The sequence below is a fragment of the Wenyingzhuangia aestuarii genome (genome assembly GCF_011927765.1).
Lineage (GTDB): Bacteria > Bacteroidota > Bacteroidia > Flavobacteriales > Flavobacteriaceae > Wenyingzhuangia > Wenyingzhuangia aestuarii.
Genome location: NZ_JAATJG010000004.1, coordinates 230,686 through 275,404 on the forward strand (window position 1 = coordinate 230,686; position 44,719 = coordinate 275,404).

General features: G+C 31.5%; 42 protein-coding genes (1 of these 42 cut by a window edge). 28 read left to right on the forward strand and 14 right to left on the reverse strand.

What is annotated here, in order from left to right:
* The 10 genes from GGR97_RS05750 to GGR97_RS05795 all read left to right on the forward strand — a co-directional run.
* On the forward strand, positions 1-514 hold the final stretch of the coding sequence (locus GGR97_RS05750; RefSeq protein ID WP_167897559.1) for a glutamate-cysteine ligase family protein. The gene continues 713 nt to the left of window position 1, outside the view; only the last 514 of its 1,227 coding nucleotides appear in the window; its start codon lies off the left edge, out of view; the stop codon is at positions 512-514.
* Positions 515-517: 3 nt separating this feature from the next.
* Positions 518-1,237 (forward strand): N-formylglutamate amidohydrolase, encoded by a 720-nt coding sequence (locus GGR97_RS05755; RefSeq protein WP_167897560.1) that lies wholly within the window; start codon positions 518-520, stop codon positions 1,235-1,237.
* A 101-nt stretch (positions 1,238-1,338) separates the two neighbouring features.
* The gene (locus GGR97_RS05760; RefSeq protein WP_167897561.1) at positions 1,339-2,190 is read left to right on the forward strand and encodes a methylated-DNA--[protein]-cysteine S-methyltransferase; all 852 of its coding nucleotides are present in this window, start codon (positions 1,339-1,341) and stop codon (positions 2,188-2,190) included.
* Positions 2,190-2,804 (forward strand): alpha-ketoglutarate-dependent dioxygenase AlkB family protein, encoded by a 615-nt coding sequence (locus GGR97_RS05765; protein WP_167897562.1) that lies wholly within the window; start codon positions 2,190-2,192, stop codon positions 2,802-2,804. The genes GGR97_RS05760 and GGR97_RS05765 overlap by 1 nt, the downstream gene beginning before the upstream one ends.
* Positions 2,805-2,904: 100 nt before the next feature.
* Entirely contained in the window at positions 2,905-3,204 is a 300-nt protein-coding gene (locus GGR97_RS05770) for a hypothetical protein (RefSeq protein ID WP_167897563.1), read from the forward strand.
* Positions 3,205-3,354: 150 nt separating this feature from the next.
* Entirely contained in the window at positions 3,355-6,174 is a 2,820-nt protein-coding gene (gene uvrA, locus GGR97_RS05775; RefSeq protein WP_167897564.1) for an excinuclease ABC subunit UvrA, read from the forward strand.
* A gap of 52 nt (positions 6,175-6,226) precedes the next feature.
* On the forward strand, positions 6,227-6,949 hold the full coding sequence (locus tag GGR97_RS05780) for an LOG family protein (RefSeq protein WP_167897565.1): 723 nt from the start codon (positions 6,227-6,229) through the stop codon (positions 6,947-6,949).
* A 68-nt stretch (positions 6,950-7,017) separates the two neighbouring features.
* A complete protein-coding gene (locus tag GGR97_RS05785; RefSeq protein WP_209272326.1) occupies positions 7,018-9,756 on the forward strand; it encodes a M1 family aminopeptidase in 2,739 nt (912 codons plus the stop codon).
* Between the two features lie 83 nt (positions 9,757-9,839).
* Positions 9,840-12,296 (forward strand): alpha-ketoacid dehydrogenase subunit alpha/beta, encoded by a 2,457-nt coding sequence (locus tag GGR97_RS05790; RefSeq protein ID WP_167897567.1) that lies wholly within the window; start codon positions 9,840-9,842, stop codon positions 12,294-12,296.
* A gap of 31 nt (positions 12,297-12,327) precedes the next feature.
* Positions 12,328-13,140, forward strand: a complete 813-nt coding sequence (locus GGR97_RS05795) for a metallophosphoesterase (RefSeq protein ID WP_167897568.1) — start codon at positions 12,328-12,330, stop codon at positions 13,138-13,140.
* On the opposite strand, the gene GGR97_RS05800 is transcribed toward GGR97_RS05795, so the two are convergent.
* Complete coding sequence (locus GGR97_RS05800) at positions 13,137-14,411, reverse strand: DUF2851 family protein (protein WP_167897569.1); 1,275 nt, start codon at positions 14,409-14,411, stop codon at positions 13,137-13,139. The genes GGR97_RS05795 and GGR97_RS05800 overlap by 4 nt on opposite strands.
* Positions 14,412-14,488: 77 nt before the next feature.
* Between GGR97_RS05800 and GGR97_RS05805 the strand changes: the two genes are divergently transcribed.
* The 10 genes from GGR97_RS05805 to GGR97_RS05850 all read left to right on the forward strand — a co-directional run bounded on the left by GGR97_RS05805 (position 14,489) and on the right by GGR97_RS05850 (position 22,768).
* On the forward strand, positions 14,489-15,118 hold the full coding sequence (locus GGR97_RS05805) for an NAD(P)H-dependent oxidoreductase (protein WP_167897570.1): 630 nt from the start codon (positions 14,489-14,491) through the stop codon (positions 15,116-15,118).
* Positions 15,118-16,581 carry an aminoacyl-histidine dipeptidase gene (locus GGR97_RS05810; RefSeq protein ID WP_167897571.1) on the forward strand — a complete coding sequence of 488 codons (1,464 nt, stop codon included), beginning with the start codon at positions 15,118-15,120 and terminating at the stop codon, positions 16,579-16,581. Before GGR97_RS05805 ends, GGR97_RS05810 begins: the two co-directional genes overlap by 1 nt.
* A gap of 112 nt (positions 16,582-16,693) precedes the next feature.
* Entirely contained in the window at positions 16,694-17,455 is a 762-nt protein-coding gene (locus GGR97_RS05815) for a ParA family protein (RefSeq protein ID WP_167897572.1), read from the forward strand.
* A 4-nt stretch (positions 17,456-17,459) separates the two neighbouring features.
* On the forward strand, positions 17,460-18,353 hold the full coding sequence (locus tag GGR97_RS05820) for a ParB/RepB/Spo0J family partition protein (protein ID WP_167897573.1): 894 nt from the start codon (positions 17,460-17,462) through the stop codon (positions 18,351-18,353).
* Positions 18,346-18,912 (forward strand): DUF5683 domain-containing protein, encoded by a 567-nt coding sequence (locus GGR97_RS05825; protein WP_167897574.1) that lies wholly within the window; start codon positions 18,346-18,348, stop codon positions 18,910-18,912. Before GGR97_RS05820 ends, GGR97_RS05825 begins: the two co-directional genes overlap by 8 nt.
* Before the next feature lie 2 nt (positions 18,913-18,914).
* Positions 18,915-19,616 carry a 4-hydroxy-tetrahydrodipicolinate reductase gene (gene dapB / locus GGR97_RS05830; protein WP_167897575.1) on the forward strand — a complete coding sequence of 234 codons (702 nt, stop codon included), beginning with the start codon at positions 18,915-18,917 and terminating at the stop codon, positions 19,614-19,616.
* A 17-nt stretch (positions 19,617-19,633) separates the two neighbouring features.
* Entirely contained in the window at positions 19,634-21,187 is a 1,554-nt protein-coding gene (gene lepB, locus GGR97_RS05835) for a signal peptidase I (protein WP_167897576.1), read from the forward strand.
* A gap of 2 nt (positions 21,188-21,189) precedes the next feature.
* Complete coding sequence (locus tag GGR97_RS05840) at positions 21,190-21,822, forward strand: WbqC family protein (RefSeq protein ID WP_167897577.1); 633 nt, start codon at positions 21,190-21,192, stop codon at positions 21,820-21,822.
* Positions 21,809-22,120, forward strand: coding sequence for a DUF6122 family protein (locus GGR97_RS05845; protein ID WP_167897578.1), 312 nt, complete (start codon positions 21,809-21,811; stop codon positions 22,118-22,120). Before GGR97_RS05840 ends, GGR97_RS05845 begins: the two co-directional genes overlap by 14 nt.
* A 69-nt stretch (positions 22,121-22,189) precedes the next feature.
* Positions 22,190-22,768, forward strand: coding sequence for a Crp/Fnr family transcriptional regulator (locus GGR97_RS05850; protein WP_167897579.1), 579 nt, complete (start codon positions 22,190-22,192; stop codon positions 22,766-22,768).
* A gap of 32 nt (positions 22,769-22,800) precedes the next feature.
* Here GGR97_RS05850 and GGR97_RS05855 read toward each other — a convergent pair whose 3' ends face one another.
* The 8 genes from GGR97_RS05855 to GGR97_RS05890 form a co-directional block, all read right to left on the reverse strand.
* Complete coding sequence (locus GGR97_RS05855; RefSeq protein WP_167897580.1) at positions 22,801-24,507, reverse strand: DUF349 domain-containing protein; 1,707 nt, start codon at positions 24,505-24,507, stop codon at positions 22,801-22,803.
* Between the two features lie 42 nt (positions 24,508-24,549).
* Positions 24,550-25,944, reverse strand: a complete 1,395-nt coding sequence (locus GGR97_RS05860) for a COG3014 family protein (RefSeq protein WP_167897581.1) — start codon at positions 25,942-25,944, stop codon at positions 24,550-24,552.
* A gap of 66 nt (positions 25,945-26,010) precedes the next feature.
* The gene (locus tag GGR97_RS05865) at positions 26,011-26,598 is read right to left on the reverse strand and encodes a penicillin-binding protein activator LpoB (RefSeq protein ID WP_167897582.1); all 588 of its coding nucleotides are present in this window, start codon (positions 26,596-26,598) and stop codon (positions 26,011-26,013) included.
* A 23-nt stretch (positions 26,599-26,621) separates the two neighbouring features.
* Positions 26,622-27,014, reverse strand: a complete 393-nt coding sequence (locus tag GGR97_RS05870) for a hypothetical protein (RefSeq protein ID WP_167897583.1) — start codon at positions 27,012-27,014, stop codon at positions 26,622-26,624.
* A gap of 62 nt (positions 27,015-27,076) precedes the next feature.
* A complete protein-coding gene (locus GGR97_RS05875; RefSeq protein WP_167897584.1) occupies positions 27,077-27,820 on the reverse strand; it encodes a shikimate dehydrogenase family protein in 744 nt (247 codons plus the stop codon).
* 1 nt (position 27,821) lies between these two features.
* A complete protein-coding gene (locus tag GGR97_RS05880) occupies positions 27,822-28,826 on the reverse strand; it encodes a DUF368 domain-containing protein (RefSeq protein WP_167897585.1) in 1,005 nt (334 codons plus the stop codon).
* Between the two features lie 2 nt (positions 28,827-28,828).
* On the reverse strand, positions 28,829-29,752 hold the full coding sequence (locus GGR97_RS05885) for a DUF368 domain-containing protein (RefSeq protein WP_167897586.1): 924 nt from the start codon (positions 29,750-29,752) through the stop codon (positions 28,829-28,831).
* A gap of 33 nt (positions 29,753-29,785) precedes the next feature.
* Positions 29,786-31,153 (reverse strand): tetratricopeptide repeat protein, encoded by a 1,368-nt coding sequence (locus tag GGR97_RS05890; protein WP_245229458.1) that lies wholly within the window; start codon positions 31,151-31,153, stop codon positions 29,786-29,788.
* 146 nt (positions 31,154-31,299) lie between these two features.
* Between GGR97_RS05890 and pyrR the strand changes: the two genes are divergently transcribed.
* Genes pyrR through GGR97_RS05910 form a run of 4 tightly spaced genes read left to right on the forward strand, consistent with a single transcriptional unit; the run spans position 31,300 to position 34,024 of the window.
* Positions 31,300-31,848 (forward strand): bifunctional pyr operon transcriptional regulator/uracil phosphoribosyltransferase PyrR, encoded by a 549-nt coding sequence (gene pyrR, locus GGR97_RS05895; protein ID WP_167897587.1) that lies wholly within the window; start codon positions 31,300-31,302, stop codon positions 31,846-31,848.
* A complete protein-coding gene (locus tag GGR97_RS05900) occupies positions 31,849-32,778 on the forward strand; it encodes an aspartate carbamoyltransferase catalytic subunit (RefSeq protein ID WP_167897588.1) in 930 nt (309 codons plus the stop codon).
* Positions 32,779-32,783: 5 nt separating this feature from the next.
* Positions 32,784-33,110, forward strand: a complete 327-nt coding sequence (locus GGR97_RS05905; protein ID WP_167897589.1) for a hypothetical protein — start codon at positions 32,784-32,786, stop codon at positions 33,108-33,110.
* The gene (locus tag GGR97_RS05910) at positions 33,110-34,024 is read left to right on the forward strand and encodes a ribonuclease Z (protein ID WP_167897590.1); all 915 of its coding nucleotides are present in this window, start codon (positions 33,110-33,112) and stop codon (positions 34,022-34,024) included. The genes GGR97_RS05905 and GGR97_RS05910 overlap by 1 nt, the downstream gene beginning before the upstream one ends.
* On the opposite strand, the gene sppA is transcribed toward GGR97_RS05910, so the two are convergent.
* Positions 34,017-35,753: a signal peptide peptidase SppA gene (sppA, locus tag GGR97_RS05915; RefSeq protein ID WP_167897591.1), complete on the reverse strand. Its 1,737-nt coding sequence runs from the start codon at positions 35,751-35,753 to the stop codon at positions 34,017-34,019. The genes GGR97_RS05910 and sppA overlap by 8 nt on opposite strands.
* A gap of 58 nt (positions 35,754-35,811) precedes the next feature.
* Here sppA and folK point away from each other — a divergent pair, with 58 nt between their 5' ends.
* Positions 35,812-36,312, forward strand: a complete 501-nt coding sequence (gene folK, locus GGR97_RS05920; protein ID WP_167897592.1) for a 2-amino-4-hydroxy-6-hydroxymethyldihydropteridine diphosphokinase — start codon at positions 35,812-35,814, stop codon at positions 36,310-36,312.
* Between the two features lie 49 nt (positions 36,313-36,361).
* On the opposite strand, the gene ahcY is transcribed toward folK, so the two are convergent.
* Positions 36,362-37,675 carry an adenosylhomocysteinase gene (gene ahcY, locus GGR97_RS05925; protein WP_167897593.1) on the reverse strand — a complete coding sequence of 438 codons (1,314 nt, stop codon included), beginning with the start codon at positions 37,673-37,675 and terminating at the stop codon, positions 36,362-36,364.
* A 55-nt stretch (positions 37,676-37,730) separates the two neighbouring features.
* On the opposite strand from ahcY, the gene GGR97_RS05930 reads away from it, so the two are divergent.
* The 3 genes from GGR97_RS05930 to GGR97_RS05940 are packed head-to-tail and all read left to right on the forward strand — an operon-like array spanning position 37,731 to position 40,553.
* Positions 37,731-38,357: a 4'-phosphopantetheinyl transferase family protein gene (locus GGR97_RS05930; protein WP_167897594.1), complete on the forward strand. Its 627-nt coding sequence runs from the start codon at positions 37,731-37,733 to the stop codon at positions 38,355-38,357.
* On the forward strand, positions 38,344-39,048 hold the full coding sequence (locus GGR97_RS05935) for a geranylgeranylglyceryl/heptaprenylglyceryl phosphate synthase (RefSeq protein ID WP_167897595.1): 705 nt from the start codon (positions 38,344-38,346) through the stop codon (positions 39,046-39,048). Before GGR97_RS05930 ends, GGR97_RS05935 begins: the two co-directional genes overlap by 14 nt.
* 11 nt (positions 39,049-39,059) lie before the next feature.
* Positions 39,060-40,553, forward strand: coding sequence for a DUF4301 family protein (locus GGR97_RS05940; RefSeq protein WP_167897596.1), 1,494 nt, complete (start codon positions 39,060-39,062; stop codon positions 40,551-40,553).
* A 5-nt stretch (positions 40,554-40,558) separates the two neighbouring features.
* Here GGR97_RS05940 and GGR97_RS05945 read toward each other — a convergent pair whose 3' ends face one another.
* The 3 genes from GGR97_RS05945 to GGR97_RS05955 are packed head-to-tail and all read right to left on the reverse strand — an operon-like array spanning position 40,559 to position 44,491.
* On the reverse strand, positions 40,559-42,283 hold the full coding sequence (locus GGR97_RS05945) for a SulP family inorganic anion transporter (protein ID WP_167897597.1): 1,725 nt from the start codon (positions 42,281-42,283) through the stop codon (positions 40,559-40,561).
* A 1-nt stretch (position 42,284) separates the two neighbouring features.
* Complete coding sequence (gene ruvB / locus GGR97_RS05950; RefSeq protein WP_167897598.1) at positions 42,285-43,307, reverse strand: Holliday junction branch migration DNA helicase RuvB; 1,023 nt, start codon at positions 43,305-43,307, stop codon at positions 42,285-42,287.
* A 41-nt stretch (positions 43,308-43,348) separates the two neighbouring features.
* Positions 43,349-44,491 carry a sterol desaturase family protein gene (locus tag GGR97_RS05955; RefSeq protein WP_167897599.1) on the reverse strand — a complete coding sequence of 381 codons (1,143 nt, stop codon included), beginning with the start codon at positions 44,489-44,491 and terminating at the stop codon, positions 43,349-43,351.
* Between the last annotated feature and the right edge of the window lie 228 nt (positions 44,492-44,719).

The window sequence follows — 44,719 nt, forward strand, 5'->3', positions numbered from 1 at the left end:
AAAGGTCTTAGATCATTATTTTGTAAACTCTAGAGGTGCCATTGCTAGATTTGATAGAAATGCCATCGAAATTAGAGTTATGGATATTCAAGAATGTCCAAAAGCAGATATTTCTATTGCTATTTTAGTAACCGAAGTTTTAAAAACGTTGGTCTATCATCCTTTTACGTCTTTAACTTCCCAAAAAAACTGGAACGAAACAGCATTAGCAGTTATTTTAAACAACACCATCAAACAAGGAGAAAACTACAGGGTTACCAATGTAGATTATGCTAAAGAATTAGGAGTTCTAACTACAGAAAATGTGCAAACAATTTGGAAACATTTGTACCAAACCGTAGTAGCAAACATTCCTGAAACGTACAAACTTACAATTGAATTTATTTTAGAAAAAGGAACGCTATCTACACGTATAGAAAAAGCTTTAGAAAATAATTTTTCAGAAAAAAATATTCAGAAAGTGTACACAAAACTAGCAGACTGTTTGCAACAAAACATTTTATTCGACACTTAAAACATGAAGCTACTTTTAACTTGCGAACACGGAGGAAACAACATTCCTTTAGCCTACGATGCTCTTTTTCAGGGTCAAGAATTAGTTTTACACACCCATAGAGGATATGACAAAGGTGCCTTAGATTTATTTAAATACCTAAGGCCTTTAGCCGTATTTCATAAAAGTAATGAAGTTAGTAGATTGTTGATTGAATTGAATAGATCTTTACATCATTCTATGTTGTTTTCTGAGTTTACAAAAACCTTAAATAAAAAGGAAAAACAACTTTTAATTCAGCAATATTACCATATTTATAGAAGTAAAATTACCCAACAAATAGAAAGTCTGTTGCACAGTCATCAATGTATCTTTCATTTATCGGTACATAGTTTTACTCCTGTTCTTAATGGTGTTACTAGAAAGTGTGATATTGGTTTGTTATACGATCCTTCATCACCTAATGAGAAAAAAATTGCCTACTTATTAAAAGCGGAATTAAAAAAAAGAGCTCCTGAATTAAATATTCGGTTTAATTATCCATACAAAGGTGTAAGTGATGGATTTACCAAAACACTTAGAAAACAATTCCCTAAAAACTATGTAGGTATAGAGATTGAAGTGAACCAAAAATTTTCGTTTCAAAACAAAATAAATGAAGATTTAAAAAAGGTAATTTACAAATCCCTCAAGCTAATTATAGAACAGCAAACAAATATTGAAAACAATAAATATCGGTTTTAACACATAAGATGAAATCTAAAAAGTTTCATCTTTTTTAGTTTCACAAGAATCGGATTTTAGATATTAAAAAGGAAACCTACCTTTGTAGTACATTGCTCAATATGGAACAAACACACTATACAACTATTGCCAAGGCTATTGCTTTTTTACAAAAAAATGCAACACAGCAACCTCAGCTAGAAGATTTGGCTAAAGCAATGCATGTAAGTCCATTCCATTTGCAAAAAATATTTACAGAGTGGGCTGGCGTTAGTCCTAAAAAGTTTTTACAATACATTAGTATACAACACGCAAAAGAGTTGTTAAACAAACCCGAATACAATTTATTTAACACTACTCACCAACTTGGTTTATCTAGCACTAGTAGATTACATGATTTGTTTGTGAATATTGAAGGAATGACTCCTGGTGAGTATAAAAACAACGGACAAACTTTAACTATTTACTACTACCACTACCCTAGTCTTTTTGGAACGGTGCTTATTGCCAATACCCATAAAGGTATTTGTCATATTTCTTTTGTTGATGATTCTTTTGTTGATGATATAGAAACTGAAATCATCCATTTAAAAAATAGGTTAAGTAATGCTACTTATATACATCAAGAACATCCCTTACAAATTAAAGCTTTAACCACCTTTAACACTTTAGAAAAACAAGATCAACCTTTACCCTTACATATTAAAGGAACTCCTTTTCAATTAAAAGTATGGGAAGCTTTATTAACTATTCCTACAGGAAAATTAAGTACTTACGGAGCTATTGCCAATAACATAGAACAACCCAAAGCATCAAGAGCTGTAGGAACTGCTATTGGTAACAATCCCATTGCTTTTTTAATCCCTTGCCATAGGGTAATTAGAGCTACAGGAATTATTGGAAACTATATGTGGGGAACCGTTCGTAAAAAAGCCATTATTGGGTGGGAATCTGCAAAAACAGATACTGAATAATGGATTTATTTAACAACACCCCAACCAACCTATTACCTTTTGATGGTGAAGTTTATTACTATCCAAACGTGATAAGCTTAGCTAACGCTCAAAAATACTATCAATTGTTGGTTAGCACTATAGATTGGAAAAACGATGAAGCCAACCTATTTGGAAAACGCATTGTTACCCAACGAAAAGTAGCATTGTATGGCGATTCTAATTTTTTATACGGATATTCTAATTCCATAAAACAAGCTTTACCTTGGACTACAGAACTCATCAATCTAAAAAAAATTGCCGAAGAAAAATGTAATATTACTTTTAATGCTTGTTTGTTAAACCTATACCATAACGGTAACGTAGCTATGGGATGGCATTCTGATGATGAAAAAGCTTTAGGCAACCAACCCGTAATAGCTTCTATTAGTTTTGGAGCGGATAGAAAATTTTCTTTTAAACACAAAACTACCAAACAAACCGTTTCTATAGTTTTAGAAAAAGGAAGTTTGTTAATTATGAAAGGAGATACGCAAACAAATTGGCTACACAAACTACCTCCTACTACTTTAGTTAAATCTCCTAGAATTAATTTAACCTTTAGAAACATAAACCACTCGTTAACAAATAATTGATACTCTATCACAAACCATATTTTTCTTTCTAAAAAACATATGAGTCAATTGTTAATATTAAATATGTATATTATTGCTTCTAAATTAAAAACATATACAAATGAAAAAACTAGTATTTATTTTTGCATTATTCTTAGCGCTAGCAGTTAATGCACAAGAAAAAAAATCTTACAAAGGAGCTTTAGAACATGCGGGATTAACTCCAATTGAGATGACCAAAGCTATGGAAATTCAAAAAGAAAAAGTTGCGGCTTTTAAAGAATTAAAATCAAGTGATTTAGATGCCGAAGCTCAAAAAGCTAAAAAGAAAGAAATTAATAAAGCTGCCAATAAAAAATTAAGAACTCTTATTGGACCAGAAAAAACAAAAGCAATTCAACAATACTGGAAAAAGAAATAAGCAATACTATTGCTAACCTTAAAAGGAGAAACCTATTTGGTTTCTCCTTTTTTTATTTCTTATTTAAAATTTATATTCTTAAGCAGAATAACCCTGTCATTCTTAAAATCCTAGCAAAAAATAGTAACTTCGTGTTTTTCTAAAAAACACATGGCAACCAACGAATTTATAGAAGTATTAGGAGCTAGAGCCCACAATCTTAAGAATATTGATGTTAAAATTCCACGAGACAAACTTGTAGTAATTACAGGTTTAAGTGGTAGTGGAAAATCATCTTTAGCTTTTGACACTATTTATGCAGAAGGACAAAGACGTTATATTGAAACGTTTTCTGCCTATGCTCGTCAGTTTTTAGGAGGTTTAGAAAGACCAGATGTTGATAAAATTGATGGACTATCTCCCGTAATTGCCATAGAACAAAAAACCACCAATAAAAGTCCACGCTCTACGGTAGGAACCATTACCGAAATTTACGACTTTTTACGTTTGTTATATGCCCGTGTTGCCGATGCGTATTCTTACAACACCAACGAAAAAATGGTAAGTTATTCTGATGAGCAAATCAAAGAATTAATTTTACAAGATTTTGATGGTGAAAAAACATTGGTATTAGCTCCAGTAGTAAAATCCAGAAAAGGACATTACCGTGAATTGTTTGAGCAAATTGCCAAACAAGGCTTTACCAAAGTACGTGTAGATGGTGTTATTATAGAGATTACCAAAGGCATGAAGGTAGACCGATACAAAACTCACGATATTGAAATTGTGATTGACAGATTGGTGATTAATGCTGAACAAGAAAAACGTTTAGAAGAAACCATAAAAACAGCCATGTATGCAGGAGAAGGTGTATTAATGGTAATGAAGTTTAACGAGAACAAACCTCGTTATTTTAGTAGAGCTTTAATGTGTCCTAGTTCAGGAATTTCTTATCCTTTGCCAGAACCCAACTCATTTTCGTTTAACTCTCCCAAAGGAGCTTGTCCTAAATGTAACGGAATTGGTCATGTAGCAGAAATTGAACTTAAAAAAGTAATTCCAGATAATTCTGTTTCCATTAGAGATGGTGGAATTATTCCTTTAGGACCACAAAAAAATACTTGGATTTTTAAACAATTACAAAGCATTGCAGGTGCTTTTCAGTTTAGTTTAGATGATCCTATTTCTAAAATTCCCGAAGAAGCTTTACAAGTAATTCTTAATGGTGGTAAAGAAACCATCAACGTAAATGCAAAAGCTGCGGGAGTTACCAAAACCTATCAAATAGATTTTGAAGGAATTGTTTCTTTTATAGAAAATCAACATCAAAACACAGATTCTAAAAGTATTCAACGTTGGGCAAAAGATTTTATGAACGATGTTGTTTGTAGTGATTGTCACGGAAGTCGTTTGCGTAAAGAATCTTTATATTTTAAAATTGACGGATACGATTTAGGAAACATTACTGCTATGGATATTAGCGAATTGGCTGCTTGGTTTGCTACCATAGATGATAAATTAAGTAGCAAACAAAAAGCAATCGGTTCAGAAATTACCAAAGAAATAAAAACTAGAATTCAGTTTTTATTAGATGTTGGTTTGGATTATTTAAGTTTAAACAGAACCTCTAAATCTTTATCTGGTGGAGAAGCACAACGTATTCGTTTGGCTACACAAATTGGATCTCAGTTAGTAGGTGTTTTATATATTTTAGACGAACCTAGTATTGGTTTACATCAGCGTGATAACGAGAAATTAATATATTCTTTAGAACAATTAAGAGATGTAGGAAACTCTGTTTTGGTAGTAGAACACGACAAAGACATTATGGAACGTGCCGATCATGTTATAGACATTGGTCCGGGTGCAGGAGTGCATGGTGGACAAATTGTAAGTGAAGGTTCTTATCAATTATTCTCTAAAGTAGAAACCTTAACTGCCGATTATTTAACTGGAAGAAAAGAAATTTCAGTTCCTAAAAAGCGTAGAGAAGGAAACGGAAAAGAATTGGTTTTAAAAGGAGCTACGGGTAACAATTTAAAAAACGTAACCGCTCATTTTCCTTTAGGTAAACTAGTTTGTGTAACCGGAGTTTCGGGTAGTGGAAAATCTACATTGGTAAACGGAACCTTGTACCCTATTCTAAACGCACATATATATAATGGAGTAAAAAAACCTCAACCTTATAAAAGCATAGAAGGTTTAGAGCATGTTGATAAAATTATCGATATAGATCAATCTCCTATTGGACGTACTCCCCGTTCTAACCCAGCAACCTACACCAAAACTTTTGATGAAATTAGAAGTTTATTTGCCAAAACAACCGAAGCTATGATTCGTGGTTACAAACCAGGTCGTTTTTCTTTTAATGTAAAAGGAGGTAGATGTGAAACTTGTGAAGGTGGTGGAATGCGAGTGATAGAAATGAACTTTTTACCCGATGTTCATGTAGAATGTGAAACCTGTCAAGGAAAACGTTTTAATAGAGAAACTTTAGAAATTCGTTATAAAGGAAAATCTATATCTGATGTTTTAGAAATGACCATCGATCAGGCAGTTGACTTTTTTGATCAGATTCCTAAAATTCACAGAAAAATTAAAACCATCAAAGAAGTTGGTTTAGGTTACATCACTTTAGGGCAACAATCAACTACATTATCTGGTGGAGAAGCGCAAAGAATTAAACTAGCGGCCGAACTATCTAAAAGAGACACCGGAAACACTTTTTATATTTTAGACGAACCTACTACAGGATTGCATTTTGAAGATATTAGAGTTTTAATGAATGTAATTCAGAAATTGGTAGACAAAGGAAACTCTGTATTAGTAATTGAACACAATATGGATGTAATTAAATTGGCCGATCATATTATAGATATAGGACCCGAAGGTGGAAAAGGTGGAGGAACAATTGTTTGCCAAGGAACTCCAGAACAAGTAGCTAAAAACAAAAAAAGTTATACCGCTCAATTCTTAAAAAAAGAACTTTAACTGTTATTATTTTTGTATCTTAACTTAGGTTAGTGTACTAAAACAATATTATATGACAGAGAAAGAACGAATAGAAGAAGAAAAAATATACAGTAAGTTTGATCAGAAAAACTGGAACGAAATAAAAAGTAACGATTCTTGGGCAGTATTTAAAATTATGTCTGAAATGGTAAATGGTTTTGAAACCATGGCCAAAATAGGACCTTGTGTAAGTATTTTTGGATCTGCTAGAACCAAAAACAACGACTCCAATTATATTCTTGCCGAAGAAATTGCTTACAAATTAACACAAAACGGTTTTGGAGTTATTACAGGTGGTGGTCCCGGAATTATGGAAGCGGGTAACAAAGGAGCTCATAGAGGAAAAGGAGCATCGGTAGGATTAAACATAGATTTACCTTTTGAACAAAACAACAATCCTTGGATAGATAGAGACAAATGTGTAGATTTTGACTACTTTTTTGTACGCAAAGTAATGTTTGTAAAATATTCTCAAGGTTTTGTGGTAATGCCAGGTGGTTTTGGTACTTTGGATGAACTCTTTGAAGCCATTACTTTAATTCAAACCAAAAAAATTGGTCGTTTTCCAATTGTATTGGTAGGTAAACATTATTGGAGTGGTTTGTTAGATTGGATTAAAGAAAGATTGATAGAAGAATACAAAACTGTAAGTCCTGAGGATTTAAATTTATTTAGATTGGTAGACACCGCAGATGAAGCTATTGAACATTTAAACAACTTTTACAACAAGTATAAATTAAAACCCAACTTCTAGCATTGAAATTTATTTTACGAATTTTTATTCTAATACATACTCTTAGCTTTTATAGTCAAAACAATCAATTGACCATAAAAGCTAAATTGGTTCCAGAGCGTAATCTATTAGAAATTAATCAACATATTACTTACTACAACCACAGTAAGGATACCTTGCACGAAATTGTTTTAAGAAACTGGGCAAATAGTTACCTAAATGATGAGACTCCTCTTGCTAAAAGATTGTTAGAAGACTATAAAACTGATTTTTACTTTTCTAAAAATAACGATCGTGGGTATAGTTTAATTCATCAAATTACCTCCAATCAACAAGAAGCTAACTTCCATTCCCCTCATCATTTACAAGATTTAGTTTTTGTAAACCTTAGTAATCCTTTATTTCCAAACGATAGTACATCTTTAGACATTCGTTATACCATTAAAATACCCAATGCAAAATTTACGGGTAGCGGTAAAAAAGGAATTGATTTTTATTTAGAAGATTGGCACATTACTCCTGCTATTTATCATGGAAAATGGCAATTAGACTCACATCAAAATTTAAACTATCAATACAAACTACCTACAGATTATAATATTGAATTTATAACTCCTGTGGGATACAACATCCATAGTAACTTTCAGCATCAAAAAACAATAGGAGATTATACCATTACTCACACCTTAAAAGGTAAAGGTATTACCCAAACTAATTTAAGTGTTACCCTACTACGTGCTTATTTAACAGTTCCCACCTACCCAGCAGAAATTATCACCAATTTTGTTACAACCAAAGTAGATATTGGAATTCAAAAAGTTAAAATGCAACAAATGATGTTTTTTTTAAATCAACATTTAAGCTTTTTACCTCATAAAAAAATACTGATTGAAAAAAGAGTTTACAATCAAAATCCTATATACGAATTAAAGTACTTACCACGTCAACTACATCCGTATAAAAATGAATTTAAATGGGAAGCAGAATTTTTTAAAGCTTTAGTTACCCAATATGTAGAACAAATTGTAACCATAAATAAAATTGAAGATTATTGGTTTGTAGAAGGATTAGAAATTTATTTGTTTACCAAATACATGAATCAACATTATCCTGAGGCAAAACTACTAGGACGACTTTCTAAGGTTTGGGGAATTAAATCTATGAACATTGCCAAGCAAAGTTTTAATAGTAAATTTAATCTGGTCAATCAAATTACGGCCAGAGAAAATTTAGACCAAGACTTAGATACTCCTTACAACAAACTATCTAATTACAACAAAAAAGTAGTTTCTCCTTACAAAGCAGGTATTGGTTTTTTATACTTAAAAGAATATGTAGGGCAAACTACTTTAGACAATAGCATTCACCAATTTATTAGCAAATACAGAGGAAATGCTGTAAGTTCAAAAGAATTTTTAAAAATATTAGCTGCTAATACTAAGAAAGATATTAGTTGGTTTCAAAAAGAATGGATCAATACTAAAAAGAAAATAGACCATAAAGTAGTAACTACCGATTTTCAAAAAGACAGTGTTTACATTACTTTAAAAAACAAAAGAAGCATTACTACTCCTGTGCTAGTTTATGGATTAAAAGGAAAAACCATTAAAAGTAAAACTTGGATTGATGGATTTAAAAACACTAAAAACATCCGTATTAAAAACGATAGTTTAGACAAAATTGTACTGAATTACGAAAACATTTATCCGGAAATAAACTACAGAAACAACTGGGATAACAAAAAACCTAAATTGTTTGAACGTCCTATACAAATTAGCTTGCTTAAAGACTTAAACAACCCTAGAAAAAACCAAGTATTTTTAAAACCTGAAGGAGATTATAATTATTACGATGGTTTTATTTTAGGAGTAAGTTTACAAAACAAAGCATTTTTACATCAAAATTTAGAATATGCAATTACTCCTACTTTTAGTACAGCTAGTAAAAGTTTAACAGGTGGCTTTAATGTGGATTATTCTATTTTTCCAGAAAACACTATTATTTATCAAACCAATTTTGGAATTTCAGGAAGTAATTATCACTACGCACCAGATTTAAATTACAATACCGTTGCTCCTTATTTTTCTTTAAGTTTTAAACAAAAAGATTTTAGAGCTCTAGGAACCAATAAAATAACTGCCCGTTTTTTAGTAATAGATAAAGAAGTAGCTCCAGGTACCGTAAAGACTGATGAAGATGATTATCATCTTTTTAAATTAGATTATCTGTTTAAAATGAATAAGTTAATCCATAACTATCAACTAAATGTTAATACAGAAATTGCTAGTAAATTCTCTAAACTTAATGTAGATTTTAGATACAAACACTTAACCAATAAAAAAAGACCTATTGAATTTAGGTTCTATGCTGGAGCGTTTATTACCAATCATACCACTAGTAATTATTTTAGCATGAATCAACACACGGCCAACGATTATTTGTTTGAATTACCGTATTTAGGAAGATCTGAAACTAGCGGAATTTTAAGTCAACAATATTTTAAATCTCAAGGAGGATTTGTTTCTCAAAACAATCCTGGATTTGCAAATCAATGGCTTACAAGTATTAACACAAGTGTCGGAATTATTAGATGGGTAGATGCTTTTAACAATATTTCATTGTTGAAAAATCGTCATTCATCACCTTTTTTTGATTATGAAACAGGAATTAGATTAAACTTTATTCCCGATATTTTAGAATTTTATTTACCTATTTACAATAGAGAAGGCTTTGTTACACAACAAGATAACTACTTAAACAATGTTCGTTTTGTGGTAACCCTAAAAGCACAACCTATTATTAAATTTCTAAAACAACAGCTCTTTTAACAATTGTTAATAGCTAAATCAGCATACTTTTTATTATCCCGTCATAATTGATTAACTTTATCCCCTATAAATTGTGATAAACTATGCCTATTACTATTGATTCAAAAAACGAACAAGATCTTACATTTAATCAATTTAAAGAAGAAATTCTAAATGATTATTACATAGCTGTACTTAGCCGTGAATGTAGCTTGTTGGGAAGAAAAGAAGTATTAACAGGAAAAGCAAAGTTTGGAATTTTTGGTGACGGTAAAGAATTACCTCAAATAGCCATGGCCAAAGCTTTTGAAAAAGGAGATTGGAGATCGGGATATTACCGAGATCAGACCTTTATGCTAGCTTTGGGAGAATTAACTCCTCAACAATTTTTTGCCGGTTTATATGCTCATACAGACATTAAACACGAACCTTTTGCAGCGGGTAGACAAATGGGAGGTCATTTTGCCTCACACAGTTTAGACGAAAATGGAGAATGGAAAAACTTAACTGAGCAATACAACACCGCTTCTGATGTTTCTTGTACAGCAGCACAAATGCCTCGGTTAGTAGGTTTAGCCTATGCTTCTAAATTATACAGACAAGAAAAAACAGTACAAAAAGGATACGAAAAATTTAGTAAACAAGGAAACGAAGTTGCTTGGGGAACTATTGGAAACGCTAGTACCAGTGAAGGTCATTTCTTTGAAGCCATAAACGCAGCCGGAGTTTTACAAATTCCCATGGTAGCTAGTATTTGGGATGATGAGTACGGAATTTCTGTACACCAAAAACATCACACCACTAAAGAAAATATATCCGAAGTATTAAAAGGTTTCCAAAGAGATGAAGAAACCAAAGGTATAGAAATATTTAATGTTAAAGGTTGGGATTATTCTAGCTTAATAGAAGTATATACCAAAGCTTCTCAAATTGCTAGAGAAGAACACGTTCCTGTAATGATTCACGTTGATGAAGTTACTCAACCACAAGGACATTCTACATCAGGTTCTCACGAACGATACAAAAGTACAGAACGTTTACAATGGGAAAAAGATTTTGACTGTATTAAAAAAATGCGTGAGTGGATTTTAGATTTTGATTTATCTGAAGAAAACTCCGATTTAAGATTGGTTAAAAATGAGGAAGAATTAATTGCCATAGAAAAAAGAGCTAGACAAGAAGTTTCTGCAGCTAAAAGAGCAGCTTGGCAAGCTTTCATTAAACCCTTAAACGCAGAACAAAAAGGTTTGTTAACTATTTTAGACAAAGTAGCAGAGGAAAGCATTAACAAAAACTTTGTTTTAAAATATAAAAACGATTTACAAAATTTAGCAGAAGTACACCGTAAAGATATTTTTGGTGCTGCTAGAAAAATATTGAGTTACATAAGAGAAGAAAACATTCCAAGCAAAGCATTGTTGCAAAATTGGATGCACAAAAATCTACCTATTGCTCAAGAAAAATATAGCTCTAAGTTGTTAAACGATTTTGGTAAAGGAGCATCTTCTTTTGCAGAAAAGTTACCTACCTATGCCGATGAAAAGGAAATTGTAGATGCTAGAATTATTATACGTGATAACTTTGATGCGCTCTTAAAAAAACACGACAACTTATTTATTTTTGGTGAAGATGCTGGTAAAATTGGAGATGTAAATCAAGGATTAGAAAGCTTACAAGATAAATACGGAGAATTACGTGTTGCTGATACCGGTATTAGAGAAGCTACCATTATGGGGCAAGGTATTGGAATGGCTTTACGTGGTTTAAGACCTATTGCAGAAATTCAATATTTAGATTATATTCTATACGCTGTACAAACCTTAAGTGATGATTTAGCTTGTTTACGTTACAGAACTTACGGAAAACAAACAGCACCTTTAATTGTAAGAACAAGAGGACACAGATTAGAAGGTATTTGGCACTCAGGATCTCCAATGGCATTAATTTTAAGCTGTTTAAGAGGAATGCATTTATTAGTACCTAGAAACATGACCAAAGCAGCTGGTTTTTACAATACCTTACTACAAACAGACGAACCTGCCATTGTTATAGAAAACTTAAACGGTTATCGTTTAAAAGAAGAAAAACCAAACAATTTAGGAGAGTTTTTAACTCCTATTGGATATACAGAAACTATTAAAGAAGGAACAGATATTACCTTAGTTTCTTACGGTTCTACTTTAAAAATTGTAATGGAAGTTGCACAACGTGAATTGGCTCAAGTAGGTATTAGTGCCGAAGTAGTAGATGTACAAAGCTTAATGCCTTTTGACTTAGATCACAACATTTCTTACAGCGTTTCTAAAACAAATAGATTAGCTATTATTGATGAAGATGTTCCTGGAGGAGCTTCTGCCTATATTTTACAAAAAGTAGTAGATGAGCAAAATGCTTATCAATATTTAGACAGCAAGCCTATTTGTATTTCTTCTCAAGAACACAGACCTGCTTACGGTAGTGATGGTGATTATTTTTCTAAACCTTCTCATGATGATGTGTTTGAAAAAGTATACGCTATTTTCCACGAAGCAAATCCGGCTAAGTTTCCTAAATTGTATTAATAGATCTTTTGTTTTAAAAACATCCTGATAAATGATAAAAATATCTAGAAGAAAATTTATCAAAACAGGAATAATTGCTTCTATTGGAGCGCTCCTTTTAGATGCTCTTTGGTTTGAAAAATATATGATTGATTGGAATTATTTTGATATTTCTAAATCAGATACCAACAAAATTAAAATCATTCAAATTTCTGATTTACATTTTGATGAACTTCGTTATTTTCATAAATCTATTGCCAAAAAAATAAATTCTTTACAACCAGACTTCATTTTTATTACAGGAGATTCTGTTGACAAAACAGAGAAAATTGAATTGCTCCATCAATTTTTAAATTTAATAGACAATTCCATTCCTAAATATGCCATTACTGGTAATTGGGAATACTGGGGAAATGTAAATTTAAACAAACTAAAACATACCTTTTCTAACCATAATTGCGAGTTATTAATCAACGAAAACAGAACTGTAGCTATTAAAAATCGTAAAGTAGCTATTATTGGTATTGATGATTATATAGGTGGTACTCCTGATTTTAAAAAGGCAATAAAAAATATAGAAAAGGCCGATACAACCATTGTTTTATCTCATTGCCCAGAGTATAGAGATGTTATTGCCAAACAAAAAGGAGACTTAACAATTGACTTAGTTCTTTCTGGACACACACATGGTGGTCAAATTACATTTTTAGGTTTTGTTCCATTTAAACCACAAGGGAGCGGAAATTACTTAAAAGGATGGTACAAAAATACGCAACCTAAAATGTACATTTCAAAAGGAATAGGTACTAGTATTCTACCAATAAGATTTGGAGCTAGAGCAGAAATGGTCGAAATGGATATTTAACTACATTTTATTAAATCTACACCAATAACACATTCTGCACACCTCTCTTTGTCGCAATATTCTTTTTTAAGTCTTAGTAGCGCTTGAGTTTGTAAAGCGGAATTTGTCTTCACTCCTAATTGATTAAATTTAGAAATTACACTATTCTTTTCTGCAGGAATTTCATACATCAAGTCTAACAAATGGCTTTTGTCTTTTCCTTTGCTTTTAGCGTAAAAAAACAAAACAGGAACAATTACATTCATCAACAACAAGTCCACAAAACCTTTGCTAATTTGCTTGGCCGATTTTTTAGAAGGTTTGTTAAAATTATAATGCTGTTTCCAATACGCTTCCATTTCAATGCTAAAAAAATCTTTATAACCTTTTAACCCCGTTTCTAAACTTAGAATATTTGCAAACACTGTCATATGTTTTTCATAAAAAGCAATCAACTGTGCCAATCTAATAGTTGGAAAATTTGGTGGTCTACATCCATAAAAATTAAGTTTTGGCAATTGTAAATTTCCTAGTTGATATTTTTGTTTTTGATAATGAAACTCTTTTTTTAGAGAGTTATAATATACATCTTCCACATCATTACTTTCCAACAAACCTACTAATCCAAATAATAAAGAAGCTGTTGTCTTATTCGTAAATTGTTTTCTAATTATAGAAAAATCTACCTGAGAAAAAGCATTCAAAAAAATAGGCCCATTTACATTTCCTCCAAAGTACTTAGCCATCAACAAAAACAACGTTGCTTCCCAATCTTGCCCAGTGGTTGTAAAAACCTTTTCTATCTCTCCTACTTTTCTTTCTAAGCGCTCTACATACAAGCGCTCTAACCAACTATCCAACTTAAAAGCATCAATGTTTTTTAATTCCGATTCACAAAAAATCCATTGCTGAGAGTTGTTCATCAATTTTTTATATTTCAATAAAACATCTTTCTGTATGTAGGGCTTTAATTCTAGTGTAGGAATTTCATTGCTATGCAAATCAAAAACCTCAACATCGTGTTCATAAACCACATGTAAAATCACATTCTGATAATTTGGATCTTTTTGATGCTGATGTGCATACCAATCCGAAGATTTTACATGAATTTCAATAGTTCCTGCCCACTTCTGTCCATCAATAGAAATTACAGCATTGCCAAAGTCTGGACCTTGTAAATGGTTTAAGACTCCTTTATTGTGTATGTTTAATTGTTGTTGCTTTGTGGTCAACAAATCTGTGGTTTGGAATAACTGTTGCTCCCAAACTAAATGTAATAAAGACTCTTTCATAGCGTTGTAGAATCTGTTTTAATAAAGTAAGTTAAAAAATAAATAGCTTATTTTTGCAAGCACACAAGACATTTAACATGAATATAATAGAAAGCCTTCAATGGAGATATGCTACTAAAAAATTTGATAGCACCAAAAAACTATCAAAAGAGCAATTACAAGTAATAAAAGAAGCCTTTAATTTAACTGCTACTTCTTATGGTTTACAAGCCTTGAGTTTAGTAATTGTAGAAAATCAAAATTTAAGAGAACAATTGGTTCCACACGCTTTTAACCAAAGACAAGTGGCAGATGCTTCTCATTTATTAGTTTTATGTTATCCCGATCATTTTGACGGAAAAGATGTGGCTAATTATTTTGATAGAATTGTGAGCGAAAGAAAAACTCCTGAAGAAACCATTAAGCCTTTTAGAGATTTTTTAATCAACGATTTTGATAGTAAAAGTACTAAAGACAAACACGCATCTTTTGCCAAACAAACCTATATTGCCTTAGGAAACTTATTAACAGTTTGTGCTTTAGAAAAAATAGACTCTTGTCCTATGGAAGGTTTTGTTCCTTCTAAAGTTGATGAAGTGTTAGATTTAGCTTCTAAAAACTTAAAATCAGCATTATTACTACCTGTTGGTTTTAGAGCAGAAGATGATTTTATGGCTAAAGAGAAAAAGGTAAGAAAACCATTATCAGAAATAATTATAGAAATCTAATGAACAACCCACTATCACATATAGAGCCCAAAGAAATTTGGGCTCATTTTAATTCCATTAACACAATTCCTAGAGCTTCTAAAAAAGAACAAGCTATTTCTGATTTTATGGTTTCTTTTGGACAAAAACTAGGATTAGAAACCAAGCAAGACAAAGCCTTAAATGTATTGATTAAAAAACCTGCTTCTGTTGGATTTGAAAACAGAAAAAAAGTGACTTTACAATCGCATTTAGACATGGTGCATCAAAAAAACAACCATACAGTTTTTGATTTTGACACTCAAGGAATTGAAATGTATGTAGAAGGTGATTGGGTAAAAGCAAAAGGAACTACTTTAGGAGCAGACAATGGTTTAGGAGTAGCAGCTATTATGAGTTTGTTAGCTGATGATAGTATTGAACATCCGGAACTAGAAGCCTTATTTACCATTGATGAAGAAACAGGTATGACCGGTGCTTTTGAATTACAACCAGGTTTTATTTCTGGTGATATTCTGTTAAATTTAGATACAGAGGAAGATGATGAAATTACCATTGGTTGTGCTGGAGGAGTAGATGTTACCGCTACAAAAAACTACACTCCTACCTCAGTAAGCAAAAACAGTTCTTTTTATAAAATTACCGTAAACGGATTAAAAGGAGGACACTCTGGTGTAGAAATTCACAAAGGTTTAGGAAATGCCAATAAGCTTTTAACAAGAGTTTTGTTTGAACTGCAAAAGGAAATTAAGTTTCAACTAATTTCTTTACAAGGTGGTGGACTTAGAAATGCAATTCCTAGAGAAGCCAGTTGTTTTATTGCTATAGAAAACCATCAAAACACAAACGTAATATTTCATACAATTGTTGAAACTATTCAGAAAGAATGGTTGGTAAAAGAAGAAAACTTAGCTATTTCACTAAGCTCATCAGAAAGTTTTAAAACAGGTGTAGATGCAACTACACAATCTAACCTAATATATACATTATATGCTTGTCATAACGGAGTCTATACAATGGATCCTAGTATAACAGATTTGGTTGCTACTTCTAACAATTTAGCTTCTGTAAATGTTGATAAGGGAAACACAACCATTGCTTGCTTAACAAGATCTTCTATAGAAAGTGAAAAGTTTGATTTGGTGAATAAACTAACCGCTACTTTTAACCTAGGAGGTTTTACAGTTGTTACAGACGGAACTTATCCTGGATGGCAACCCAATCCAAATGCAAGTATTTTAGAAGTGATGACAACTCTTTATAAAGATTTATTTAAAGAGGAACCTAACGTAAATGCCTGTCACGCAGGTTTAGAGTGTGGTATTATTGGAGAACCGTATCCCAACATGGAAATGATCTCTTTTGGACCTACCATTAGAGGTGCACATTCTCCAGACGAAAGAGCCTGTATTTCATCTACTCAAAAATTTTGGACGTTTTTAAAAGAAATCTTAAAAAACATCCCAGAAAAACAGAATAATTAAATAGAATCCCTTAAAAAAAGAACATCATTTGGTATCATAATTGTTAATATCTTAACTTTTAGTTACACACAAATAATTGTACTTTTACGAGCAACATAAACTAGATTTATTCATGGGAAAAATTATTGCTATTGCTAATCAGAAAGGTGGAGTTGGAAAAACAACTACTTCTGTAAATTTAGCAGCCTCATTAGGTGTCTTAGAAAAGAAAGTCCTAATTATAGATGCCGATCCCCAAGCGAATGCCACCTCTGGTTTAGGTATAGATATTGAATCTGTAGAAAAGGGAACCTACGAAATTTTAGAGCATACTTGTACGGCACAAGAAGTTATTATTAAAACAAACTCACCCAACGTAGATATTATACCTGCTCATATTGATTTGGTAGCAATTGAAATTGAGTTAGTGGACAAAGAAAATAGAGAATACATGCTAAAAGAGGTGTTAAAACCTATTAAAGACTTGTATGATTTTATTATTATTGATTGTGCTCCGTCTTTAGGGTTAATCACCTTAAATTCTTTAACAGCAGCAGATTCTGTTATTATTCCAATTCAGTGTGAATATTTTGCATTGGAAGGATTAGGAAAATTATTAAACACCATAAAGAGTGTTCAAAAAATACACAACGCTTCCTTAGATATAGAAGGACTTTTACTAACGATGTATGATTCTAGATTAAGATTATCTAATCAAGTAGTAGAAGAAGTAAAAAAACACTTTAGCGACATGGTTTTTGACACCATTATACAACGTAATACTCGTTTAGGAGAAGCTCCTAGTTATGGAGAAAGTATTATTGCTTACGATGCCACCAGTAGAGGTGCTGTAAACTATATTAACTTAGCTCACGAAGTGATTACAAAGAACTAAACATATGGCAAAAGCAACTAAAAAACAGGCTTTAGGTAGAGGACTTTCAGCTTTACTGAAAGAGAATGACATGAGTGTTCGCACGGCCAATCATGAAAAAGCTACTGAAATTATTGGTAGTATTATTGAATTGGACTTAGATCAAATTGATGTAAATCCTTTTCAGCCTAGAACTTTTTTTGATGAAGAAGCTTTACAAGAATTAGGAGATTCTATCAAAATATTAGGAGTAATTCAACCAATTACTGTTAGAAGATTAGACAACGATAAGTTTCAATTGGTTTCTGGAGAAAGAAGATTTAGAGCTTCTAAACTAATAGGAAACACAACAATTCCAGCTTATATACGTTTAGCTAATGACCAAGAAATGCTAGAAATGGCCTTGGTAGAAAATATTCAACGTAAAAATTTAGATCCTATAGAAGTTGCCTTATCTTATCAGAGATTAATAGACGAAATTAACTTAACACAAGAAGAGTTAGGAGGTCGTGTAGGTAAAAAACGTTCTACAGTTACCAACTATTTACGTTTGTTAAAACTAGATCCAATCATTCAAACAGGAATGAGAGATGGTTTTGTAAGCATGGGACATGGTAGAGCTTTAATTAATTTAGACAATAGTTTAAAGCAATTAGAAATTTACGAAAAGATTTTAAAAGACGGATTATCCGTAAGACAAACAGAAGCTTTAGTTGCTGACTTAAAACAAAATAAAGTTCCAAAAGCAACACCTAGCGTTCCAAGTTTTATTAAAAACAACGAACAAACTTTTAACCGATTTTTTGGTCAAAAAGTAGCTATTACTGCTAACGAAAAAGGAAAAGGAAAAATAGCAATCTCTTTTAATTCAGAAGAAGAATTTAATCAAATTAAAGCAATCTTAAACCTAGGTGAATAAGCATTCTTTCATACTACTACTTATAGTTCTTTGCTTTCAACTTTCTTACAGTCAAGAAACAAATGATGGTAATTTATCTATGGACAGTAAAGCGTTTTTAGAAGATCAAGATAGTTTTAATCCATTATCTCCTGCTAAAGCTGCTTTTTATTCTGCCGTAATTCCAGGCTTAGGCCAAGCCTATAACGGACGTTATTGGAAAATTCCTATTGTATATGGAGCGCTTGCTAGTAGTTTATATTACTACAGCATTAATAACCGTTCTTACAAAAGATACCGAAAAGCATTTAAACAACGACAAGCAGGTCAAACAGATGAATTCATCAATACATTTTCTACCGAAAGCTTAGAAAGTGCCCAAAAAGTTTTAAGAGCAAACAGAGATACTTCTTTATTAACTTTTGTAGGTTTGTACGCGTTGCAAATTTTAGAAGCTAGTATAGATGCGCATTTGTTACAATTTAATATATCAGACAATATAACATTCGACCCTAAGTTGATGCAAGAACCATCATCACAAAAGAATTATGTAGGGTTGTCTTTAAACCTTAATTTTTAAACATGAAAATAGCATTATTAGGATATGGAAAAATGGGACAGACTATTGAAAAAATAGCTGTTAGTAGAGGACATGAAATCGTAGTAATTGTAGATGAAAACACAAAAGAATACGACATTACTTTAGCCGATGTTGCTATTGATTTTAGTATTCCAACTGTAGCTGTAAACAACATTTCTAACTGTTTTAACAATGGAGTTCCTGTAGTATCTGGAACAACAGGTTGGTTAGAAAATTATGATAAAATGGTGGATTTATGTAACGAAAAAGAAGGTGGATTTATTTATGCTTCTAACTATAGCTTAGGAGTAAACATCTTTTTTGAATTAAATGAACAATTGGCTAAAATGATGAAAAATTTATCACAGTACAATGTTACTATGGAAGAAATTCATCACAAACAAAAACTAGACGAACCTAGTGGTACAGCTATTACTTTGGCAGAATCTGTTATAGAGCACACCAAATACAAAGGTTGGGAAGTAGACAAAGCTACTAAAGAAGTAAACATTCCTATTAAGGCTATTAGAAGTCCTGAGGTTCCTGGTACACATACCGTAGATTATACATCAGAGGTTGATAGTATAGAAATTAAACACACAGCACACAACCGTCAAGGTTTTGCTTTAGGAGCTGTAATAGCTGCTGAATGGTTGGTAGGTAAAAAAGGTGTGTTCTCTATGAGAGATGTCCTAGGTTTATAATTAGAAAATAAAAAAACATGAACTGGATTCTATTATTTTTACTAATACAAGTATTACATTTTGCTGCTACTTGGAAATTATACAAAAAAGCAGGAAAACAAGCATGGCAAGCAGCCATTCCTGTATACAATGCCATTGTATTAATGGATATTATTAAACGTCCTAAATGGTGGGTATTTATTTTATTTATCCCGGTTATCAACTTGTTACTTTTTCCTGTTATTTGGGTAGAAATTGCCAGAAGTTTTAGAAAGTTTGATACCAAAGATACTTGGCTAGCCATTTTATCTTTAGGTTTTTATAACTTTTACTTAAACTATGTAATTTTTGATCAATTAAAATATAACGAGAATAGAAGTATTAAACCACCTAGTAAAACAGGAGAATGGGTTAGCTCTATTACCTTTGCAGTTGCAGCAGCTACATTTGTACATACTTATGTAATGCAACCTTTTACCATTCCAACATCGTCTTTAGAAAAGTCGTTATTAATTGGAGATTTCTTGTTTGTAAGTAAGTTTCATTACGGTGCAAAAACTCCTATTAGTCCTATTGCTTTGCCAATGGTACACGATTCTATTCCTGGAACAGGACTACGTTCTTATGTAAAAGGAATTGAATTACCTTATTTTAGATTACCAGGTTTACAAAAAATAAAACGTAACGAAATTGTAGTGTTTAACTGGCCTTCGGACTCGCTAGCCACTATGTGGGGAGATAACTCTGGAAAGTTTACCTACAAACCTGTTGACAAAAAAACCAACTATGTAAAACGTTGTGTAGCTATTCCTGGTGACAGTTTAGAAATAAGAAACGGATATATTTATATTAACGGTAAACAAACCGTTTTACCAGACAGAGCAAAACCTCAGTATCATTATTATGTAGACACAAATCAACCTTTTACTAGAGATGAAATTGTACATACATACAACGTAAACCCTGATGAAGCTTCTGTTCTTAATAGAGAAAGAACAAAATATGTTATCAACCTAGATAAAGAACATGCTTTGTTAATGCAAAAAGACCCTAAGGTGACTTCTATTAAAAGAAGTATTGATCCTAAAGGTATTTACGATCCTAGTATTTTTCCACACGATCCACAATACGCTTGGAGTCAAGATAATTTTGGACCTATTTACATTCCTGCTAAAGGTGATGTAGTTACCTTAAACAAGCAAACTCTTCCTTTTTACAAAAGAATTATATCTGAATACGAAAAAAATAATTTTGAGTTAAAAGACAATGGTGATGTTTATATTAATGGAATAAAAACCAATAAATACACCATTCAACAAGATTACTTTTGGATGATGGGAGACAACCGTCAGCGTTCTTTAGATGCACGTTACTGGGGGTACACTCCTTTTGACCATGTAGTAGGTAAACCAGTATTTATTTGGATGAGTTTAGATCAAAATGAAACGGCTATCAACAAAAAAATTCGTTGGGATAGATTATTCACAACCGTTCATGGAGAAGGAAAACCAAAATCGTACTTTTTATATTTTATAGTAATTGTAGGATTGTATTACATTGGTAAAGAAGTATACAAAAGAACAAAAAAATAGAGATGCCTAAAAACATAGTAGTTCAACCAGCATATTTTGCTCCTATAACTCAATATGCTGCTATTCTACAAGCAGATAGTACTACGTTTGAAGTACACGATAACTTTGCCAAACAAACCTATAGAACGCGTTGCTATATTTATGCTGCCAATGGTAAACTATTATTAAATGTTCCGGTTAACAAAGGTAAAACCCTTAAAACTAAAACCACAGATGTAGAAATTAATTATGCAGAAGATTGGCAAAAATTACATTTAAGATCTTTACAATCTGCATATAGTTCTTCTCCCTTTTTTGAATTTTACGAACATGATATTTTAACTATATTTGAAACCAAATACAAGTGTTTATCTGAACTACATATTGCTTGTCATAACTTTGTGATGGATGCGTTGCAAGAGGACAAACCAACATTTGCTACGGAAGAATATCTTGTACCTTCAGACAAAACAGATTTAAGAGATTGGATTAGTAGTAAAAACAAAATTGGCACTGAATTTGAAAGGTACATTCAAGTATTTGATGACAAACATGGTTTTTTGCCCAATTTAAGCATCTTAGATCTTATATTTATGGAAGGTCCTAATGCTATTACTTATCTTGAAAATTTAGATTTAAGTAATGTTATCAATTAAGTTTATAGTTCATTATAGTTTACATTTTCTTGCACCAGGGCTAATTGCATACTTTTACAATCCAGTAAAATGGAAAAAATATTGGTTAGCTTTAATAGGTACTATGCTTATAGATTTAGATCATTTATTAGCAACTCCAATATTTGATCCTAATAGATGTAGCGTGGGGTATCATCCTCTACACAGTTTTCCAATAATTTATTTGTATCTATTCTTATTAATACCAAAAAAAACAAGATTAGTAGCTATTGGAATTATTTTTCATTTATTAACGGATTTAACAGATTGTTTACTTTAACAAATGTAATTTTTAAAATAAATAAATTACATTTGTTAAGAATTGTATCACCAATAACGACATATATTAATGGAAATATTAATAAATTTCATCAAAGACATCTACCCACTGTCTAATGAAGATTTTCAAAAATTACTTAGCATAGCGCAAGTAACCCCTTATAAAGCAGGAGATCACTTATGTGAATTAGGTTCTATTAACAACAAAGTTTTTTTTATTCTTAACGGAGTAACAAGAACTTACATGAAAGAAACGTCTGACTCTCCAGAAATTAACAAATCTATTGCGTACTCTGGAAACATGGCAACCTCTTTAAAATCGGCAATTAATAAAACTCCGGCAAGAATTGCTTGTCAGTGTTTAACCGATTGTTTAATTGTTGAAGTTAGAGAAGATGAGTTAACAAAGTTTAGACAACAGAGTTCTGAATTTAGCGAATTTATGTACAGAGCTTTAGAACGCGAATACACAAAACTAGAAGAAGCTTTAATTGATGTTTTATCTAAAGATGCTACTGAAAGATATTTAATTTTAAGAAAAAAGATTAAAAACATAGATCAGTTAATTCCACAATACCATATTGCTTCTCATTTAGGAATCACCCCTATTCAGTTGAGTAGAATTAGAAAGAAATTATTGACAGAATAAAAAAAAAGAGAAGCTTAATACTTCTCTTTTTTTTATTTAACCGACCTTAAATACTTTAACTTTCTTTTAGCCAATTTTAATTTGACTCTTTCACTTTCTATAGATTTCATAACAACATCTAATAAAGGATTTCCTTTTTTACCTCCAGAAACAAAACCTAAATTGTTTTCTAGTTGTTTTAGATCTTTATTAGCGGTATCTACATCTTTTCTTATATGATTTTCTTCATCATACATTTTCTTACTTTCTATAGCAGCCCAGTAAGCAATTTTTAATTGATACTTTAAAAATTCAGCTTCAGCTTTGTCTAATTCTGACAGTGCTAATGCTTTTGAAATTTCTGTTTGTATATCTTGATCCACACTATTTTTTTGTGGCGGTACAGTTCCTATTTGTATCCAAGTTTTTAAAATATCATTTACGTTATCTAAGGTAATTTCAGCAGCTGTAATTACTTCTAAAAATTTTACTTTGCTTTCGTAATTTTCTTGTTGCTCTGGAGTTCCTTCTTTTTTAGCCGTATTTAATCTATCAAAATACGCATCACAAATAGATTTAAATTCTTTCCATAAAGCATCTGCTTGTTTTCTTGGAACAAATCCTACTTTTTTCCACGCTGCCTGAATTCTTTTAAAAGCTTCTGTTGCATTTACCAAATCGTTAGAATCTTTCCATTCTAATGCTTCTGCTATTAATGCTTTCTTTTGATCTAAAGCTTCGTTATGTAATTTCTTAGTCTCTTTAAAGAAATCGTTTTTAGCAGTATTAAAAGCTTTGGTAGAGGCTTTAAAACCTTCCCATACTTGATTTGTTTTGTTCTTTGGTATTTTACCAATTGCTAAAAACTCTTCTTTTAACTTATCAAAGGCATCAATACTTTTTTTCCAATCACCAAAAGTTTTATTTTTTGCAAAATCAAACTCTTCTAATTCTTTAATTTTGGCAATTTTCAATAAATAATTAGCTTCCTCTTCTTTTTTTAACTCTTCAAAGTGTGCTGTTTTTTTATCATGAATGGCATTGGTAATAGCAGAAAACTCTTGCCAAACAGGCTCTCTAAACTCTTTGGCAACAGGTCCTGTTTCTTCTTTCCAAATTCTATGTAAAACTTGTAATTCGTTAAAAGCAAATTGTATATCCGCGTGATCTAACAATTGTTTTGCCTTTTCTATGACTTGTTGTTTTGCTTCTAAATTATGTTTAAAATCAATCGTTCTTAAATCATTATTAATATGTAGTAAATCATAAAACTGTTCTACATACAAATGATAATTCCCCCATGTTTCTTGATATTTTTCCGAAGACACAGGTCCGGTTTCTTTCCAATCAGCTTGTAATTGTTGAAATTCTTTATAAGAATTAGAAACATCATTTTTTTCAATTAACGCTTTTATAGATTCAATAATAGCTTCTCTCTTAGCTAAATTGTCTTTTAAATTTTGTGCTAATTGCTGATGATGTGCATTTTTCTTTTCAACATACGCTTTCCAAAGATTCTTAAATGTAGTTTGTATTGGCTGAGAATATTCAAAATCTATTTCGTTTCCACCTTCTTCTATAAAGGCTTGTTTTGCTAGTTCTACCTGCTCATTATACTTTAAATAAAAAGAAGCTCTAATTACATTAGCTTCTTCCTTTATATCTTGTACCGATCTTTCATTAAGAATTGTGTTCAATCTATCTACTAAAGCCTCCAACGACATTGTTTTATAATCTACTGATTGAATTTCTTTATCCATTTCTTTAATTGTGATTGTTTTATTTGCTAAAGCTAAAAAATACTATTTATTAAGCAATATTATTTGGGGTGTAATATAGTTTAAAAACTGAATATTTTTTGTTGCCTTAACGTTAAATTCCTTTATTTCGCTTGCTCCTTGCGCTGTTTGCACCTGAATTTTGATTTTATTCTCTGTTTTTGGTAACGGAATTCTACTATAATAAATTTGACCAGGTAGCGTTTGCCAATTACGGGTATCTGTTTTTTCTGTAAGCGCATTAAAAATGCTAACAATAGCACCTAGTCCCTCATTCTGATTTCGGGCAATACTTTCAGATGCTTTTTTGGCAGCTATTCTAAGAGCTATCTTTCCAATTTCTCTTACCGTTCTATCCTGTAGGGTTTTAAAAGCTATGGATTGATAATCTTCTATCAATTCAAATCCATAGTTTATTTTTTGATTGTCATTTAAAAAGATTTTACCATCTGTATAATAAGCTGATCTGTTTTCATACTTAGGAAAAGCTACATTTAAAACACTGGTACTTGTACTATTAGTTGGAACTGGAAAAGTAACTCCTAGTTCTTGATTGCTAAAGTTTACAAAACCATTGTTCCTACCTGACAAAGCAACAAAAGTAAAGTAGTTTTGAGATTTATAAGGAACCAATCCGTTTTCCCAAAACACTAAAACCTCGCCTTTTGTATTTTTATTCTTATGAAATTGTAAACCAAACTGCTTACTATATCTTAATTCCTCATCAGTAAAGCCTAATAGGTGGGCACTATTTATAAGATCTTGCTTTAATTGTTGTGGAATAGCAACTCCAAAATAAGTTCCTTGATTTTCCAAATACAACTCTACAGCATTTCTATAAGATATAAAAGCATCATTTAAGTTTCCTGTTGCTTCGTATAACATTCCTTGTAAGTTCAAGGCAAAAGCATCTGTCGTATATCTATTTTTCTTTCCCGCGGGATAAGAATCGTTAATTTTTTGAAGTTCTAAATTTACCCTCTTAGCCTCTACCAAAGCATCATCATATAAATTTAAAAAAATATAGTTTAAGGCTTTGTAATAATGAATGGCTACTTTTTCAAAATCTTCTGCTCTATAAGTTGTTTTTTCAGGGTTGGTTAAAACACCTAGCACTCCTGCTCCAAAGTTTTTTTTATGCTCTTCAATCAGCACATCGGCTTTATTAAAAAGCTCGTTACTTAGTTGATAATCTCCATTTAAATAAGCTACTTTTCCTTTTTCTAAACAATACAGCAATTCATTTCTGTCTTTGTTTAAAAACTTATTCTTATCAATACTCGTAATCGCTTTGCTAAAATCTCCACTCACCACCTCTTTCTGATATTTTTCACTCAAAGAATTATAGGTAGCACAACTTATAGTACTTAATAAAAGTACCACATAAGAAAACAGAGTAACAAGTTGCTTCTTTTTCATAGGATTCTAAAAAACAAAAAACTGCTTAGAAATAAACTAAACAGTTTTTTAAAACTTTAGACAGTCTTAGTTTTTAATATACTTTTTGATTTTTTTGTCTCCAAACCAAACCTTTTCATTCGTTTGAATGTTTGTTAACACTAAATCTACTTGATAGTAAACAACCTTCTGTTTTTTAAGTGCATCTACCACAGAATTAATGGTTCCTTGCAACATAAAATCAGCACCGGTTTCTAAACCAAATTTTTTCACAGTAGATACAGAAGCATTTGTTTGTTGATCTGCTCTTTCGGCTCTTAATTCGTTTCTCATTTCTCCACCTTGAACCACTTTTGCTACCTGATGTTTTACCAATGCTTTTTCAACTTCAATAGTAAACAATTCAGCATCTATATGCTCGTGAGATTTGTTTCTTACTAAACCAACAATAACCGTAGGTTTCTTACCTGTTTGAGTTCTAAATTCGTGAATCCAATCCCCCATTACAATCTGATCACTTAAAGCTTCAGCTGATAATCTAGCATCGGTATCGTTCCATCTTCCACTAATATCTATTTGCTCATCGGTAGCCACTCTAGTAATTTTTCTAGAACAAGAAGTAATGGTAAAAACTCCAAGCACACTTAAGGCTACTATTAATAATCCTTTTTTCATTTTATTTTTGATTTGTTTACAAATTAAAATCTACATCCATTAATAGGAAAACGAATTCCAAAACTACTTCTATGCAACGGATACCTTACATTTCCATAATATGAATAATTGTATGGAGTGTATGTATTTGTATAATATCTAGTATTTTTTGCTCGTTCCATTCGTTCTTCATGCTTCCATAAAGACCTCATTGCTCTATGATCTTTATGTGTTTTTTTACGAATCCTTTTTTCTTCCATAGGATCAATAGCTACATAAGTATCTTGAACTGTTGTTCCTTGTTTGGCTACATAATCATTAGCCACTTCTATATATTTTTCGTAAGCTGCCTTATGATTTGGATTTTGATCTGCATCTGTTTGCGAATATCCAATTGCTGAAAACAGCACACCTAGTAAAAGTATTAAATATCTCATAACTATATTGTTTAGACTAATCTAAGTTACCAAAATTATACCAAACTTTTTCTATCTAGATTTTAGCTATTCCAAATTTCCCAAGATTTCTCCGCTTGCAGTTCCAACATTTGCAATCCGTTTTTAGTAGTTGCTCCTTGTTCTCTTCCTAAGCGTAAAAAAGTGGTTTCTGATGGATTGTAAATTAAATCGTACAATAAATGTTCTGAACTAAGAAACTGATAAGGGATTTCTGGTCTTAATTCTATTTTAGGAGAAGTTCCTAATGGAGAACAGTTTACAATTACCGTATACTCTTTTAAAATTTCTTCTGTAATTTGATGATATCCAAAAATTTCATCAGTAGCTGTTCTAGACACAAATTTATATGCTATTCCTAACTTTTTAAAGGCATAAGCCACAGCTTTAGAAGCTCCACCTGTTCCTAAAATTAACGCTTTTTTGTGATGTGATTTTAAATAAGGCATTATAGAGTTTTGAAATCCATAAACATCTGTATTGTAACCTACAACTGTACCATCATTATTTAACTTAATGGTATTTACAGCTCCTATTTCTTGAGCATCATCATCAATAGCTGTTAAAAATTGTTGAACTTCTTGTTTGTAAGGAATGGTTACATTTAAACCTTTTAATCCATTTTCTCTAGCACTAATAACCTCTTTAAGCACCAAAATATCTTGCAAATCAAAATTGATATATTGATAATCTTTAATCCCTTCTTTCAGAAATTTTTCTGTAAAATATCCTCTTGAAAAAGAATATGAAATATCTCTACCTACCAATCCAAATGTAACTTGACTCATTTTAATTTATTTTTTGAAAACGCTCTATTCCGAGCACCAATACAATTCCGATAATAATAAACCCTATCGCTATCCAATTTTGTTGCAAACCTAAATCTGGAAAGTATTTATCAAAACCAATTATTATTTTATTGTTGAATTTATCTACTACAATTGCTCCGTTTTTTTGAGCAAATACTTTTTCTTTCCAGGGCCATACAGTTCCTAAAGAACCTATAATAAATCCTATAATTAATGCATTTACTATTTTTCCCCATTTAACCAACACAATGGCTAAAATTTGCGAAAAAAAGACCAATCCAAAAACAGATCCTGAAGTAAAAACAGCTATAATGGCTAAATATTCTTGATTATGAGCATTTTGTAAGACTCCAAAATTACCCGAAACAACCTCAACAATTACGTTTCCAAAAACATTAACAGTATCTACCAATAGGAACACATAGTTCCCCATAAGCATTAATATATATGAACCCGATAATCCTGGAATAGTCATTCCTGAAACTCCAATTACACCACATATAAAAACAAACCACAGATTGTGATTTTCAGAACTTGGTTCTATAAAATTAATAGCAATACCTATTGAGATTCCTAGAAATAAAGACACATAGCTTTTTAATTGCCAACCCTGATATTTTTTAATTAAATAAATTCCAGAACCTATAATCATTCCAAAAAAAAGCGACCAAACATCTAACTCATAATTCGCTAAAAAATAATCTAAAAGTTTAGACACTGTAAAGTAACTAAAGATCATTCCTCCAACAATAAAAACTAAAAACTTGGCATTTATGTATTCAAAAAAACTTTTAAACCCTCTTTTAAACAAGAGCGCAAAGGCCTTGTTGTTTATTTTTTGAAAAGAATAAATTAACTCATTATAAAAATCTAAAACATAAGCCACTGCTCCCCCAGAAACACCAGGTACTTTGTTAGCAACCCCCATCAACATTCCTTTGATAAAGAGCACAAAATTATACAGTAAACTTCCTTTTGGAAACATGTTTATGATTTATAGCTTGCTAGTTTTTCTAACCCAAGAATTAATAGAAAACCTGCAACTGCTAATACAATAGCTATGGTTAAATGTGCTTCTCCACTAAAGTTATTTGGCAATACACTGTTTTGCAAAACAGGCACTTCCATTCCTTTAGAATTAATTCTGGTAGTTATCGTTTCTTTCCAAGGCCATATTTTATTTAACGATCCTAATATAAAACCTGTTAAGCCAGCTAAAGTTACGTTTTTATAATTCACGAATAACCATTTTAAAACTCTAGAAAAAGTTAACAAACCTATTACAGCTCCCGCTCCTACAATAGCAATTACTTCTAAGTCTCTAGAATGTACTGCAAATAGAATGGTTTCATAAGCTCCTAATAAAACTAAAATAAAAGCTCCAGAAATTCCTGGCAAAATCATAGCACAAATAGCCAAAGCACCTGCTAAAAATAAAAACAGAAACGAGGCTTCATCATTTACCAAAGGTTTGGCTATAGTTATAGAATAAGCTACCAAACAAGCTATTAATAAGGTAACAACTTCTTGTAACCTCCACTTTTCTATTTGTTTACCCACGTATAAAATACTTGCTAACACCAATCCAAAAAAGAAAGACCAAACCATAATAGGTTTAGAACTTAACAAAAAAGAAATCCCTTTTGCTAAAGAAACCACACTAATGGCAACTCCCAATAGCAAGGCTACTAAAAAATTAGCATTTAATTGTTTCCAAGTTGCTTTTAACCCTTCTTCTTTTAATGTTTTTAATGCTGATAAATTTATATTACTAATAGTGGTTAACAACTCTTCGTAAATTCCAGAAATAAAAGCTATAGTACCTCCTGAAACTCCTGGAACTACATCGGCAGCTCCCATTGCCATTCCTTTTAGAGAAATAACAGCATAATCTTTAAGTGATCTTTTCATTAAAAGTGTTTTGGACAAAAGTAAATTTAAATCCTAGTTCTCCAAAAAGTTTGAAATCATTCTTTCAACTTGTGGGTCATTAAAAATGGTTGGATACAAATCTTTCATAACTAGGTAATAGTCAAAATCTAATGTAAATGCAGTTTTTAAATGTAAAAACGCTTCTTTCTTTTTATTTGTTAAATAAAATAAACAAGCCAATCTATATTCTATTTCAGCAAAGTTATTATGTTGTTTTTTAGCTTTAATCAACGTATTTAAAGCGGTTTCTTGCTCTCCAATAAGTACCCAAACATCTGCTAAGGTTACCCAAATATCAACTCCAGACTCACCTAATTCAATACATTTCTCAAAAGATTCTGCAGCCTCTTCGTAAAAATTTAAACGTAGGTTAAGGTCTGCTTGAAATCGTAAATATTCTATATTGGTTTCATCCAAAGCAATGGCTTTGTTTAAATAATGTACCGCTTTGTCAAACATTTTTTCTTCGCTACTAATTACAGCTAATAGCATCCAACATTTATCCAACAAAGGATCTTCGTGCAAGGCTTTTTTATAAAAATAAATTGCCTTAGCTGCATTTTTTTTCTTTTTATAACACTCTCCTATTCTTAAATAAGCATAAGCAGTAGGATCATCTAAATCTAAGGTGATTTGGTAGTTTTTAATTGCCTCGTCATAACGCTCTAACTTTTCTAACGTTTTTGCTTTTTCTACATAACCTCCTATAAAAGCTTCATCAATAACAACTGCGTAGTCAAAAGATTTTAATGCATTTTTATATTGCTTTAACACAAAATACTGTCTACCTATTTGGTGCCAAGCAACTTCGCAATATGGATTTTTGTTGATGTAATCATCTAAAAAAGCAATAGCCTCTACATGCGAAGACTCCATTTCATAACAATAAATAATGTTATATAACGCTTGATAATCTTCCATATCATAGTCCAAACAAATAGAAAAATGCTCTCTAGATTTTACGTAATCATCTAAATACAAATATTCCATCCCTAATAAAGAAGCCACATCTGCTAAATCATCCGTATACTCTTTAGCAATTTCTAAGTACTTAATTGCTTCTTGGTGCTTGTCTTTTTTAGAAAGCAAGTTGGCTATCTGAATATACACCTCTTCGTTAGAAGGATAAATAGCCATTAAATTATCTAACAAAACTCTAGCCTCGTCTAATTTATCTTCAAACACCATAATTTCTGCCTGAATTAATTTAATATCTGCAGAATCTGGATGTTGTTCTAAAGCTAAAAAAACAGCTTTTTTTGCCATGGAAGTATTCCCCTCATCTAAATAATAATGGATAATCTCCTCAAATTCAGTAGTATCAAAAAAATACACATCATTTGTCTTTAGCATTTCCTCAAATTTAGATAATGACATCATGTTTTATTGTTTTAGTAGCCTACAAGCTATTCATCTTACATAAAAGTACATAGAAAGTGCGTTTGTATTACCAACGGGAATCAAATGTTTTTAACAAATTAATCAACAAAAAAGCTATATTTGTATTACTAATTTACTTAGACCTTATGAGTGATAAAATACTTCTAAACTCAAAAAAAATCCAAATCATACTTCAAAGATTGGCTTGTCAATTGATTGAAAACCACGGTGATTTTTCTAATACTGTTTTAATAGGACTACAACCTAGAGGGACTTATTTTTCTGAAAGAATTGCTTCAATTCTTAAGAACGATTACGGCGTTAAAGACATTAAAGTGGGAAAATTAGACATTACTTTTTACAGAGATGATTTTAGACGTAGAGATGAACCTTTAAACGCAAATTCAACCGAAATTGATTTTTTAGTAGAAGATCAAAAAGTGGTTTTTATTGATGATGTTTTGTTTTCTGGAAGAAGTATAAACGCTGCTTTAACAGCAATTCAATCTTACGGAAGACCTAAAGAAGTAGAGCTTTTAGTACTGATAGACAGACGTTTTAGTAGACACTTACCTATTCAGCCAGACTACAAAGGTGCTACCGTAGATGTAATTAATGAGGAAAAAGTTTTGGTAAGTTGGAGTGATGACACCACCAAAGATGCCGTTTATATTATTAACAAGAAAGACAAGTAGATGAAGACGTTAAGTGTTCCAAACTTATTAGGAATTAAACACCTAGTAAAAGAAGATATCGATTTAATTTTTGAGACTGCCGACCACTTTAAAGAAGTGATCAATAGACCCATCAAAAAAGTCCCTTCATTAAGAGATATTACCATTGCTAATTTATTTTTTGAGAACAGTACAAGAACTAAATTATCTTTTGAATTGGCAGAAAAACGTTTATCTGCAGATGTTATTAACTTTTCAGCATCGGGTTCTTCGGTTAAAAAAGGAGAAACTTTAATAGATACTGTAAACAATATTTTATCTATGAAAGTAGATATTATTGTAATGAGGCATCCAGATGTAGGAGCTCATGAGTTTTTAGCCAAACACGTAAACACTAGAATTATTAACGCAGGTGATGGAACCCACGAACACCCAACACAAGCATTGTTAGATTCTTTTTCTATTAAAGAAAAATTGGGAGATGTAGCGGGTAAAAAAGTAGTAATTGTAGGAGATATTTTACACTCTCGTGTAGCACTATCTAATATTTATGCTTTAAAACTACAAGGTGCCGAAGTAAAAGTTTGTGGTCCTGTAACTCTTATTCCAAAACACATAGAAAGTTTAGGTGTAGAGGTAGAAACTAATTTAAGAAAAGCTTTAGAATGGGCAGATGTTGCCAATATGTTACGTGTACAAAACGAACGTATGGACATTAAATACTTTCCATCTACAAGAGAATATACACAATTGTATGGAGTTGATAAAAAATTACTAAATTCACTAAACTCAGAAGTTACCATTATGCACCCTGGTCCTATTAACCGTGGTGTAGAAATTACTTCAGATGTTGCAGATTCTGATCAAGCAATTATATTAAACCAAGTAGAAAATGGTGTTGCCATTAGAATGGCCTGTATTTATTTGTTAGCAGCTCAAATTAAAAAATAAAAAAAATGAAAGTTAAATCGTCAGAAAAATACATGCTCTTAACAGCTAAAAGTAATTTCGATTCTTTTTTTAGAGAATTTGCTGATGCTTTTACTGATTTTGAAAACAAAAATATTGTGTTAGATTTTTCTAACATAGCCATTAAAGAAGAAGAAATTCAATCTTTAGAAGAATATGCAGCAATTCATGTAAAAAATAACCAATCTTTTGCTGTTGTAGCTCCTAATTTTGATGCAGATGCTTTTGAGGAAGAACTAAATGTAGTACCAACTCTAACAGAAGCAGAAGATATTATTGATATGGATGAAATGACTAGAGATCTAGGATTTTAATGGGGATTCAATTAACCATATTAGGCTGTCACTCAGCTACACCTAGAACCAATGCACATCCTACTGCTCAGTACTTAAAAATAAACGAAAGGCATATTTTAATAGATTGTGGAGAAGGAACTCAGGTTTTGTTAAGACAACAAAAAGTTCCCTTTGCCAAAATTAAACACATTTTTATTTCTCATTTACACGGAGATCACTTTTTTGGTTTGGTTGGTCTAATTTCTACATTTGGATTGTTAGATCGTAGAACAGAGCTACACGTTTACGGACCAAAGGGAATTAAAGAAATTATTACTTTACAATTAAAACTGTCTAAATCTTGGACCTCTTTTCCTTTACTTTTTCACGAGCTAAACAGCAAAGAGTCTCAAGTTATTTTTGAAGATAAGAAAATAAGCGTTACCACTATTCCTCTAGACCACAGAGTCTATACTAACGGATTTCTATTCCAAGAAAAAGAAGGGGCTAGAAAGTTAAACATGGAAAATGTAGCCATGGAATCTGAAATTGAAATTTGTGATTACCACCATTTAAAAAACGGAAAAGACTTTACTAGAGAAGATGGAAGTATTATTGACAATGAAGATTTAACGCTACCTCCAAGAAAAGCACATAGTTACGCTTTTTGTAGTGATACCGCTTACAAACCAGATATTGTACCTATTATAAAAGGTGCTAGCTTACTGTATCACGAATCTACTTTTTTAGAAGATAGAAAAAACTTAACAGAACGTACCAAACATAGTACTGCTAAAGAAGCTGGTAGTATTGCCAAACAAGCAAATGTAAATAAACTAATTTTAGGTCACTACTCTAGTAGATATAGCGACCTAAATCAATTTAAAATTGAAGCTCAAACAGAATTTGAACATGTTGAATTGGCTGAGAGCGGAAAAACATTTACTATTTAATATCCAATTCAAAAGGAATCCTTGCTTGAGTTCCTTTCATTTCTAATATTTTTTTAACATTTACTATTTTATCCAATCCAGTGTTGGTTAAAATCTCATCAATATTTGTTTCAGATTTTAAGAAAGAACCAACACTCAAAAGCTCGCTAAAATCCAATTCATATTCTGGATATTCTTTTAAAGAATAGTTTTCAACACCTGCTTTAGTAGCTGCATAAGCTACTGCATTATCTAAACCACCTAATTCATCTACCAAACCTATTTCTAAAGCTTTTTTCCCTGTCCAAACTCTACCTTGTGCTATTGCATCAACTTGTGCTTTGGTCATGTTTCTACCTTTGGCAACCCTCTCTAAAAAGTTATCGTAAATAGTTTCTATTCCTTTTTTAACAACTGCTTTAAAACGATCATCAATAGGTTGCACAACACTGTAATTTGCTCCATTATTATGTGTACTTACCACTTCTGAATTAATTCCTATTTTTTGAGCCAATTTAGCGGCATTGGGCAACATTCCAAAAACACCAATAGATCCTGTAATGGTAGTTGGTTCTGCAAAAACTCTATCAGCTCCACAAGCAATATAATAGCCTCCCGATGCTGCTACATTCCCCATAGACACGATTACAGGTTTCTTTTCTTTTGCTTTTTCTACAGCTCTCCAAATTAAATCAGAAGCCAATGCACTACCTCCGGGAGAATTAATTCTAAATACAATTGCCTTTACATTTTTATTTTCTACAGCATTGGTTAAGGCTTTTATCATTTTCTTTTGGCCAATAACATTTAGTTCTCCTTCTCCATAAACAATTTCTCCCTGTGCATAGACAACGGCTATCTTATCTCCTTTAACAGCTAAACTTGACAAAGATTGATTAGTCATGTAATCCGTAATTGCTACTTTTTTAAACTCTTTTTGACCTAGTCTTTTCTTTAATTTATTTTGATACGCATCTTGATAAACAACTCCATCAACCAAATTATTTTCTAGCGCTGTTTTTGAGGATTCACCGTAAAGATTCATCACTGCTTCTTCTACATTAATACTTCTTGATGTAAAAATAGATTTGTGAATTTCTGTCCACAAGCCTTCTATTAGCTCACTAATTTGCTTTCGGTTAGAATCACTCATTTCATCAGCAATAAAAGGTTCTACAGCACTTTTATATTTACCATGTCTTATCACTTCCATTTTTACTCCATACTTTTCCTGAAAAGATTTATAAAACATAACTTCAGAATGCAATCCTTTTAACTCTACATAACCCAAGGGAGACACAAAAAGAGAATCTGCTATAGATGACAAATAGTAATTTTTTTGTGTATACACATCTGCAAACGCATACACAAACTTTCCATTATTTTTAAATGTAGTTAGCATTTTTCTTAAAGCTGTAGCTTGTGCCCATCCCATATTAGATGGCAAGTTTTTAAGGCTAATTCCTTTTATATTGTCATCGTATGTAGCTCCTTCTATAGCTTTACACACATTGTTAAAACCAACTGTTTTTTCTTCAAAACCTAAAACTTCAGAAACAGGATCTATACCTACCGGAGCAAAATCGTCCATTTGTCCAGACAAATCAATTTCTAAAACCGTATTGGGTTTTACTTCTTTTACAATATCATCAGAAACAGCAATTACAACTCCAATTCCTATAACTACAAAAATGGCAATTGCCAACCAGATAGCTACCAATGATGATAGCACGTTTTTTATAAAATTCATTCTTCAATTTTTTATTAAAACAAATATAAGTGATTTCTTTGCGCAATAGACAAAGCTAATGAACACTGCTCTTTTATCTTTAGGAACTAATTTAGGTAACAAATTAGAAAACTTAAATACTGCCATTCAACAAATTTCTAATTTGGGAAAAGTAGTTTTAATTTCTTCTGTGTACCAAACTCCTCCTTGGGGGTTTAAAAGTGATGATTTTTACAACATTGCTATCAATTTACAAACAGAGTTAAGTCCTGAACTTCTTATTGATCAACTACTTGCTATTGAAACGACACTAGGTAGAACCCGAAATTCGCTAACAGAAGGTTACCAAGCTAGACCTTTGGATATTGATATTATTTTTTACAATAATCAAGTCATCAATACTCAAAAATTAATCGTACCCCATCCCAGAATGCAAGACCGTAAATTTGTGTTGATTCCTATTATAGAAATAGCTCCAAATTTTACACATCCCGCACTAAAAACTTCTTTAGAAAATTTATTAGAAACTACGGATGATGCTTCTGAAATTACAAAAACACACCATACATTAACTCTATAAAAAAAGCCTCACAAATTGTGAGGCTTTTTTATTATAAAACACGTAGTGCTTAGTATCTGTAATATTCTGGTTTAAAAGGTCCTTCCACCTCTACTCCAATATATTTTGCCTGATCTTCTGATAAAGTATCTAATTCCACTCCAATTTTAGCTAAATGCAAACGAGCTACTTTTTCATCTAAATGCTTAGGTAATGTGTACACATCATTTCCATAAGCATCTGCATTATTCCATAATTCTAATTGAGCCAATACTTGGTTGGTAAAAGAGTTAGACATTACAAAACTTGGGTGACCTGTAGCACATCCTAAGTTTACCAAACGTCCTTCTGCCAATACTAAAAATTCTTTTCCATCAATCGTATATTGATCTACCTGAGGTTTGATCTCTACTTTTGTGTCTCCGTAATTTCCGTTTAACCAAGCCATGTCTATTTCATTGTCAAAATGACCAATGTTACAAACAATTGCTTTGTCTTTTAAAGCTTTAAAATGACGACCTACAATAATATCTTTATTTCCTGTTGTAGTAATTACAATGTCTGCACGCTTAATAGCATCATCCATTTTCTTTACTTCAAAACCGTCCATTGCTGCTTGTAACGCACAAATAGGATCAATTTCTGTTACAATTACTCTTGCTCCAGCTCCTTGTAAAGATGCAGCAGAACCTTTACCAACATCTCCATAACCTGCAACCACAGCAACTTTACCAGCCATCATTACATCTGTAGCTCTACGAATTGCATCAACTGCAGATTCTTTACATCCGTATTTGTTGTCAAATTTAGATTTTGTTACAGAATCGTTTACGTTTATAGCTGGCATTGGTAATGTACCTGCTTTTACGCGCTCAACCAAACGGTGAACTCCTGTAGTAGTTTCTTCTGACAAACCTTTAATTCCAGCAACTAATTCTGGATATTTATCTAAGACCATGTTGGTTAAATCACCACCATCATCTAAAATTAAATTTAATGGTTTTTTATCTTCTCCAAAGAAAATAGTTTGTTCAATACACCACTCAAATTCTTCTTCATTTAAACCTTTCCAAGCATAAACAGGAATACCTGCAGCAGCAATGGCAGCAGCAGCTTGATCTTGTGTAGAAAAAATATTACAAGATGACCAAGTAACCTCAGCACCCAAATCTACTAATGTTTCAATTAACACAGCTGTTTGAATTGTCATGTGTAAACATCCTGCAATTCTTGCTCCAGCTAAAGGCTTTTGACCTTTAAACTCTTCACGAAGACTCATTAAACCTGGCATTTCAGCTTCAGCTAAATGGATTTCTTTTCTACCCCAATCTGCTAATGAGATATCCTTTACTTTATAAGGAACGTATGTTGTTTCTAAACTCATATTACTATATTTGTTGCTTTTAGACCACAAATTTACAAAATCCTTACTATAATAAATGCCTTTATTTAAAACAATCGAGATTGACAAAAACACTAGCGTTTTTGTTTGGAAAATCACTGAAACCGTCGATGTTTTAAGCGATGTTCACTTATCTAAAAACAGTTTAAATAGATTAAATTTGATGAAGTCTATTCCTCATCAAAAAGGATTTTTAAGTATTCGCCATTTATTAGCGCATATCAACTTAAGTGATGATGATTTGTTTTACAACGAATTTGGAAAACCTATTTTAAAAAACGGTCAACATATTTCTATTACACATTCTTACGATTTTTCTGCCATTGTTATTTCTAATAGCTCTGTGGGAATTGATATTGAAAAAAACAGAGAAAAAATTACTATTATCAAACATCGTTTTACCGATTTAGAACAACATCAACTTTCTACAGAAGATTATATTAAACAATTAACCTTTATTTGGGGAGCAAAAGAATCTATGTTTAAAATTCATCCTTGTGGAGGTATGAGTTTTAAAAATGATTTAATTATTGATAAATTCACATATACAAACGCAAAAGGTTTTATCAATACCCCAGAAATGAAACAAGATTGTAACATCTATTTTCATCAACTAGAAAACTATTCATTAGCTATAGCTTTAACAAAAAATGAACATTCTTAAAACCTTAGAAACTGCAAAAGAGAACCATCAAAAACTAATTGCAGTTTTGGTAGATCCTGATAAAACATCTACAAATGATGTTAAAGATATATGCAACAGAATTAACAATGCGGCTATTGATTATTTATTTTTAGGAGGTAGTACGGTTTCTAATCATCAGACAGAAATTATTGCCAAAGAAATTCAAAAATATATTACAATTCCTGTGGTTCTTTTTCCTGGAGACTACAAACACTTAACCCATTATGCTGATGCCGTTTTGTTACTAAATTTAATCTCTGGAAACAATCCTGAATATTTAATTCACCAGCAAGTAAAGGCTGTCCCTTTTCTAACCAAAAGTTCTCTAGAAATAATACCTACAGGTTATGTTTTAATTGATGGTGGTACAGAGACTAGTACAATTAAAGTTACTCAAACAACACCTATCCATCAACAAGCAGAACAGCAAATAGTACATACCTGTTTAGCGGGACAATATATGGGACAAAAACTATTATACTTAGAAGCAGGTAGCGGAGCAACCCTACCAGTAGGAAAAGATGTGGTAATGTCAGTTTATAATTCCGTAAATATTCCTATTATTGTAGGAGGAGGAATTAGGTCCTTAAATAAAATTAATGAAATACATAATGCAGGTGCAACCCTAGTAATTATAGGTACTGCGTTTGAAAAAAACAAAATATTTTAACCACAACTGCTATGAGGCTAGAAAAAAAACTAAAACAAGAAATTGACAAAAGAGGAATCTCTAACGAAAAATTAACAAGACAGTTAATTGCCTTTGTAAAAGGAACTCCAATTATTGAATTAGATAGAATTGCTGGAATTAACGATGGTATTATTACGATAGATAGTATTGACCGAAGTAAATACATGAATTTATACAACATTAAACAACAAGATTTGGTGGTGTACAAATTTACTCCAGCATCTGGATTGGCATCAAGAATGTTTAAAGGATTGTGTGAATTTTATCACTCAAAAATTAACAATCCAATGTCTCAATATTTTTTTAACAACCTACATAAATTTCCTTTTTATAAAGATGTAATTATTGGTTTTCACAAAGTATATCCTAAAATTAAAAAACTAGATAGCCTTACCAATAAGTTAGCCTTTCTTAATTTTTTATTAAGTGATGAAAACTTAAATTACCAAAGCACTCCTAAAGGATTGATTAAATTTCATCAATATGATATTGATAATAAAACTGCTTTAGAAGAGCAAATTGATGAAAGCACACATTATTGTATTAGTAAAAATCAAACCGTAAATATTCATTTTACAGTTAGTCCAAACTTTAAAGAGGACTTTAAAAAATCTGTAGAAGATTATTTAGAAACCAATTACGACAACTCTAATTTAAATTTTAACATTAGTTTTTCTGTACAAAAAGCAAATACAGATACCATTGCTGTAAATTACGACAATACTCCTTTTAAAGATGATCATGGAAACTATGTTTTTAGAGCTGGTGGACATGGTGCTTTAATAGAAAACCTAAATGATTTAGATGCAGACATTGTGTTTATTAAAAATATAGACAATGTATCTCATCAAAATCACATGGAAGAAACTATTAAATACAAACAAATTCTTGCAGGTAAGTTATTGACTTTACAAGAACAAATTCATCAATACCTAAAAGATATTAAAGAAAATTCTAATGAATTAAATCTTCAAGAAATTCAATTTTTCTTAATAGAAAATTTCTTTATCAACATACCTGATGATAAATGTACCAAAGAACATTTATTTACGCTTTTAAACAGACCTATTAGAGTTTGCGGTATGATTAAAAACCAAGGAGATGCAGGTGGTGGTCCTTTTTGGATTAAGAAATCAGACGAGGAAACCAGCTTGCAAATTATAGAAGGTGCGCAAATAGACAAAACCAACAAAGCTCAATTAGATATTTTCCATCAATCTACACACTTTAACCCTGTAGATATTGTTTGCGCTGTTAGAGATTTTGAAGGTACTAAATTTGACTTAACCAAATTTGTAGATCACGATGCTGTTTTTGTAACAGACAAAAGTGTAAACGGTAAACCTGTAAAAGGCTTAGAGCTACCTGGTTTATGGAATGGTGGAATGGCAGATTGGTTAACTATTTTTGTGGAAGTGCCTATTGAAACTTTTAATCCTGTAAAAACAGTTACTGATTTATTGTCTCCAATGCATCAAGCTTAAACAAACTAAACATTAGCCTGTTCTATATAGTCTGTTAAATCCTGACTTCTATCTAGTTTACCGGTTTTATAATATGTAAGAGCATCGTTATTGTTGATAAAGAATTTTTGAGCCCCAACTTTATCAACAATACCGCTTTTAGTTAACATATCTCTAACAGGTCCTTTTATGTTAGAAAAATAAACATCTACACCTTTGTCATTGTAAAAATCAATAGCAGTTTCAATCATTTGGATAGCTGTACTATCTACTCCATTAATACATTCACAATCCAATAAAATCAGTTTTAAAGCAGTCCCTTTTTCTTTTGCTTTTAATTGTAAAATCTCATTAAAATAATTAGCGTTTGCAAAATAGACTCGTGCATCAAAACGCAAAATTAAAATATGGTCATCCACCTCTACTTCTTCAAATCTATTTATGTTTCTAAACACATTGGTATTGGGTATTCTACCTAATACAGCTACATGTGGTCTAGAGGTTCTAGCAATTAACATAATTAAAGACAAAATTACACCTATAAAAATTCCTTCTTTAATTCCTAAAAATAACGTCCCAGAAAAGGTTGCTATCAACATCCAAAAGTCGCTTTTGTTCAGCATCCATAAACGAATAGCTTCTTTATAATTTATCAACTTTATAACCGATACAATAATAATTCCTGCTAATACTGCTTTGGGTAAATAATAAAAATAAGGAGTTAAAAACAACAGCACTAAAACTAAAACAATCATAGAAAACAAGGCTGCTAAACCTGTTTTAGATCCAGCATCTTCATTTACAGCAGATCTAGAAAAACTTGCTGTTGACGGATAAGATTTAAACATAGATCCTACCATATTCATCATTCCTAAGGCAATTAATTCTTTGTTAGGAGAAATCATTACATCATCTGTACTTTTTTCTAAAGCCTTACCTATAGATATAGTTTCTAAAAAACCTATAATAGCAAGTGTAAATGCAATAGGTAATAAATCCGAAATCATTTTAAAGGTGATTACAGGAAAACTAAAAGAAGGAAGTCCTGATGGAATATCTCTTAAAATAGCAACTTCTGGAATTAATTGATGAAAGAAATACAATCCTAGAATACCACCAATTACAACTAGTAAAGGTCCTGGTAATTTTGATTTTGTAACTTTTATAGTAATTAAAACAACTATTGTTATTAACCCAACAAATAAGGTTTGATACTCTACTTTGTCTATTTGTTGCACTAACGAAACACCTATTTCTTGCAAACGATTACTTCTTGGAATAGGTATTCCTGATAAATTTTTAAACTGATTGATTCCAATAACAATAGCTGCAGCAGAGCTAAAACCACTAATTACAGGTTTTGATAAAAAATTTACAATAAACCCTAACTTTCCAATTCCTAATAACAATTGAATAACTCCTACACTAAATGCCAATAAAATAGTTAATGTTACATAAGCATCTGTTCCTCCAATAGCCAAAGTAGAAATTCCGGCAGCTACAATTAAAGAATCCATAGCTACTGGCCCTACAGCTACTCGCTGAGAAGTACCAAAAATTAAATACATTAATTGTGGTAACAAAGCAGTATACAAACCATAAATAGGAGGCAAACCTGCTATTAAAGCATAAGCAATTCCTTGTGGAATTAAAACAACTCCTACTGTAAAACCACCAACAACATCAGCTTTTAAACTTTCTTTAATGTTGTATTTAGGCAACCATTCTAAAATAGGAATCCACTTTTTCATATTAAAATAATTCTCCTTGATTTGTGGGTTTTGTAATTCCAAGATGCTTATAAGCTAAATCTGTAACCTCTCTACCTCTTGGAGTTCTCATTATAAAACCTTGCTGAATTAAAAAAGGTTCATAAACCTCTTCAATTGTTTCAGAATTTTCGCTTACCGCCGTAGCTAAGGTACTTATTCCTACAGGACCTCCTTTAAATTTCTGAATAATGGTAGTCAATATTTTGTTATCCATCTCATCCAAACCAAAGGCATCTACATTTAAGGCTTTTAAAGCGTATTTAGCAATTTCTATAGTAATGCTTCCGTTTCCTTTAATCTGTGCAAAATCTCTTACTCTACGCAGTAAAGCATTTGCAATACGCGGTGTACCTCTACTTCTACCAGCTATTTCTATAGCAGCTTCCATACTAATAGGTACTTTTAAAATATGTGCACTACGCTGTACAATAGTGCTTAGTAACTCTGTGTCGTAATATTGTAATCTGCTTGAAATCCCAAAACGAGCTCGCATAGGAGCAGTTAATAATCCGGAACGAGTAGTAGCTCCAATTAGCGTAAAAGGCTCTAAATTAATTTGAACTGTTCTTGCATTAGGTCCAGATTCAATCATGATGTCAATCTTAAAATCTTCCATTGCAGAATACAAATACTCTTCTACAATAGGACTTAATCTATGAATTTCATCAATAAATAAAACATCACGCTCATCTAAACCTGTTAGCAATCCTGCTAAATCTCCTGGTTTATCTAAAACAGGTCCAGAAGTAACTTTTATACCTGCATTTAACTCATTGGCTAAAATATGTGCTAATGTGGTTTTTCCTAGTCCTGGAGGTCCATGAAACAATGTGTGATCTAAAGCTTCCTCTCTAATATTGGCTGCCTCAACAAAAATCTTAAGATTGTCTATAGCTTGTTCTTGCCCCGAAAAATCTTCAAAAGAAAGAGGACGTAGTTTTTTTTCTACATCTAATTCATCATTAGAAAAATTGGAATTATCTGGATTTAAATTTTCGTTCATTCAGTTCTACTTATATAACAAATATAAGCTTTCAATCACAATTATAGGAATGAATATAAAATGTATGCAGCTACAATTCCATATTTAAAAATCTCTAAATAAAGTACAGATTGTTTTTCCATCATTCTACCAATAGAAACTAGTGTAATCATAATAAACATCGTAATTACCTCTAATCCTAATATAGAAATGTTGGCTATTTTTAAGGACATGGTTCCCAATACGAGTATCATCAATACTAAATTAGCAATAATGTAATTTTTTTCTAGTGTAGAATATTCTTTATATTCATAGGTTCCTTTATCAATATATAACGGAAGATGTTCTAGCGCACCTGATTCTGGATTCCAATCTGGTCCTTTGTACAAAACCATCATTTTACCAGAGAAAGTAGGCATCTGTTTCATCATAAAAATTAAATTGCTATAATAATGAAACACACTGGTTAAAAAATCTCTTGAGTTGATGTCTTTAGTAATACCAAAGCTTACCTCTTCTTCTTCTCTTTGAAATGTTCCAAAAATTCGATCCCAAATAATTAAAACTCCTCCAAAATTTTTATCTAAATATTTTTCATTACTTCCATGATGAACTCTATGATGAGATGGTGTTACCATAAATTCTTCTAGAATTCCTAGTTTAGGGATTAATGGAGAATGTAACAAAAACTGATACAGACCAATAACCAGGTGAGTTCCTAAAACCATTTTAGCACTAAAACCTATAATAGGCATTAAGGACCAAAAAAGAACTCTTACAAAAACCTGAAAAGGAGTTAAATTAAAAGCTACAGAATAGTTATAATCTTCACTTTGATGATGAATAATATGAGCTCCCCAAAACAAATTAATTTTATGCCCTGATTTATGATAAAAATACCAAGTAAAATCTGATATTAAAACCGCAAACAAAAACCAAGAAGTTGTTTCTGGAATATTAAAAACGGCAAAGTATTCATGTAAATAATGGTAGTAAAAAAAGATTATTGGAACCATAAATATACCTGCAACCCTATCAAAAATTCCCATAGAAATATTAGCTATGGTATTTTCAAATCTAAAAATTTTCTTTCCTTTTCTTCTAGCTACTATATATTCAGTTCCTAAAACAAACATAACTACAGCTATTGCAATAAATAATCCTGCATTATCGTTTTTAGGCATTAAAGAAATTTCTTCTTTCATGATTCTAAATTTTAAAACAAAAATATAAAACTCTCTATAAATTAATCTACAGATTACACTTTAGATTCTTAAGTCTAAACAAACGTTAAAAGGATCAATCACAAAAGTTGTGTGTGAATTAGGATAGTTTTAGTTTTGAGGTTTAAATTTATTCGTATTGGAACTTACTTTAGACCTTTTAAAACTTATACTTCCTGAATTCTTAATCGATAACTTCGATTTAACAAA

Bases quoted from the DNA above. Each gene is read 5' to 3' on its own strand.
- GGR97_RS05780 (WP_167897565.1), top strand. From the start codon at position 6,227: ATGACAGAGAAAGAACGAATAGAAGAAGAAAAAATATACAGTAAGTTT.
- GGR97_RS05770 (WP_167897563.1), top strand. From the start codon at position 2,905: ATGAAAAAACTAGTATTTATTTTTGCATTATTCTTAGCGCTAGCAGTT.
- GGR97_RS05805 (WP_167897570.1), top strand. From the start codon at position 14,489: ATGAATATAATAGAAAGCCTTCAATGGAGATATGCTACTAAAAAATTT.
- GGR97_RS05900 (WP_167897588.1), top strand. From the start codon at position 31,849: ATGAAGACGTTAAGTGTTCCAAACTTATTAGGAATTAAACACCTAGTA.
- lepB (WP_167897576.1), top strand. From the start codon at position 19,634: ATGAACTGGATTCTATTATTTTTACTAATACAAGTATTACATTTTGCT.
- GGR97_RS05870 (WP_167897583.1), bottom strand. From the start codon at position 27,014: ATGAGATATTTAATACTTTTACTAGGTGTGCTGTTTTCAGCAATTGGA.
- GGR97_RS05855 (WP_167897580.1), bottom strand. From the start codon at position 24,507: ATGGATAAAGAAATTCAATCAGTAGATTATAAAACAATGTCGTTGGAG.
- ahcY (WP_167897593.1), bottom strand. From the start codon at position 37,675: ATGAGTTTAGAAACAACATACGTTCCTTATAAAGTAAAGGATATCTCA.
- pyrR (WP_167897587.1), top strand. From the start codon at position 31,300: ATGAGTGATAAAATACTTCTAAACTCAAAAAAAATCCAAATCATACTT.
- GGR97_RS05765 (WP_167897562.1), top strand. From the start codon at position 2,190: ATGGATTTATTTAACAACACCCCAACCAACCTATTACCTTTTGATGGT.
- GGR97_RS05840 (WP_167897577.1), top strand. From the start codon at position 21,190: ATGCCTAAAAACATAGTAGTTCAACCAGCATATTTTGCTCCTATAACT.
- GGR97_RS05885 (WP_167897586.1), bottom strand. From the start codon at position 29,752: ATGAAAAGATCACTTAAAGATTATGCTGTTATTTCTCTAAAAGGAATG.
- GGR97_RS05850 (WP_167897579.1), top strand. From the start codon at position 22,190: ATGGAAATATTAATAAATTTCATCAAAGACATCTACCCACTGTCTAAT.
- sppA (WP_167897591.1), bottom strand. From the start codon at position 35,753: ATGAATTTTATAAAAAACGTGCTATCATCATTGGTAGCTATCTGGTTG.
- GGR97_RS05820 (WP_167897573.1), top strand. From the start codon at position 17,460: ATGGCAAAAGCAACTAAAAAACAGGCTTTAGGTAGAGGACTTTCAGCT.
- folK (WP_167897592.1), top strand. From the start codon at position 35,812: ATGAACACTGCTCTTTTATCTTTAGGAACTAATTTAGGTAACAAATTA.
- GGR97_RS05910 (WP_167897590.1), top strand. From the start codon at position 33,110: ATGGGGATTCAATTAACCATATTAGGCTGTCACTCAGCTACACCTAGA.
- GGR97_RS05800 (WP_167897569.1), bottom strand. From the start codon at position 14,411: ATGAAAGAGTCTTTATTACATTTAGTTTGGGAGCAACAGTTATTCCAA.
- GGR97_RS05880 (WP_167897585.1), bottom strand. From the start codon at position 28,826: ATGTTTCCAAAAGGAAGTTTACTGTATAATTTTGTGCTCTTTATCAAA.
- GGR97_RS05890 (WP_245229458.1), bottom strand. From the start codon at position 31,153: ATGATGTCATTATCTAAATTTGAGGAAATGCTAAAGACAAATGATGTG.
- GGR97_RS05955 (WP_167897599.1), bottom strand. From the start codon at position 44,491: ATGAAAGAAGAAATTTCTTTAATGCCTAAAAACGATAATGCAGGATTA.
- dapB (WP_167897575.1), top strand. From the start codon at position 18,915: ATGAAAATAGCATTATTAGGATATGGAAAAATGGGACAGACTATTGAA.
- uvrA (WP_167897564.1), top strand. From the start codon at position 3,355: ATGGCAACCAACGAATTTATAGAAGTATTAGGAGCTAGAGCCCACAAT.
- GGR97_RS05940 (WP_167897596.1), top strand. From the start codon at position 39,060: ATGAGGCTAGAAAAAAAACTAAAACAAGAAATTGACAAAAGAGGAATC.
- GGR97_RS05875 (WP_167897584.1), bottom strand. From the start codon at position 27,820: ATGAGTCAAGTTACATTTGGATTGGTAGGTAGAGATATTTCATATTCT.
- GGR97_RS05795 (WP_167897568.1), top strand. From the start codon at position 12,328: ATGATAAAAATATCTAGAAGAAAATTTATCAAAACAGGAATAATTGCT.
- GGR97_RS05755 (WP_167897560.1), top strand. From the start codon at position 518: ATGAAGCTACTTTTAACTTGCGAACACGGAGGAAACAACATTCCTTTA.
- GGR97_RS05790 (WP_167897567.1), top strand. From the start codon at position 9,840: ATGCCTATTACTATTGATTCAAAAAACGAACAAGATCTTACATTTAAT.
- GGR97_RS05760 (WP_167897561.1), top strand. From the start codon at position 1,339: ATGGAACAAACACACTATACAACTATTGCCAAGGCTATTGCTTTTTTA.
- ruvB (WP_167897598.1), bottom strand. From the start codon at position 43,307: ATGAACGAAAATTTAAATCCAGATAATTCCAATTTTTCTAATGATGAA.
- GGR97_RS05815 (WP_167897572.1), top strand. From the start codon at position 16,694: ATGGGAAAAATTATTGCTATTGCTAATCAGAAAGGTGGAGTTGGAAAA.
- GGR97_RS05905 (WP_167897589.1), top strand. From the start codon at position 32,784: ATGAAAGTTAAATCGTCAGAAAAATACATGCTCTTAACAGCTAAAAGT.
- GGR97_RS05810 (WP_167897571.1), top strand. From the start codon at position 15,118: ATGAACAACCCACTATCACATATAGAGCCCAAAGAAATTTGGGCTCAT.
- GGR97_RS05845 (WP_167897578.1), top strand. From the start codon at position 21,809: ATGTTATCAATTAAGTTTATAGTTCATTATAGTTTACATTTTCTTGCA.
- GGR97_RS05930 (WP_167897594.1), top strand. From the start codon at position 37,731: ATGCCTTTATTTAAAACAATCGAGATTGACAAAAACACTAGCGTTTTT.
- GGR97_RS05935 (WP_167897595.1), top strand. From the start codon at position 38,344: ATGAACATTCTTAAAACCTTAGAAACTGCAAAAGAGAACCATCAAAAA.
- GGR97_RS05945 (WP_167897597.1), bottom strand. From the start codon at position 42,283: ATGAAAAAGTGGATTCCTATTTTAGAATGGTTGCCTAAATACAACATT.
- GGR97_RS05865 (WP_167897582.1), bottom strand. From the start codon at position 26,598: ATGAAAAAAGGATTATTAATAGTAGCCTTAAGTGTGCTTGGAGTTTTT.
- GGR97_RS05860 (WP_167897581.1), bottom strand. From the start codon at position 25,944: ATGAAAAAGAAGCAACTTGTTACTCTGTTTTCTTATGTGGTACTTTTA.